This is a genomic window from Microbulbifer agarilyticus (genome assembly GCF_020171345.1).
In the GTDB taxonomy this organism is placed as follows: domain Bacteria; phylum Pseudomonadota; class Gammaproteobacteria; order Pseudomonadales; family Cellvibrionaceae; genus Microbulbifer; species Microbulbifer agarilyticus_D.
This window is the reverse complement of the sequence record NZ_JAIUZM010000002.1, coordinates 519042-576712: the sequence shown is the minus strand read 5'-3', so window position 1 is coordinate 576712 and position 57671 is coordinate 519042. Positions and strand designations below refer to the sequence as shown.

The window sequence follows — 57671 nt, the reverse complement described above, 5'->3', positions numbered from 1 at the left end:
GGATCGGAGATAAATAGCCCGGTGCGGAACAGTATTGCGTCCATGGCGATACCGGCAACGGAGATGGAAATCAGCCACAATAGCGAGCGAAAAACCGATGGCGGGGTGCCTTGGCTAAGAGCGGAGCCATGGAACAGAAAGAGATGGAAAGCTAAATTAAGCAGTGTGAATGCCACCACCAAACGCGTTGAGGGATCCAGCACACATAGGAGCCAGATTCCCTCAAATATCAAACCACTGACCAGCATCTTCCAAAACGGAACTGGCCTGCTTTCGGCCTGCTGAACCAAAGGAATAGACATCAGTGCAACGGGGGTAGCTTACGGCAGCGCGGTTTGGCGAAGGTAAACTGCGCAGTACTGATCACACGCTCCAGGAATCCGCCCTCGCAATAGCACAGGTAGAAGTCCCACATATTGATAAAGCGCTGATCGAACCCCTGCGCACGAATTTCATCGATATGTTCAAAGAACGCGGTGCGCCAGGATGCCAGGGTCTTGGCGTAATCAAAGGTAATATCGTCCAGGCCCACAATCTGCATATCGGTATCTTCAGCGATATGCTTGGCCACCACCTGGTTCGATGGCAGACAGCCGCCCGGAAAAATGTACCGCTGAATAAAGTCGACACTATTTTTGTAGGCATCAAACCGCTGATCCTGAATGGTGATCGCCTGCATCACCATAATGCCGTCTTCCTTGAGCAGCGCACTGCAGCGGCCAAAGAAAGTCGCATAGTACTCGTGCCCTACCGCCTCGATCATTTCGATGGAGACAATCTTATCGAATTGCCCCTTGAGCTCACGGTAATCTTTGAGCAACAGTGTGACACGATTCTGCAAGCCTTCCCGTTCCACCCACGCTTTGGCGTGCTCATACTGTTCGCGGGAGATGGTAGTTGTGGTGACCTGACAACCGTAATGCTTCGCGGCATATACGGCCATGCCACCCCAGCCGGTACCGATTTCCAGCAGATGGTCCGTCGGCTTCAGCTGCAGCTTGCGGCAAATCCGAGCCATTTTAAATTCAGAGGCCTCTGCGAGACTGGCACCTTCGGACGGGAATACTGCACTGGAATACAGCATGGTTGGGTCGAGGAACAGACCAAAGAAGTCGTTACCCAGGTCATAGTGGGCAGAAATATTCTTTCTGGAACCATTGATCGAGTTCGCATTGAGTCGGTGTAATATACGCAGCGCCGCCTTTTGCAGGAAGCCCCAACGGGAATCCAGATTTTGCAGCAAATCCTGGTTGGCAACCATTAGACGTATGACTTGCACCAAATCCGGAGAGTGCCAATCCCCTTCCATATAGGCTTCACCAGAGCCAATGGTGCCGTTCATCAACACCTGGGTGTAGGTGGCCGGAGAGCGAACATGAAGATGCGCTTCGATATCCGAAAACCCCGGTGTCTGACCATACTGGAAAATTTTATGTTCACCATAAACTTCGTGGACATAGAGTGTGCCAATACTGATTGCAGAGAGCTTCCCCAATACCAGCTTGCGTGCGAGGCGCTCAAACCAATTGAGGGCGTATACTTGCTGCCCCGCTCTCGCTTCATCAGCCACTTGAGAATGCGTATTGCCGTTCCTGACCAAACTGATATTCGGCTGGCCTTGGACGGCTACGGAAGATTCGTTCGTCATTGATTGAGCCTCTTTCGCAGCTACCGCTGGCTGAATGGCTTTTGCGACGTTCTTGTGCATCAAACTCATGATCGAAAATTCTCCCGGTGGCTTTGATTCTTAATTTGGTGAAGAAAATTTCATGTCTGTGGATGCGAATACAGAGGCACCCTCTTAATCAACAACTTGAGTGCTTCCCAGTATATGGCGCCAATGACCTTTACGGTAAATAAGGGATACTGGATCAGTTTCCGAATCAGTGATGACGCGGAAATTTCTTCCCGTTCTAAGGCCATACACGCATCGAATACGCACTCTCCGTCTTGGACAGAGCGGATGCTCACCGTCAGGTGTTTGCCTGGCGTGGTGCTCCGCCAGTGGTACGCCTGATTAGAGGGCATAAACGGGGATACGTGAAGCATTTTATCGAATACCGCTTTCTGTACACGCCCCCCGGATACGGGCAAAACATATCCGTGCCGCTCATTCCACGGCGTATTGTGTACATCAACCAATAGAGACTCGACCTGTTCACCAGACCGGTCAAAACAGTAGTAGATACTGATGGGGTTCATGTTATAGCCGAGGTAACGCCAGTTCGCGAGAAACGCGATGGGACCTTGCGGGCGCTCTCCCAGCTCTTCTGCGACCCTCGCCCTGACAGCCTCATCTAGGCTCACTTCTGGGTCACCGTAAAAATCTTCTCGGCAGAACCGCGCCGGGGCCAGTTTTGAACGCGACCACAATCGTGTCTGCGCAAGTATCTCGGGAAGTTCATCGAGAAACGCAAACATCATAAAGCCCCGATAACGAAACCGGTGCTCTCTCGGCGCATAGCGTCGATGTTGTATCCAACCAGAGTAGATACCACTACGCATTAAAAATCGACTCCCAGTGCCTTCGCGACACGAACAGCACTTACCACACCGTCCTCATGGAAACCATTGGCCCAGTAAGCGCCACAAAACCAAGTACGATTCACACCATTGATTTCCCCCCAGCGCGCCTGGGCACTATTTCCATTCACGGAAAATTGTGGGTGTTCATATTCGTACTCACCAATAATCTTGCTCTGATCAATCAGGTGGTCTGCATTCAGAGTGACACAGTAGGTCTTACTAGTCTCCAAACGCTGCAAAATATTCATGTTGTAGGTTAACGCGGGCAAGGCAGCATCATCACCCTGCAACCGATAATTCCAGCTCGCCCATGCGGACTGTCGCTTAGGAAGCAGGCTGGTATCCGTATGCAGGACTACCGAATTCTTTTCGTAAGGAATATGCCCCAGAATTTCACGTTCCGGCGTGGAAGCATCGCCCAGGATGTTAAGCGTCTGGTCCGAGTGGCAGGCGAAAATCACCTGATCAAACTCCTGCGTGTGCTTTTCGTCCGACGCATTTGAGTACTCCAACCGCACATGCGGGCCCACTCGGGTAACACGCTGCACGGGGCTGCTCAAATGAATGCGATCTTTGAAAGATTCGATCATCGGTGCGATATACGACTTGGAACCTCCACGAATCACTCGCCACTGCGGCCTGTTAAAGATATTCAGCAGACCGTGGTTGTAGAAAAACCGCACAAAAAAGTCGACAGAAAAATCCAGCATCCGTGACATACTGGCGGACCAGATCGCGGATCCCATAGGCACCAGATAGCGTGATGCAAATTCAGCAGAGTAGCCATTGGTATCCAAATATGTGCCCAAAGTAGTTGCTTCACTGAGTTGGCCGCGCTTCCAGTCTGTGACCGCATCCCGATTGAAGCGCACGATATCTCGCAGCATCCGCCAATGCCCACCATCCAACAGGTTTCGGCGCTGAGCGAAAAGGGAATTCAGATTGTTACCCGCGTACTCAAAGTCTTTAACAAATTCGCCAGGCCCATTTGGCCCTGTTCCCAGGGCGGATACGCTAAACCCCATATCCGTCGGCTGACTCTCAACACCCAGTTGTGACATCAGCTTGATGAAATTCGGATAGGTCCAGTCGTTAAATACGATGAATCCGGTGTCGATGGGGATGGTTTTGTCGCCCTCTTCAACATCGATTGTCGCCGTATGCCCGCCGAGCCGGGAATCCGCTTCGAACAGGGAAATGTCATGCTTCTGATTGAGCAAATAGGCGGATGTAAGCCCAGAGATACCACTACCAACAATTGCAATACGCATTACACCTTCCTCAACGTTCGAATTCTTGTCATACGGGGTGCGATCAGATTGAACCAAACCGGGGATAACGTCCCCAGAAGTCTCAACGGCCAACTCAGTCTTTTCGGGAAATCAATCACCGAAGCATTGCCCTTCAGGCCGATCAAAATACGTTTTGCCGCTTGTTCTGCGGTCATTAAGAACGGCATGTCAAAGTCGTTCTCTTGTGTGAGCGGGGTGTCGATAAATCCAGGGCGCACCAGTACGGTGCGCAAACAGACGTTAGCGGTATCCGCACGCAACGACTGCATAAAATAATCGACAGCCGCTTTTGAGGCACCATAGGCTTCCGCTCTGGGAAAACCTACGACAGAGGAAAGGCTGCTTACCGCAACAAATACAGGCTTCCGGCTGTTGCTCAATAACGGTAATGATTCTCTCAGCGTATTCACCACGCCAAAAAAGTTTGCATCAAATACGCGGCGGTAGCTTTTGATATCCAAGGTTAACCCATCGTCGTACTCACAGGTACCCGCACAGGCAATTACCATGTCCAGTTGATCGGTAATTTCTCGTAACAATGCGCCTGCTTCTGCAATCGAATCATCCTGACCTACATCACAGGCAAGTACTCTGATGCGCTTGGGAGAGGCTTTCTGCAGCGTCAGCAATGGCTCGCGGCGGCGTCCGCTGATAATGACATAGTGGCCCTCTTCCACGAGGAATCGCACTAACGCGGCACCGATACCCGAACCGGCGCCTGTCACCCAAATATTGAGTTTTGAACACCACTCTTGGGAATCACTCATGATGCGCTCCCGTTCTCTGCGAGTCGTCGCTTAACACCGCGAACAACACTGCCTAATAAAGGCACATGCTCATACACCATGCCCCCCAGATCGTAGACATCCTCGTGACTCACAACCCGGTCACTGACTGGATCGATTTCCACTAGGCTCGCGCCGCGTAATTCCAGCAACTTCCCACCACCAAGGCGTGGATGGCGAAAATACATTGTCCACCACAAAGTGCCCCTACCCTGCTGTTGCACAGCGAAATCGAACTGAAATCGGCATTCCTGCAGGTTTTGTGACACTCCGGCAAAATATTTCTGCATAGCCTCCAGCCCGCGCACCTCATGCACCGGATCCTTAAACACGACATCCTGCGCATACACGCTGGCGATCGCGGCCGGGTCAGCGGCCAAAAAGTCTGAGTACAGCGATTTGAGACGCTCGATTGCGGCTGTCATTTTCGCCTTCCTTCTGAGTCAAATTACGTCATGAACAATTAGCTTCCTCTATTTACGCGTCTTTCTACGGTTCGGATTACCGCACAATAGTCCGTGATTGGCACAGATAGCCTCTTAATTGGCAGAAAATTCTTCTTTTTGGTGATCCAGAGCGGGACTAAGAGCGTAACAAGCTTAAGGAAACTGCTATTTCGCAGAATATGGAGTCAGGTTTCGCTATCATGGCCGTGAACTACATCAACCGGGGGAGTGCCGCTACTGTGCAGGCATCTGAGAAAACCAGGGACGACGAATGGAGCAATTTGCTGGTTCGCGTCGGTCGTGAACGTGACCGAGCCTCGTTTGAGCAGCTGTTCAGCCACTTCGCGCCCCTCATTCGAGGTTTCCAATTCAGCCGCGGAGGCCAGAGTTCGGCTCCTGAGGCCGCCGATGAACTGATTCAGGAAGTCATGTTCCGGGTTTGGACCAAGGCACCCACCTTCAACCCGGGCAAGGCGTCTGCCAGTACTTGGGTTTTCACCATAATGCGGAACTGTCGTATCGATGCACTGAGGCGTAACAGCCGGCAGCCCGTGACCGACGAGAGCCTGAGTGTTGAAGACATCTGGGACGATAGTCAGGATGAGCAGCCTCTGGTGTTCTTGCAGCAATCGCGCAATCAGAGTGCGATCGCACAGGGCCTTCAGAGCTTGCCCCCGGAACAGAGCCATGTGATCGAAAAGGCCTATGTGGAAGGCAAATCCCACAGCGAAATATCAGAAGAGTTGGGGCTACCCCTTGGCACCGTCAAGTCGCGTGTGCGGTTAGCCCTGAAAAAACTTCAAAGCACACTTGTCAGGTAGGGCACTATGATTCATTACCATCCCGACAACAATATGCTGCTTGAGTACGCCAGCGGCAGTTTAAGCTGGGCACAAAGCCTGGCAGTTTCGGCGCATATTCATTTTTGCCCACAATGTGCGGCGCAAATGAAAATGCTCAATAACGTTGGCGGTAACCTGCTCTCGGCATCCGCACCCGTCGCGTCCGTGGAACGCGAAGATAGCGCGATCTTTGGTGATCTTATGCAGCGCATCGAAGCCCGGGAGAACGAGGAGCATGAGGAGCCGGCGGTACCAGCCAAAGCCGTCAGAGAGCGCACCTCTCGCGACCCGGCTTTCGCTGCGGTACCGCCAGTGGTCAAGAAGTTGCTGGCCCAGAACCCGGTTCTCAAGTGGCGCCGGCTCTCCAAAGGCCTGAAGGAAGCCCGCCTGAAGACAGGCCAGAATGAACTGGAAGTATCGTTTCATCGCATTGCTCCCGGCAGCAAGGTGGCGGAACATGACCACCGCGGCAAAGAAATCACTCTGGTTCTGTACGGTAGTTTTTCTGACGGCGAAGGCGTGTATTCCACAGGCGATTTCCTGGTGCGCGAGCCTGGCCAAGTCCACCGCCCTACTGCGACCCAAGATCAGGAGTGTCTGTGTCTGTCGGTTGTCGAAGCCCCGGTAGCACTGACCGGACTTCTGGGCAGAATGATGAATCCATTCCTGTCACTGAAGCCCCAATAAACAACAGGCACAACAGGCAGACTTTACAACGCAAAACGCCCGGCTTTAGCCGGGCGTTTTGCGTTAAGCATACTGAATTAAATCAGCGCTCAGATGTCAGCATACCCGGCACGCGGGAGCCAGTCTTGCCCGCACTGAAGTGTGATTTCAGTTCACGCCAACGCTCATTGATTTGATCCATCTTCTGGGCCCGCACATGACCGTAGCCGCGTACATCCTGTGGCAGCGACATCAGTTCCTGCGCCTGATCGACATTCGCCACCGACAGGTTTCCAGCGACGGCGAGCACGGTATCGCGGACTTCTCGCGCCCAGCAGCGCTCGCCGCGGCGCTCCGCGGTATAGCCAAATATATCCAGTATCGTACCGCGCAAGACTTTGCCCTTGGCCAATAGTGGCAGCACACGGGTCATCCATGAACCCAGGGCAATCTTGCGAATCCGCCCGCTTGAATCAGGTCGCGCAAGTAGTGGCGGCGCCATCAGGAACTTCAGTTTGTAATCGCCACTAAATGTATTTTCGAGCTGCTGTTTGAAAGTGTCGCTGCTATAGAGGCGGGCCACTTCATATTCATCTTTGTAGGCCATGGCCTTGTACAGACTATGCGCGGCGGCTTCAGTAACCGGGAAGCCGCTGCTACCCATGCGTGACTCCGCGCTACGCAGTGCTTCGATTGCGGAGGAATACTTGCGAGCGTAAGCCGCGTTTTGGTATTCGGCCAACTCCGCCGCCAGACGAGCCACCAGCTGCTGGGTGGTTTCCATTGGCTCCACGACTTTCACTGCCTGCTCTGGCGCCAACAGCTGCTCAATGGCGGCCGGATTTTCCGCGAGCAAACGGCCAGCGCGGAAAGCGCGGAGATTGTTCTCTACCGCCACGCCATTGAGCGTCACAGCCTGTTCCAGCGCAGCGCGGCCAACCGGTAACAAACCTTTCTGGCAGGCGTAGCCCAGCATCATCAGGTTCGCAGCAACGGCGTCGCCAAACAGCGCTTCGGCATAGCGGTTCGCATCAAAGGCAAAGTATTCGCCCGCAGCGGAGCGAATACTGTCGGTGGTGGCATCGGCCGGAAAAGCGAGTTCATTGTTACGTACAAATGCCGCAACCGGAATTTCTGCAGTATTCACTAATGCCTTGATTGAGCCGTTAGCAAACTTGGCCCGCTGCCCCGCGGCAGTGACCATGTCACAGCCCAGCAGCAGGTCGGCGGCACCATCGCGAATTCGCGCGGTGGTGATTTCATCCGGCGCACCCGCAACTTTTACATGCGCCACAACAGCGCCGTTTTTCTGCGAGAGCCCGGTAAAGTAAAGGGTGGTACTACCTTTATCTTCCAGATGTGCCGCCATTCCGAGCAGCGCGGCTACGGTAAGCACCCCACTGCCGCCGATACCGGCAACCAGGATATTCAGCGGCTGCGCCAGTTCCGGCGCAGGTGCGGCTTGCAAGTTTGCACTGGCAGCGTCGATCGCTTCAGCCAGCGTGGTCAATTCGGGCTTCTTCAACTCACCGCCTTCAACGCTGACAAAGCTCGGGCAAAAGCCATCGGCGCAGCGCATATCCTTGTTACAGCTCGACTGATTGACCTGGCGCTTGCGGCCGAACGGCGTTTCTAAAGGCTCTACCGCGATACAGCTGGACTGCACACTGCAGTCGCCACACCCCTCGCACACGCGGTGATTGATCAGAAGGCGGCGCGCAGGATCATCCATCTGGCCTTTCTTACGCCGACGTCGCTTCTCCGCCGCACATACCTGCTCATAAATAATTGCGGTAACCCCGGGGGTTTCGCGCAGCATCCGCTGTACCGCGTCGAGTTCATCGCGGTGAAAGATTTCGAGACCTTGTGGTATCTGATCGTTATGGGTGCGCCAATGGTGTGGGTTTTCACTGACCAGGCACACGCGTCCTACCCCTTCCGCCAACAACTGGCGGGAGAGCGTGGGCACCGTAACCTCTGCATCGGTGGGCTGCCCGCCGGTCATCGCAACCGCGTCGTTCAGCAATATTTTGTAGGTAATATTGATTTTGCTTGCCACCGCTTGACGAATGGCCAGCAGTCCAGAGTGGTTATAGGTACCGTCGCCCATATTCTGGAAAATATGCTTGTCGCTGGAGAAGCGGTGCAGCCCCACCCAGTGCGCACCTTCGCCGCCCATATGGGAATAGGTATCGGTACGCAGCCCCTTGCCGAGGGCCATAATGTGACAGCCAATACCGGCACTACCCGTGCTTCCTTCCGGCAGTTTGGTCGAGGAATTATGCGGGCAGCCCGCACAGAAAATCGGCTCACGGGCCAGTAAACCGCCCACTTTGCAGGGGGTGGAATCGCCAATTTTTTCTGCAAGCGGAATCAGCTTTTCGGCCAGTTCGGTATCCGCCAACCAACGTGTGATTGCCTTCGCTACCTGGTCGGGCCCAAAGCCCCAGATCGCCGGCAACAGGTCGTTGCCTTGCAGATCTTTCTTACCCACAACTTTGGGACGCCGCGCATCTTCCCAGGCATAAAACAGGTTCTTGATCTGATCCTCTACCAGCGGACGCTTCTCTTCCACCACCAGAATACGTTGCATACCTTCCGCAAATTCACTCATGCCACGGGGCTCGAGTGGCCAAGTCATGGCAATCTTGCGAATGGAGATTCCCGCATTGAGCAGATCCTGCTCGGTGAGGTTCAACAGCTTGAGCGCTTCCAAAAGGTCACCATGGGCCTTACCAACGGTGACTATGCCGAAACGCTTCTTGGGCGCCTCGACCAGATTCTTGTCCAAACCATTGGCATAGGCGAAAGCCTGTGCCGCCGGCAGCCGCTCCTCCAGCATGCGGCGTTCGTATTCCATGCGCTCCGCCGGCCAGTTCAGATGCGGATCATAATTGAGACCGTGTACCGGAATCGGGAAACCTTCGGGCGCGGCAAAGCTCGGAAGCGACGGCACCATAACGGAAGCACCGGACTCCACGGTCTCGGTAATGGTTTTGAAGCCAACCCAAAGGCCGGAAAAACGGGAAAGCGCAATGCCCGCGAGCCCCAGTGTAAGGTATTCATCGATCGTCGCCGGGAACAGCAACGGCATCATCACCGATTCAAAGATCTGATCGGTGTTGTGGGAGAACATCGAGGATTCAGCGGTGTGATCGTCCCCGCACAGGGCCAGAACACCGCCGTGTCGAGAGGTACCTTGAATATTTGCCTGGCGAAACACGTCGGCACTGCGGTCGACACCGTGCCCCTTGCCATACCAGATCGAGAAGACACCATCGCGCGTTGCCTGTTTGCGATAGTGATCCAGCAGCTGGGTACCCCAGATATTGGTGGCACCGAGATCTTCGTTGATACCTGGCTCGAAATGGATGTCCCGGCCCGCCAGTAGCTTCTTGTGGCGCCACAGGGATTGGTCGTAGCCGCCCAGAGGAGACCCCCGGTAACCAGAAATAAATCCTGCCGTATTCAGGCCGGCTTGCTCATCCAGGCGCTTTTGCATCAGTGGCAAGCGCACCAGGGCATCAATACCGGTCAGAAACACACGCCCGCTATCACGGGTAAATGCGGCTTTGAGCGAATATTCGCTATCAAAACCCAGTTCCAGATCGCTCTCAACCATCGCCATCGTGGGGATACCTTTTCTCGTACTGTCGGCTACATTGACCGCGACGCGGGCCCAGATACGGGTCATCAGCGTCGTTTATTGTTTTTTGTAAACTATCACCGGCAGCAGCGGCAGGTCATACCAAAATCACCAATAAAGCACGCCGGGACGAGCATAAATCACCACATGGAATCCATTTTCTGCAATAATTGGGTCCTTTGACCCCAGATAATCAGTCAGGTACCACAATGGCCTATCTACTGGACGCCATCGATAAGCACATTCTGGAAATTCTCCAGGAAGACGCCACCATCCCGAATATCGAGCTAGCGGAAAAAGTATGCCTCTCTCCCTCTCCATGCTCCCGCCGGGTGAAAAACCTGCACGAGCAGGGGTTTATCAAGCGCGCAGTCACGCTGCTGGAGCCAGACAAGGTAGGCCTGCCGGTGAGCGTGTTTATCCAGGTCACACTGAACCACCAGGTAAAGAAAGAGCTGCAGCACTTTGAGTCGACCATTGGCCAATGGCCCGAAGTCATGGAGTGTTACCTGATGACGGGTGATTTCGATTACCTACTGCGTGTGGTGGTCCCGAACCTGCACGCCTATCAAGAGTTCCTCGACAAAAAACTGACCGAACTCCCGGGTATCGATCACATCAAGAGCAGCTTCTCTCTCAAGCAGGTGCGTTACCGCACCGAGCTGCCACTGGACCAGCTGCTGGAAAAGTAGCGACATGGCGATGTGACTAGCCGGCACAAGCCAGCGCACACAGAAGCCAAATCCCAGACAAAAAAAGGCCGCGATGCTCAACACATCGCGGCCTTTTTTGATCGACTGCAGCTTGGAATTATTCGCCCGCTGCTGCCGTTCCCTCGGATTTCTCGCCAGGCAGCGGGAAACCGCGATCACGCATCAGCGGCTCAATACCCGCATCGCGACCACGGAACAGGCGATACGCCTCGGCCGGATCGATCGCGTTGCGCGGTGCAAACAGATACTTCACCAGTTTGGCAGCCACTTCTTTGTCATAGAAACCGCCTTCTGCCTCGGCAAATGCTTCCGACGCATCTGATGTCAGCACGTCAGCCCACATGTAGCCGTAATAACCCGCAGAATAACCTTCACCGGAAAAAATATGCCCAAAGTGTGGGGTGCGGTGACGCATTACCAGCTCGGAGGGCATTCCCAGCGCATTCAAGGTTTCACGCTCGAACTTGTCCGGATCAATACCGGTTGGGTCGGTAGTGTGCAGTTTGATATCGACTAGCGCGGAGGCCAGGTACTCGGTAGTGGCAAAGCCCTGATTAAACGTGGCCGCCTGCTTGATCTTCGCTACCAGATCCGCCGGAATGGATTCGCCGGTTTTATAGTGCACCAGATAGTTATCGATGATCGGATCGGTGCTCAACCAACGCTCCAGCAACTGAGACTGGAATTCGGTGTAATCACGCACACCGCCGTTCAGCATCGGATAAGAAACGTTGGAAGCCAGGAAGTGCAGCGCGTGGCCGAACTCGTGGAAGAAAGTCTCCGCATCATCCCAACTTACCAGTACGGGCTCACCGGGTGCGCCCTTGATAAAGTTCGAGTTATTGGATGCAAGGACGGTCTCCTTACCATCAAAGGTGGTGTGATCGCGATACATGCTCGCCCAGGCCCCGGAGCGCTTGCCGGAGCGGGCAAACGGATCCAGATACCACAGACCGATGTGCTCACCAGAGGTCTTATCGGTAACTTCCCAGACTTTCACGTCCTCATGGAATACCGGAACACTGCCCTCTTCCACCGGGGTGAATGTGAAATTAAACAGTTCGCCTGCGACATAGAACATACCTTCACGCAGATTGTCGAGCTGAAGATACTGCTTCACCTCATCAGAATTGAGGTCATATTTTGCCTTGCGCACTTTCTCGGCGTAGAAACGATAATCCCACGGGGCGATCTCGATACCGGCGCTCTCAGCATTCGCCACTGCCTGCATGTCCGCAACTTCCTCATGGACACGCGCCACCGCTGCAGGCCATACCGCTTCCATCAGTGCGATCGCACGCTGAGGGGTTTTCGCCATGCGGTTCTGCAAACGCCACGCGGCGTAGTTATCAAACCCGAGCAAAGCGACGCGCTCGTCACGCAGCTGCAGAATTTCTGCAATGATTGCATTGTTGTCATGCTCGTCACCGTTGTCGCCACGGCTATAGTAATTGTTCCAAACCCTTTCACGCAGCTCACGCTTTGTGGAGTACGTCAGGAAAGGATCCATCGAAGAACGGGTATTGGTAATGGCATATTTGCCCGACTGGCCTTTCTCTGCAGCCAGAGCTGCAGCTGCCTTGACGAAAGATTCCGGCAAACCAGCGAGTTGATCTTCGGACAGGAAAAGATCGTAGCCCTCTTCGTCCGCAAGCACATTATTCGCAAAGCTGGTGTGCAGCTCGGCAAGGCGGTTATTGATTGCCGCGTAGCGTTCCTTGGCCTCTCCGCTCAAGGTTGCACCGTTGGTGGCAAACTCGTCATAGGTCAGCTCGACAACGCGAATCTGCTCGGCGGTGAGGTCAGCATCATTGCGTGCTTCATACACTGCCTTTACACGCTGGAATAGCTTGTCGTTTTGAATAATTTTGGAGCTAAACGCTGCGAGCTTCGGCGCCATCTCGGCCTGCACCGCGCGGAACTCCGGCGATGACATGTTGCCGCTCCAGATTCCCCAATAGGTAAACACACGGCTCAGTGATTTACCGCTGCGCTCCATTTCCGCAATGGTATTGGCGAAGGTCGGTGCTTCCGGATTATTGGCAATCTTATCGATCTCAGCCAGGTTTTCGGCCATGCCAAACTCGAGCGCCGGCTTCAACGCAGCGATATCCATCGCATCAAACGCAGGTACCCCACCAAAAGGACCGGACCATTCGGCTAACAGTACGTTATCGACCGGCGCAGTTGCCGCTACAGACTCGGACACCTGCTCAGCTGCGGGTGACTTCGCCACCGGTTCGGACTCCTTGCTGCAACCTGCGATTGCAACCATTGCTGCGGAAATAGATAGGGCGATCAATGTTTGACGCATCGAAAACGGACCTCGTTATAGTTACTATTTTGGATATCAGACTAATGCTTTCGTCATCACGCAAGTCTACCCCGCTGCAATAGAAGCATCTAGGATTCGACCACAAAGCCCCAACTATTCACGCCAAAATAGGGATGTGACAGCACTCTCCTCTGCCCCTGACCAACAAATCGGATATTTCTGTGGGTCAAACTTGATCAGTCAGTTTGATAACGACTTATTACGTGGATTCTTTTTACCTGAGTGGAAAACAGAACCCGATCGCAATTAGCGATCAACGGCAAGAAAGACATGCGGGATAAGCGGGCCACAGAAAGCAACCCGCTGCGAGAAAGATACCAGCCGGAGAGCGGCTAATTGGCGGGGAAACTCAGGTTTACTGGCGACGATCCTCGACGATAGAGCCAACGGCCTCCAGCTCCTGATCGTGAGCAACTTCGCGCCAGGGCTCCTTGAGCGCCTCCTCGTACCAGGTTCGCATTCCGGGCAGCGTACGAACGCGCTCGGCGTAAACCATCGCCTTATCGCCCAGTGACAATTGATAGCCATATAATCGAAATACTACGGGGGCAAAGAACGCATCGACCGCTGTGAATGTATCCCCTGCCAAGAAAGGACCACCAAAACGGTCCAGGCCCTGCTCCCACAATTCCTCTAACCGTGCCAGGTCCTTCTCGAGTGCCGCATCCACCTGATGCATCGATACGGTGACACCGCAGTTCATGCTGCACTGATTACGCAGCGCGAAAAAGCCGGCATGCATCTCGGCTGCGGCGCAACGCGCCCAAGCGCGGGCCACCTTATCGGCCGGCCATACGGCTGGATAGGTTTCATGCAGATACTCTGCAATCGCCAGGGAATCCCAGACAGTAGCTTCGCCATCGACCAGACATGGCACCAAGCCCGTAGGTGAGAAAGCGCGAAACTTGTCCCAGCTGCCGCCCTCATCAAACGGCACAAGCATTTCCTCAAAAGGAATCTTTAATTCGGTGGCCAACAACCACGGCCGCAACGACCATGAAGAATAGTTTTTATTACCGATATACAGCTGCATGAGCACCCCTCCCCTTGGCAATTAATTGCAGACAAATGTCAGCCAGTGGCTAACCTCGAACGCAATCAGGCTTTTCCATTTCTCCCATCGCGAAGCAGTTCTGAAATGCTAAATGCAAGCTCCAGCACCTGATCCGCATTCAGTCGTGGATCACACTGGGTTTGATAGCAGCTGGCAAGATCCGCTTCAGAAATTTTCCAGGCGCCACCTGTACACTCGGTGACATGCTGCCCGGTCATTTCCAGGTGTATACCACCCGGATGAGTGCCCTCGGCGCGGTGCACAGCGAAGAAGTCACGGATTTCCCGCAGAATATTGTCAAAATTTCGGGTCTTGTAGCCACTGGAGGCTTTTTCTGTATTCCCGTGCATGGGATCGGTGCTCCATACAACGGAGCGCCCTTCCCTTTTCACCACACGCACAAGCTCAGGCAATTTGTCTGCCAGCGTATTTGCCCCCATACGGGTAATCAGGGTCAACCGGCCGGGCTCATTATTGGGATTCAGACGGTCGATCAGACGAATCAATTCATCGGTATCCATATTCGGACCGACCTTCACCCCAATGGGATTCCACACACCCGCCAGAAATTCCACATGCGCGGCATCCAGTTGGCGAGTGCGCTCTCCGATCCACAGCATATGGGCGGAGCAGTCGTACCATTTTCCGGTAAGGCTGTCGGTCCGTGTCAGCGCCTGCTCGTAGTTCAGCAACAGTGCTTCGTGCGATGTGTACAGCGTGGTCTCACGAATCGCCGGTGTATTGCTGGAGTTAACCCCGCATACGGCCATAAATTCCAATGCGTCCTGAAGACGCTCCGCCAATTGCAGATAGCGATCACGCTGCGGATTATTTTCCAGGTAGCTAAGGTTCCAGGCGTGTACCTGATGGAGGTCCGCAAGGCCACCCTGCGCAAAAGCGCGCAGAAGGTTCAGGGTTGCTGCAGACTGATTATACGCTGTGAGCATCCGTTGGGGATCGGGAACCCGCGCATCCGCAGTGAAATCAATCCCGTTGATGATGTCGCCGCGGTAGCTTGGCAGCTCTACGCCCTTAATCGTTTCGGTATCCGCCGAGCGGGGCTTGGCATACTGCCCCGCCATGCGCGCCACTTTGACCACCGGCAAATTGCCGGCAAATGTCAGCACCACCGCCATCTGCAGCAGCACCTTAAAGGTGTCGCGAATACGATTGGCATTGAAGTCAGTGAATGACTCCGCGCAGTCACCCCCCTGCAGCAGAAATGCTTTACCTTCGGCCACTTCCGCCAGCTGCCGACGCAACTCGCGCGCCTCCTCGGCAAACACCAATGGAGGGTAGCCCGACAACTGCTGCTCAACAGCTTGTACGTCGCTCGCAGACCGGTATTTAGGCTGCTGGTGCGCCGTGCGTTCGCGCCAGCTCGCGGGATCCCAGGGTTCAACAACAGATTCTGACACGGTAGCTTCTACCTCAACTTCCATTTTCGGCTAACTCTTCGACTCAATTACGACTCAGCTTTCCAGCACTTCTGCAACGGATGCACAGAAGTACTCCATATTATTTTGACTCAGACCGGCAATGCTGATGCGGCTGGAATCTACCATGTAGATCGAGTAATCCTGCTGCAGCTTCTGCACCTGCTCCGGGGTAATCCCCAAAAATGAGAACATGCCCTTTTGCTGCTGAATAAAGTGGAAATCGCCCACAGCACCAGCCTTTTCCAGACTCTCGACCAGACCTGAGCGCAGGCTGTTGATGCGCTCGCGCATTTCGGTCAGCTCGGCTTCCCAGTTTGCACGCAGGCCCGCATCGGTCAGGATGGCCTCAACGATTGCGCCACCGTGATTGGGCGGCATGGAATAGTTACCACGCACCACATTCAGCAACTGGCTTTGACCGCGGTCGGCAGAATCCGCATCGCGGTAAATGGCCATCGCCATACCCACGCGCTCACGATACAAGCCAAAATTTTTGGAACAGGATGCGGCGACCAGCATTTCCGGCACGGACTCCGCCATCAGGCGCAGGCCAAAGGCGTCAGCGTCCAGGCTATCGCCAAATCCCTGATAAGCCATGTCGATAAACGGGGTGAAGCCCTGCCTCTGTGCCATTTCTGCCAGAACTTGCCACTGTTCGCGACTCAAGTCTGCGCCACAAGGGTTATGACAGCAGGCGTGGAACAGTACCAGCTCACCTTCCCCCACTTGTTTGAGGGTTTCCACCATGGCGTCGAACTTCAGGCTGCTGGTGGCGCGGTCATAATACGGGTAGCTCTTGATCTGCAGGCCTGCATTGCCCAACAGCGGCACATGGTTTGCCCAGGTAGGATCGCTCACCCAAATAGTGGCGTGCTCCTTGGCGCGATTGGCAAACTCGGCAAGCACACGCAGTGCGCCACAACCACCAGGGGTTTGCGCGGAGCGAACACGATTGCCGACCAGCGCCGGGTGACCAGCACCCAGTACAAGCTCCTGCATGGCAGCATTGAAGCCGGCGGTGCCCGCCGGGCCAACATACGCCTTCGTTTCTTCACTGCTCAGCAAACGGGTTTCGGCTTCTTTTACCGCCTGCAACACTGGAGTGTGCCCAGCCTCATCTTTATAAACACCCACCCCCAGATCGATCTTGCGAGGGTTTTCATCAGCCCGGTAAGTCGCCAAAAGGCCGAGAATCGGGTCCGCAGGCAGGCTGCTCAGATGGTCAAACATGGTCACTCCTGGTAGTTCTGGACGACACGCAGGCAAGGCGTGCCGACCAATGAAATCTATAGATGGAATTTAAGAATGGCAGACGGAAAGCCGGTCAGTCGATCAGGCCGCGATTGGCCCAATCCTGCGCACGGGTCATCAGCTTTTCAATAATGCTGTCCAACTGGCCGCGCTCTTCCGCCGAGAGCGAGCCCATGAGGTCGTTCTCGTACTGCTGCGCCAGCGGCACGATACGGTCGTACACATCGCGACCCAACTGGGAAAGGTTCAGCACTTGGCGGCGACGGTCTGCGAGATCTTCACTGCGGGTGATGTAGTCGTTCTTAATCAGAATGGAAACGGCACGACTGATCGCCACCTTGTCCATCGCGGTCTGCTCTACCAGATCCGCTGCGGAAAGGTTTGGAAAGCGGCCGAGAATCGCCATAACCCGCCAGGCGGGAATGGTGAGGTCGAAGCGTGCGCTGTACGCATCGGCGATGGCGTTACTCACCCGGTTGGAGAGAACTGACAAGCGATATGGCAGGAATTTTTCCAGCCGCAGATCATCCGGACGCACGGCATCAATAGGGTCGGAAAATTCCGTAGATGAGCTGTTGGAGTTATCGGTGGTCATCGCGGTCTCTGCACCTGCTAAGGATCGGGTTGTACCAAATTTCAAATGTATCTAAAATTGGTTTCAATTGTAACCACTGCTACAGGTTTTTTTGGCAGTGTGTGCGTTTAATGAGCGCACAGCGTAGCCAGGGGAGCAAAAGAACAGAATTCTTCCGACTAGGCACGCACAGACTGCCCTGAAAGATCGGCAGCGATTATACGGTGTTTGACGTCATTTTTGTCACGATAGACGGCGCACCACGCAAATTATTTGCGCAACGGGTTGATACAACGAGCAATTCTTCGCCCTGTTGCGCCAATCCCCAGACAACCGCTTAAGGATTCAAAGAGATGGAGCTGCACGGCTATTTTCGTTCGTCCGCCAGTTACCGGGTGCGCATCGCCCTCAACCTCAAGGGGCTCAGCTACCAGTACCACGCGGTGAACCTGCTAAAGGGCGAACAGAAAGAGAGCAAGCACCGGCAACTGAATCCTCAGGGCCTGGTTCCCGCGCTGGTCGATGACGGCAATGTTTTGACCCAGTCCCTTGCGATCCTGGAATGGCTGGATGAGCAGCACCCCTCGCCCGCCCTGCTACCGGCACCCCCACTTTTGCGTGCCCGGGTACGCGCACTGGCCTACAACGTGGCCTGCGATATCCAACCGATTCAAAATCTGCGGGTGCTTAAATATCTACAGAGTGAACTGGGCGCGAGCGATGAGCAGAAGGTCCAGTGGGTACGCCATTGGATAGGATTGGGATTTGAGGCACTGGAAACCCAACTGGCTGCGCATACGAACACACAGCGCGCCCCATTTGCTGGCGGCGATACGCCGGGGCTGTTTGAATGCTGTTTGATTCCGCAGATTTATAACGCTGAACGCTTTGGCGTGACGGTTTCCGACTACCCAACAATCTCCGCCATTGCGGATGCCTGTGCTGCCCTACTCGCATTCCAGCAGGCGCGCCCGGAGAATCAGCCCGATAGCACGCTCTAGCAGCTAAGGGCGATACAAAGGTGTCGATTCGCTACCGGTGGGTAGCGAGCACCTGCTGATTACCCGGCTTCTCCGGGTCGAAGAAATCATCGTGCAGACGATACTCGGCGCTCACCGGATAATGCAGGACATGCAACGGCTCCGCATGGGAATCCGGCACCCCAGCAAACGCACGTCTATATCGCCGATTAGTGGCGCTTCACCGCGGGCAAGTCGGGTCCGCCACTGGTACGGGTAGGTTTAAGCCCTGCAAATTCCATAGGCGATCCCTGCCTACTCGAATTGTGCTCCGGGCTCGGTGCCCGGAGCGAAAGAATCAGCGGCGCGCCGCGACGATCCCTCCTGTCATAGCGGCAAATGCGCCGAGAATACCGACGCCCACCAGGCTGTACAGGCTAATGCTGTGCTCTGAGACACTCGCCAGCAAGTCCTGGAGGGGGAACTGCCAGCACACGATGGCAGATGCAGCGATCACCGCCGCATACTGATAACGGGTGGCACGGCGCTCATCGCGTTTTGCCGGCACCGGCGGCAACTCCGCCATTACGCGGTCACAGAAGCCCGAATCGTCTAAATGCGGCTCGTTAAACTGCAGCTGCTGGGAAAGCCAAGTGTCAAAATCGGGTTCACCATCCGCCGTCGGATGGGTGCCACTTACAACACCGTTTTTTATCACCATACCTGTTGATCCTCCTCTCTTAAGAGAGGAATTGCCCTTCTCGGGTTCCATGGACTGTTTATCGAACTCAGCCACTTACTACCTCCTCCTGCCAGGCCTGAAGCAGAGACTGCAACTTGGCCCGCGCACGGTTGACGTGGGATTTTACCGTGCCCAGCGGCAACTTCATAATGCTAGCAGCTTCTTCATGTGAAAAACCACGCTGCATACACAAATGCACTGCCTGTCGCTGGGCGTCGCTTAACTCCCCCAAGGCCGAGTTCAGGTCTCTGGCCATACCCAACTGCTGCGCTTCTTCGACGCTTTCCTGGGCCTGTGCGGAATCCACCGCATCCTGGTCGACTACCGGAGCATTCTTACGCTTGTGGCTCATGACCAGATTGTAGGCGATACGGTACAACCAGGTGCTAAACCGGGCATCACCCCGGAACGCTGGCAGCGCCTTGTAGGCCTTAATAAAGGCCTCCTGCGCCATATCGTCCGCAAGACCCTGGTCGCCATCACACAGTTGACGGAGCGAGAATCGCAACTGTGACTGATAGCGACGAACCAGCTGGGCGTAAGCCCGCTGGTCCCCGTCTTCGACGACGCGCCTGATCAGATCCTCATCATCGAGGTTCATGACTGGTTGTCCTTAACCGGCTTGCTGTTGATCGTGCTTCCAGTTGATGTAGCGGGCAACCCCAATAAAGAGTGGGATCAGACCGAGGCTACCGACACCGATACCGGCAGAGGCGGAGAGGAAGATGAACACTGCCGCACCTACCGCAATCAGGGTTATGCCTCGATCCTTGTTGTTGGCGTTGGAGCCCTCACTATCCAGAGAGTCCAGCAGCTCTGGCGGGATATCGCGACCTTCAGACACCATCCGATTGATGTTCTCCATCACCAGCTGCTTCTTGCGATAGCTATTGCGGGTAACCAGCCAGACAATCAGGATCGGCGTACCGAAGACAGCCAGAATAGCCACTACGGGGATCAACCACTCCATCTCCAGACCGCGGGGATGGTACCCCCGGCGAGACTCCTCATGCACTTTAAAAGCTTGTTCGTGCATACGCTCGGCATGCTCTCGCGCTCGTTCAGCACGCTCGCGAATACGCTCGGCACGCTCCAGGTCGGCTTTGATGCCGATTTCGACATTGCGCGGCACCGAATCCAGCGCCTGCTCTACCACCAGGCCTTTCTCGTCCAGAATGCCCTTCTCTTCCAGCTGGCGGTAAATACGCTGGGTCACTTCGCCGCCGAAGGCTTCACCCAGATCAATTTCGACACTGCCGCTTTCCCCGTTTTCGTCACGGGTATGAATGCGCAGGGTACCGTCTTCCTGGCGCAGGATTCGCACCTGCTTGGTGGCCTTCTTCTCCGCGGGCTCCGCAGGTGCCACCGCGGGCGCCTCGGGCACCGGCGGCGCGGGGGGCGCAGCGCCCTCTTCCTGGGCCAGCAGGCTGCCAGAAATACTCATTCCCAGCGTGGCTGTCAGTGCCAGCAGCCAGGCGTTCAATCGGCCGCATTTCTTCATTTCATTCGCTCTCATTACTGTTATCTCGCTCTTACTGATCTGAGGCAAAACAAGTAGTCCCTTGCTCAATCCACTGCTGACGACGGTCGGAAAGTGACACGCTATCATCAACAGCCACCAATGGCGTGGGATTGTACCTTTTTTGGGCAACGGGTATCAGGGGCTCAACATCCCGCCGCTGGTATCACCTTGCCCCTAAAGGACGCAGACACCAGCAGATTTGGATGCAACCTAACAAAAAAATTTCACGGAGTAACGGGAGTAACGATGCACCAGAGTGACATAACCCCCTCAGACGTCCTGCAGTTCTGGTTCGGAAGTACCGATCTGAGCGCAGCGACCAGCAAGGAGGCGCGCACCCGCTGGTTCCAGCGCAGTGACGACTTTGACCGCGAGATCGCGCAGCGCTTCTCATCCGCCATCAACCACGCTATTGATGGAAAATTGAGCAGCTGGCATACCTCCCTGGCCGGCCAGCTCGGTCTGATACTGCTGTGTGACCAGTTCCCCCGCAATGTCTACCGGGGATCTGCACAAGCCTTCTCCGGTGACTCGCTGGCACTCAGTATCAGCCAGTCGGTAGTCGCTGGCGGGCAACACCGTCAACTGGGCCTGCACCAGCGTGCGATCGTCGGTATGCCGCTGGAGCACTCGGAGAGACCCGATGTGCAGGACGAGTCCGTAGCCTATTTCCTGCAGCTGCAACAAGACTTTGCCAGCGATAAGCCCGGCGTCTCACAGGAGGATTCGCAGGCGGCAGACAGCTATTACCGTTTCGCCCGGGCACACCAGGACGTGATTACGCAGTTTGGCCGCTACCCCCATCGCAATCAGGCACTGGGCCGGGAAAGTACTCCCGATGAGCAGCGCTGGCTAGAACAGGGTGGCGGCTTCTAACGGTATCCTGAAGGCCTCACTGCGCGTACACTTACGCGCCATGTACGGATTTGCGGTTGACACTGAATATACATACAGATACTGTACATCCATACAGAAACAACACAGAACCATAAATCACGATACCGATACTCACGATATCAAGACCTTAGGAGGCCCAGTATGGCGGTTGTAGCCGTTTGGAAATGTGATAGAGACGGAGCCATGTTCGACAATAAAAAAGATGCCGAAGAACACGACAAGATGCTGGAGCTCGCCGCCAACATCACCGCTTTGATCGAGCGCAATGTTGAAGGTGTGTCAGAAGAAGCCAGTGAGGAAATCGGCCTGATGCTGGCGAAACGCCGCGAAGTACTGGCAAAAGCCTGTAAGGGCAAGCCGGAAGAGCTGCTGGCCGCTGAAGAAGTGAGCGATCAGCAAGAAGCTGAGACTACCGAAGAAAACGTTACCCCACTGGCGGTAAACCAGTAATCCCCCCGGACACCAATATTCTGGTTTCCATCCCTGTACTATGCCCGGCTTGCCGGGCTTTTTTTCGCCCGGCAAGCCGCCACAGTTTCGTGAGTTCTCAGAATACCGAGACGATATTAATCAGCGCCAGGATGGCGATAACCACCCAAGTCAACAGAGTGCCCAAAAAACGGCCCTTGTGGTAACCGCCCTTGCCGCCAACCAGGCCTATCGCATGAATGATGCGCGCAAACACCAGCACCCCACCCAGGCAGTGCAGCCAAATGGCTGAAAGGCCATTGATCTCGGCGACCAGCAACAGGATCAGGGCCAGCGGAATATACTCAATCGCGTTCGCATGGGTACGTATCAGTACGTTGCCCAACTTGTCGCCACCATCGCCCATGCCGACTTTTTTGCCGCGGCGAAACCTCACTACGTTGAAGGCAAGTGCAAGCACCAGTAACGCACAAAGCCCGCTATAAAGCGCCGTGATTTCTACACTTATCATTTTTTGTATCCATGTTCGGTACCCGCTTTCGGGCTGAGGTATCGATCCCGCAAACGGGTTGAACGATTGACCAGAGACTGGGGCTTACCATCGATCATCACCAGTTCTGCGAACGACGTGATCTCCAGTGGATCCCCGCTCCACAATACCAATTCCGCGGCGTTGCCCGGCGCCAGTACACCGGCATCCATACCAAAGGTTTGTGCGACATTGGCGGTAATCGCGCGCACACCCTCTTCAAACGGCAAACCGTAAGCCACGGCATTTCCCGCTGCCTGTCGCGACAGATAGCTATTGTGAGACCCGGCATAACCCGGGCCGCTGATCGCAACGGTTACACCCGCATCATGCAGCAATGCGGCATTATCCATACGCGCACCCAGTTTTTCGAAGGCATCCGGGGTATTCCCCAGTACATCAACCACAACCGGGACCCGCGCTTTGGCCAATTGATCGGCAACCATCCAACCTTCCGCAGCGCCCACGAGAACCAGCTTGAGCTGGTATTTGTTGGCGAGTGCGAGCAATTGCAGGATATCGCTTGCGCGATCTGCATTGATCATCAACGGTTGCTCGCCGCGCAGCAATGACTGCAGGGACTCGAGATCTTCTACCGAGTAATCCAGCTCACGCCACTCACCACGGCGCACCTGATCCCGGTTTTCCGAATACTCCTTCGCCTGCGCCAGCGCATTCGCGATTTGCGCATACGCCATGGCCCGGCTGCCACCAGCCAGTTCCGCACCGTATTCACCGAAGTAGGCACGCTGTACCAAATTGGGCTTGGTCACACTGTCGAAGTCGCCAGTCAGCTTGATCGCAAAGCCCTGCCCCGCGAATACCTTTTCGTTGCTATAGGGCAACACCACCGCGCGCGTTAAACCACCGGCCCGGTTAAACGGAATCAGTGTGGAACGCGGGTTAAAAGCCACCACCGGGTCAAAGCCGGCACCGACAGACTGCTCTTCGATTGCCCCATCGTTGGTGGAGGCCGCAGCCCCAATCTCTGTCAGCCCGAGCTCACTGCTGGGTGCAATCAACCCCGGCGTCACCACCTTACCGCGACCATCGATCACCAGATCCGCGGGAACATCACCCAAATCCTCGGCAATCTGCGCAATCTGCCCGTCACGTACTAACAGGTCGCCGCTATCCAGGGTTCCCTGCGCTCCGAGCGTAACGATCTGCGCATCTTTAATCAGAATGGTTTCAGCGCTTGCTGTACCCACTAGGCACGCAAGGCTGAATAGAGAGACTTTTAACTTGGTTTTCACATTCATTGAGATACGCATTACTGCTGCCCCCCTTCCGGCAGGCGCTCGCCTTCCGCATCCAGAATTCCCAATTCAAAATCCGTGTGCGGCTGTCGCGCGGAGTCCGTGCGGTCGTACATTAATACACCGTCGATAAACACCTTGTCGGCCTTGGAGTACACGCTAAACGGATTGCCAGACCAGACCACAACGTCGGCCATCTTGCCCTTTTCCAAGGTGCCGGTGACTTCGTCGATACCCAGTGCTTTTGCCGGGTTGCTGGTCATCCATGCAACTGCGTGGCGAGGCTCAATATGAAAGCCCGCGCGCTGTCCAGCAACCATGGCTTTTGCGGTCTCTTCGTTGAGATGCTGAATACCAACAGCAGAATCCGAGTGGATCATGGCACAGGCCTTTGCCTGATCGACGATGGCGATATTGGCTTCGGTCATATCGAAGGCTTCGTGCTTGAAGCCCCACCAGTCCGCCCACATAGCGGCGCACACATTGTTTTCTGCCAGCAGATCCGCCACCTTGTAGGCCTCTACCGCATGATGGAAGGTGGAAATCTGGAAATCGTAGTCGCGCGCGATATCCATCATGATGGCCATTTCTTCGCCGCGATAGCAGTGGTTGTGCACCAGAATATCGCCGTTCAGGACGCCCGCAAGGGTCTCGAGCTGGAGGTCTCGCTCGGGCTCATCGCCACCATTCTCATGAAAGTTTTCCCACTTCTCTTTATACGCAGCAGCTGCTGTCCACGCTTCACGATATCCCGCAACGTTACCCATACGGGTGGAGGGCAAGGTGCCCTTGCCACCGTATACGCGCTTAGGGTTTTCACCACAGGCCATCTTCAGACCGTATGGCGCACCCGGGAACTTCATATCCTGTACGCTGCGGCCAGGTACGTTTTTCAGGGTTACCGCGCGCCCACCGAACAGGTTCGCTGATCCAGGCAAAATCTGCAGGGTGGTAACCCCGCCCGCAAGCGCGAGTGGAAACTGTGGATCTTGCGTCCAAACGGAATGCTCTGCCCACACCTGCGCGGTATTCGGGGAGGTCATTTCGTTACCGTCTTGGGATGACTCGATAGACGGCGCCGGGTAGTCACCCAGGTGAGAATGCACATCAATGATGCCCGGAGTGACCCACTTGCCCGCACCTTCAACAACTAGCCCCTTTTTCGGCACCTTCAGGTCTTTGCCAACCTTGGCAATCTTGCCACCCTTTAACAGCACATCTGAATTGAGCAGTTTTTCACCGGTTCCAGTCAAAACCGTTGCGCCACGAATCAGAACCGGCGCACTCTCTTGTGGGACATAGGTACTCGGGAAGTCACCCTGACGGGCGAAATCCGGCCCATCTGTAGCCTTTTTATTCTCACCGCCACAGGCAACCAGTGTGGAAACGAGCAGTCCTCCACATACGGCGACACACAGCCGCTCAAACCCTTTAACCGATTCTGAAAATAATCGCATTCCGCTTCCTATCCCCCCAATTGTTATTAGGAAACCTATCTCAATAGTGTCGGATTCAACACCAATACTATGCTATCGGCAATACGGGATTGTACGACTGCCCGAAATTGCCGGTTTACTAGACAATTTGTACAGGCCGTGTTGGAATTTAGACGTGTGATACAGGAGTTTTCCCCTCACCGCAGGAAGGGCGGATGAATACCAATAACAGAACAGGGACCAGATCAGAGAGTACTGCGGCTGATGATGTCGATTTGCCTCAGTCCTCCCGGGAGATGTACGAGGCCCTGCGCAAAAGTGAAGAGCGCTATCGAGAACTGGTCGAACACGCAAACTCCATTATCCTCCGCTGGGACCGCAACGGTTTAATCACCTTCTTTAATGAGTTCGCGCAGCAGTTCTTTGGTTACTCCGAAGAAGAAATCATCGGCAAACACGTGGTTGGGACAATCGTCCCCGCAAATGAAAGTACCGGCCGCGACCTTCGTCCACTCATGGACCACATCTGCAACAACCCCGATGAACACCGCTATAACATCAATGAAAATATCACCAAAGACGGGAACCGGGTCTGGGTAGCCTGGACCAACAAGCTGCTCACCAACGACAACAATGAGCCCATCGGGGTTTTGAGTATTGGCAGTGACATCACCAAACAGCGGCTTCTTGAAGAGGAACTGCGGCAGGCACAAAAAATGCAGGCCATCGGGGAATTGGCCGGGGGCATTGCCCATGACTTTAATAACATGGTGCACGGTATCGCAGGCTTTGCGGAAGTCATCCATCAGACCAGCTTCGACGCCAAGATTTCTGAGTACGCCAACCAGATCTTAACCACTGCCCACCACGCGGCAGAACTCACCGACCAACTACTGACCTTCGCCCGCAAGGGATCCTATCAAATCAACGAGTGCAATACCCACGATATCGTGCGCGACGTATGTGCGATGCTCAAGCGTACCATTGACCGTCGAATCGAAATTCGCCAGGACCTGCGCGCAAATTCCCCTCACATCAAGGGGGACTCCGCGCAACTTAAAAGTGCCCTGCTCAATCTCGGCATCAATGCCAAGGACGCCATGCTTTCCGGTGGGGAACTCGTGTTCACCACCAGCAATATAACCGTGGAAGACACCCTGTCTATCTCGGACTTCCAGTTGGAGCCCGGACAGTATCTGCGAATCAACGTCAGAGATAGCGGCACAGGGATGACAGACGAAATTCGCCAACGGATATTCGAACCCTTCTTTACTACCAAGGCCAGTGGCCGCGGTGCAGGGCTCGGACTCGCCGCGGTTTACGGTACCATCCACTTACATAAGGGCGCTATTCGATGCCACTCGGAGCTCGACGAAGGCACCTGCTTTGAACTTTATCTGCCGATTATTCCAGGCAAGGCAACTCGTAAAAACACCACGAAACCCGTGCCCTGCGGAAAACCCATTCACATTATGCTGGTGGATGATGAAGCCATCGTGCGGAATTATTCAAAGACCCTGTTTGAAATGCATGAACACAAAGTAACAACGTTCGCCTCAGCACCGGAAGCCATCGAGTATTACAAGCACAATTTCGCAGCGATTGATCTGGTACTGCTGGATATGATCATGCCAGATATGGACGGACAGCAACTCTTCGCCGAGCTAAAACAGATTAACCCGACAATTAAGGCAATACTATCTACCGGTTACAGCGTGGAGAGCAAGGTGCAGGAACTCCTGGCAGACGGAATTCTGGACTGTATCAAGAAGCCATTTACTTACGAGCAGCTGGAGCAACGTATTGCCTTACTCTTCAGCGACGATGAGTAGTCACCAGTGCTTGCTAGTAGTGAACAATCTTTATGATTTTTTCTCCGTTATCACACTCACCAATAATCTCGGGTTTGGCGATAAGCGATCCAGCCTGGACCACCACATTGGACGGATAGGAAACAAAGCAGGCTAAATTGAAATTGACCGCCCAATTACAACGGATAATGCCATCGTCTTCTTCATAGAACCGCTCCTGACAAAAACTCAAATAGGGACTCTGCCCTCCCCCCGGCTGCCCCTGGCCAACCGCTTCCTTATCATCGTCTGCATTCGCCGCTAGCGAACACAGCCCAGCAAACAACGTACACGATATTGCCAAACTACTCATGGACAACGTACAGCTGCGCCCCATAGGCAAACCTCTCGGCCATTCACCAACTCGACAACAGTAAGACCCACCCACACATTCGTGGGTAACTGAGATTAAGCGTAGCAGCTCTGGCGGGCTTTTCATTAGACCGGCACGGACATACACTCGCCATCGCACAATTCGCATATTGCTGACCGCACAGTCAGCACAGCGACTGTTATGATGCTCGTCCGTCCAGATATGAATCAGCCATGACTACACCCAGCAACCAGACACCCTCAACATGCCCTTGCGGTTCAGGTAAAGCCTTCGCCCAGTGTTGCAACCTTTATCTATCCGGGAAAACCTACCCGAACAACGCCGAATTCCTGATGCGCAGCCGTTACAGCGCTTATGTGATCGGCAACTTGCCGTATCTTAAAAAGAGCTGGCACCCGGACACCTACCCGGAGCTCAGCGAGCAGGATCTACAAACGAAGTGGCTACGGTTGGAAGTTATTAAGGCTAAAAAGGGACTGAAGAAATCGATCGTCGAATTTAAGGCCTGGTTTGAAGATGACGATGCGGAACATGCCTTGCATGAAATATCGCTGTTCAAGCTCTACAAGAAGCGTTGGGTGTACGTGCAACCACTGGAAAGTTGGGACTAATCGAACCAACAGCTTTCTTGTACAGCCGTCTTTTGCTTTACACGACACCCGGCAACCTATACTCCCTGTAATCGCACATCCCGGTACTTCCCCTCCCGATGACCCCCGAACTGATTTTCGAAGACGACCACCTGATTGCAGCCTATAAACCGGAGGGGTGGCTAGTGCACCGTTCAGATATCGATAAGCATGAAGATCGCATCCTGCTGCAATATCTACGTGATCTGGTAGGTCAACACCTCTACCCGGTACACCGACTGGACAAACCAACCTCCGGGGTCATCGTGTTTGGCAAGAGCGGGGATGCCGCGGCAAAGCTGCAAGCACAGCTAGACAGTGACACCTCTGTAAAGCAGTATCTGGCGGTGTGCCGAGGGTTTTGTCCCGAACAGGGCGTTATCAACCATCCGCTGCCCCCAGTTGCGGACTTTAAACACCAGCGTAAACGGCCGAAGAGCGAATTACCTCGCCAGGAGGCCATCACCCATTTCCGACGTCTTGATACCGTAGAACTGCCGTTTGCCGTGGATCGCTACCCCAGTAGTCGCTACTCCTTGGTACAGGTTGAACTGGTCACCGGACGCCGCCATCAGATCCGCCGACATTTCAAACACCTGTCCCACCCGTTGATTGGCTGCCCCAAATACGGCAAGTCCACCCACAATCGATTTTTTGCGGAGCAACTGCATTGCGCACGGTTGCTATTGCACGCCTATCGCCTGTCGATACAACACCCGATTTCAGAGAAAAAGCTGGACCTCATCGCGTCGCCCAAAGGATGCTTTATGTCACTGATCGATCAGTTTGGCTGGCGGCTACCAGTCAATTGACAAATAGATAGCAACGCTATTTTCCAGATTGCCCTCCCTGGAAAGAGTCGCGAGGGCCAGTAAGTTGGGGTAAGGTAATCACACGTCGCGAGGCAAGGGAAACCGCCAGCTATCACTAGCGCCGACAGATGATGCCAGCGCGTGAGACTAGGTAAATCGCCTCGGGGGCTACCGGGGTAATCCACCAGAGTTGAAAACTATGAAAAACCTGCTGCTTTTCGCCTTTCTATTTGTCGCTGCCCCAGCCTGGGCCGAGAAATTTGGGCTGGTGCTCCACGGTGGCGCTGGCACCATTACCCGCGCCAAGCTCACAGACAAACAGGAGTCCGAAATTCGCGCAAAACTGGCAGAAGCCCGGGATGCCGGTTACAAGATTTTAGAGAAAGGTGGCTCCTCCATCGAGGCCGTCACTGCCGCCATCATCATTCTGGAAGATTCCCCACTGTTTAACGCCGGGAAAGGTGCTGTGTACACCTATGACGGCCAGCATGAGTTGGATGCTTCGATAATGGATGGCAGCAATCGCAATGCGGGTGCCGTCGCAGGGGTAAAAACCGTCAGGAACCCTATCCTGGCTGCACAAGCCGTTATGACCCAGTCTGACCACGTCATGCTCGCAGGTTCAGGGGCTGACGCTTTCGCTCGCCACGTGCAATTGCCGCAAGTAGAAAACAGCTATTTCGATACTGAATTCCGCCTGCAGCAGCTTGAGAGAGCGAAGCAGAAATTGGAAGCGGAAGGCACGTCCTTCAATACTTCGGGTAGCGACTACAAATACGGCACCGTAGGGGTTGCCGCACTGGATACGAATGGCAACCTCGCCGCTGGCACCTCCACCGGTGGCATGACGGCAAAACGCTGGGGGCGTGTGGGCGACTCGCCCATCATTGGTGCTGGCACCTGGGCCGATAACAATAGCTGTGCCGTTTCCGCTACCGGTCACGGAGAGTACTTTATCCGTTACCACGTCGCTGCAGATATCTGTAACCGAAAGCTCTATCGCGACCAACCGCTGACAGCCGCAGCCCGGGAGGTGATCCACGATATCCTGCTCCCCGCAGGCGGTACCGGTGGCATCGTTGCGATGGATCGGGACGGCAATATCGCAATGGAATTCAATACCGAGGGCATGTACCGCGCCTGGCGCCTGTCGAACAAGAACTCAGGTATCGCGATTTACGGTGACGAAACGAAATCCCCCTGAGCAAACTACAGATACCAACAATGGGTTACCGTCATCGTGCCCCATCCTTTCAGACCATTGCATAGCAGGCCATTACAGCAAGCCCGAACACCATAACAAGACTCAACCTGCCGCGCCTTTCCTCGCTCTCTTTGACCTCGCAAATTGACTTTCGTCAATGTACACGACAAGCGGCTCTCTAGTATCACTATAAACACCAAAGGCAAGCTGTCTCACGCCTGGTATGTGAAAACACAAATCAATTGGAGGCAGTTATGAAAATTCTCATTTTAGGTATGGGCCATGTTGGGCGAGCGCTCGGTAGCAGCTTGCGTGCGCAGGGACACCAGGTGATTGGTACCACAACAACCCCCGAAAAAATTGATGAATTGAAGCAATTTGCCGACGGTGTGGCTGTATTAAAGGGACACGAAGCAGACAAAGTCGCACTTGCCGCAACAGGGTGCGACGCAATCATTGTGACCGTCGCACCCAACGTCAAAAATACCCGTACGCTCGACGAGCGCCACCGCCACTACCACCAGACTCTGGTCGAGACCTGTCAGAATGCGGCAGCCAACTGCGAACGACTAATATTTCTGTCCTCATTTTCGGTGTATGGCGATGGTGGTGAAGGCAGTGATGCAATTACCGAACAAACCCCAACCGGTAATCACGAAGAGCCCTCCTCCCGCTACTATCAGGAAGCGGAGCAGGCCATTCTTTCTCGCCGCGGTGGTTGCGTATTGCGCTTCCCGGATATGTATGGTGCCCCTGGCGATCTTTCCTTTCCCCAGCGGGTAAAACTCGCCCATAGCTATTTTGATGGAAAAGCGATATTTGGCGCAGACGCGCTACTCTATGCAATTCATTTTGAAGATGTTGTAGCGGCGGTCACGCACGTGGTAGCAGCAGGACTGAACGGTATTTATAACGTCTGTGATAATGAACGGATACCAGCCACAAACAAAACCGTATTTGATGCAATTTGTGAAGCAGAGGGGCTATCCCCACTCGAATTTACCGGGCACATCAAGGCGCCCACACGCAAGATTTCTGCCGCTCGGATCTACTCTACCGGCTATCGTGTGAAGCATGGTGACCCGAATGCACACTATATCGCTAACACGGAAAAGGAAGCATAAACGCGTCTTTCAATGAATTGGATATTCGTCGCGGCGCCCTACAGCGCCGCTGCCCCTTCGCCTTCGCCTTCGCTCAAAGCATCGTTGCCAGCTCAATTCTCTGGGTCAGCTCCTCGCCAAACAGCATAACGACCTTATCCCGGTCTGGATCAGCTTCAATAATGGCCTGCATAATGCGCTCGCGACGTACCTTACGCGCGCGTGTTTCCGCTGGCGCATTCTTTTCTGGGCTCGCGCATATATCGAGCCAATCCGCAAGATAGGCCTGTGCATAGCGAGCAAAATCTGGCAAATGCTCGGGGGCAACACCGTAGGCAAGCAGGAAATACGGAGAACAACAAGCTCGCATATGCGCCATCCGCGAGGCCTCAATTGCTTCGACGGGCTTATCAAATCGAGCCTCGCGATACGCTCCTGCCACTCTGCGATAGTGCCTCTTAAAGTAATCAAGATTCATCATCACATCGAGGTCAGGATAAAGATCCATCGATATTTGGCTACCCTTTGGGCTAAGCATTCCTTCGAAACTGAATCGAGGGATATTCAGCTCCGGGTTTGGAATCACATGAATATTGAAGTAGCGCATTCCAGGCATCATCGTTAACGACATAAACGCCGCCTTCTCGATCAAACCGCTATTGTGCGTATATACCCGGGCGAAGCCCATTTCCGTCCCATGCAGATTCTTAAGTACCGCAAGATCGGGAAATTCGTCACTCAACCGTAGCCCCAGCGCAGACACGATATGCCCTTCAAACTCCGCTGCAAATTCGTCAATCACTCGAGTCTCAGAACCAGCTCCCACCATTTCCATAATGAAATCCTCTAATTTGTGACCTGATACAAACGAAAAAGGGGTGCCCCAAGGGGCACCCATAAAAGTACAAGCAGCCTCTATTTACTAGAAAACAACACTAGCAAATTCTTTCTACTAATTACGAACAGGGGGTGGATAGGCACTAGGACCCGGAGAAGGTGCCGAACCATCGACCCACTCCCCGAACAACCCCCCCGCGAGGAAGTTCTTACCATCACTGGTACACCAGCGCTCAACCTCTTCGACATTTAGAGGAGCACCGAACGGGAAGGCATACACCTTGTCACGGGTATGGATAAAGCCTTGACGGCAGGTACCAACTGCAGGCATTACCGCCTGAGGCCCAAACTGGAAGTTCACGTGTTGCGGTTCAAGAACGTCCGGGCATAGCTGATTACCATAAGGTCTGGCCGCGCCAAGGAATACCGACTGGAAAGGCGTGACATCAGGGATACCATCACCGGTTATATCGCCGTCGAAAGATGATACTTCACAGGCATCACGCGAATAGCTCTCAGAGCACGCTACAAAAGTACTTGCCAGACTAGCATCGTCCGGATTATCCAGGTTTGGATAGAATCCAGCATGCACACAAGCACCGGCTTCGTAGGTGATTTGCTCGATCGCCGGGTCTACCAAGAACGCATTGATATATCCAGTGCCATCGGGAGTGCCAAGGTCCGATTTCTGCAGTGCACAACCCGGCTCACCAACCCCACAAGCAGTCTGAATAAACACATCCGCCATGGATACAGATTTAATCTCTGCGAGAGTATCCGCATCGTCCGCATAGTAGAGCTCATACCAGAAACGGTCAGCACTGCGCTTAAGATTGAATTCTCGGGCAATCATACGTGCCATGGTAGGCGGCAACGGCGAACCATCTACCTTGTCTTCCGCCAGTAAACCAAGTAAACCCTCGACGTTATAGACCTTGCGGTAACGCGAACGCAACTCTTCAGCCACCTCAAGATCCGAAGTAATTTCCAGGAAGCACTCGATGGGGTCGTCCGGGTAGAGCAAGTGCCATACACGGCAGCCATCATCTTCGCTGCTATTCTGATAGATCGTTTTTCCGAGATATTCACCGCGCAGGCGGTTAAAGTCAGGAACACCAACTTCACGCGCAGAACGGATATCAATTGCCGCCAAATCAATGCCCGCATTGATCATACTCTGGGCAGCGACTACGTCCCGCACACTGTCTTCGTAGATAAGGTCAATGTTCGCGGTAACCGTTCGGCTCATAGAGCGTATAACATTGGCAATACCCATTCCCTGAGTACTGTGCAGCGCGACGTGGTTTGCTACCGTAAACGGCGGGTTCGGGCCGCTCTGGGAGAGCCCCGGCACATTCTGGGTTCCGAACTCCGGGATAAAGCTGCGATTTACCACGTCAACAAACTCCGCCACTGGCGGTGCCTGGGGATCCGAATAGTCAAGCACTACGTGTGGCGCAATAACATTCTGACCGTTTTCATCGTAGATTAAGAACTCTTTCGGCACAGAGCTATGGGCGTAGCGGAAAGCTGAGTTCCACATATTGGTATTGCTGTCCGGATTCACATCGTCTGCATAACCGCTGTACTCACCGATCAGGCCATCAAACTGCGACCCAAACAGTGCGGGTAGATACTCGTCAAACAAAATATGCTGATAAACACCAACCACAAACCGGCGGGTTTTCTGGAACAAAAACTCGTCGGCCTCCTCCGGTGCCATACCGGCGATGTCACCCGAATACTTGAGCGCCATCTGGTCTGCAACACGATTGTGGTAGCGGTGGAACGCCAGATGGAAGGTCAATAGCTGCAGGTTTTCGGAAGCCCGATCATCCCCAGAAAGGAATTCGTCTTGCGGATTAAATGCACGGGTCGGGTCATTTGGCCGCGGATGAGCAGGGACCTTTTCCGCCGTAGGTAAGAATTCGTACAAGTCCGCTTTAAGCTCGGGGTTCGGACGATACAAAACAGTTTTTGCATCCGCGCCCACATAATCGTAGGTTGCAAGTTTACCCCCGCCAACAGGAATACGTGGTCCGAACGGGTCCTGCGGGTTCGCCTTGGAACGCAGATCTGCGTTTACCGCTGCCGAATCACCGTAGACCTGTGAAAGGTCGAGCCAACTATTAATACGGTTGCGAATTTCTTTACGGCCGTCATGCACCTCATAGATTGCATCTGGGTGTACGATGACTGGGCTAGATACAGAACCAGTAAAGGGCAAGAGCGGATTGCGCGAAAACATGATACGTGCGATTTCGTTCTCGGGCGCATCCGGATACAGCACGGGGATACCTGGCACCCCATTACTGTCGATGTAGTCCTGCGCCATTTCTATCGAGATATCCCGTGTTGGAATTTTGCTGGCACAAGGCACAAACTGGAAAAACTCATCAAACTGCGGCAAGCACTTAGATGGGTCAGTCGGGTGTACACCCAACCATTGGTAGATATCAGCCGTACGGGGATTCTGGGGGTCTGTACCAAAAATTAGCCGCGGTACGGTATCGGTATAATACGGGTGAGATAATCGATCGCGATCGATCTTCGACGCATCATGGGTAACGAACTGCCCCATCCATAAAACATTGTGAGAAAGCAGTGAGTCACTATTCAGTGAAACACCCGTTTTATTCGCCATCAGATGGTTACTGATTTCGCGCTCGTTGATGGCTTCTGCGCTCAACCCCTTCCCCTCAATCCAGGGAGACGTGCCATCTTCCGCGTACTCACTACCTTCCGATCCATGTGTATACAGTCGATCAGCTGCCCCCCACTCGGTCTCAGCCAGGTTATTGCAGGTCCCGTCGTAAGACTGGACAGCACTGGCATCGCAGCTTCCCTCCGTATCACCGGACACCGAGTACGCATACGCACTCACTACAGCTGCGATCCCGGCGACTACTAATGATTTGTTCATTATTCTCATAGCAGACTCCAAAATTTTTATGCCGAATCCAGCCCGCAATATCACGCACTGAAATCCATTGAGGTCACCAGACCACAGCAATAGCAAGACACACCTCTGGTGACTTGAAAGTCAATACAATTGACTTCAAAGTCACTATAGATGGTAAGATTGCAGCAAGAAATGACATTTATCAAAAGATATTTTCGCAGGTGGAGTAGCGCGCCACCCGATCAATAACGGGATATTGACCGCGGAAAGAATGTGGAATAAAACAGGTATGAAAGGCGATGTGGCACTGGCTCAAAGAACAAAACCAACCTGATTTAGTGTTATGACTAGAGAATCCGATAATTCGACCCCCACCAAACCAGCACGCACTAAAAAGAGAGCACCAGCTCCCAGGCGAGAGAATACGAAACGCAACCGCCCGGCAACCGAACAGTTGTTAATCGACACTTGTGAACGATTATTGGTTCGCGACGGCCCTGACGGAATCGGTGTCAACAGTGTTGTAGAAGAAGCCGGCGTGGGTAAGGAGTTGATCTACCGCTATTTTGGAGGGCTCCCGGGCTTAGTCAAAGCATGGATTGAGCGCAGTGCAAACTGGCCTACTGCGGAAGAACTCATTGGCGGAGATATCCCAGCTTTTGCGGAACTGTCGGTTAAGGAACAGTTTAGGCTGGTACAGCACAATTACATTGCGGCACTGCGTGAAAGGCCCGTCATCACGCGAATCATGGCCAGTGAGTTAATGCACCCTAGCGAGATCACCGTCATCCTTGAGGATGCAAGTGATCGTATTGCACGGGAATTGACCGAGATTTTTCGCGAAATCGATACCGACCACAAAGAGGATCTGGTTTCCCTTGCCTTCGTCTTTTATTGCATGACAAATTACTTGTGTATGCGGGAAGTCGCCAGCCCTAACTGCTTCGGCATGGACCTAACCAAAAATTCCAGCTGGAAACGCATCGCCAAGGTCACCGATATGCTGGTAGATCGATTCCTTGACGATTAAGTGCAAATAAAAGCTTCGGGTTAATAGGAAATTTGGTAAGCACAGCCAATGGACTGATCATCCTGCACCAGCTGCAAAAGCGCACGAGCAGTATCACCCGTCGACACTTTCCAACGGACACTTGTGGCTGTGGGTCTTCCCTGCCAAATTTGGTATGGCCGGGTCACGTCCTTGCCCAAAAGTTGCGGCGGCCGAAGAATAGTCCAGTCGAGATCTGATTGTTTTACTAACGTCTCTTGCACCTCTTTGTCGCGTAGTACGTAAGGCAGGATAAACCGAGTAACCAATGCGACAACCCAATTACCCTGACCACGACTTTCTCCGACGCCCAGAGAAGAGACCATCAGCAATCGCCGCAGCCCCTTCTCTTTCATCGCACGAATAATATTCGCCGTACCGTCCGCCAGCGGTGTTTCATTCGTTTTATGAAAAATGCCAAGTGTCAGTACGACCGCATCATGCGCGCCCTTAAACGCCTGTGCGACACTTTCCATATCATGAATATCCACATAGACTTTACGCAACCTCTGATGCTCTATCTTAATAGCAGTCAGATTTCGCGCACACGCGGTTATGAAATACCCTTTTTCCAGAGCCTGTTTTACAAAGTGCTGCCCTGTTCTTCCAGACGCCCCAAATACGATGAGCTTCTGGGATTCCTCTCCAATTCCTTCGACCAGCTTATCCATAGCTATTCACCACAAATAAAAATGCCAGGGGACAGAGCTGCGGCACCTCGCAGCTTGCCCTCCTGGCATAGTGGATTTAGAAGTCGTAGCTAACGGTGGCTCCATACGACGGTCCCATACCGGTAGCGATAATCATCTTGTTAAACTGACTCAAGACGAAAACACCCCCGACGTACTCTTCGTCGAGGACATTTTTACCCCAGATATTGAATCGCCAGTTCTCTGGTGCTGACAGAGAGACATTCGCGTTCGTAATCGCCCTATCTCCGGTATGCGCCAAATTGAGCGGGGTCACATACTGCTTCGACTGATAGTTAGTATCTAAACGGGCCAGTAGCGACCAGCCATTAAACACTTCCGCCTGATAGTTAATACCGACACTACCCTGCCACTCGGAGGTACGCGCCAACTGATTCCCGCCCACGTCGGGGTCACCACAGGGAACTGGCTGATCAGGCGTAACCATAATCGGCTGGAGGCATCCACTGTTGATGAAGCGCGCACCCTCCTCATACTCCACACCATCATCATATTCAGGGTTTGCCCACGCCATGGCGAAGTCGCTGCTCCAGTTATCACCGAGCAACCAACGACCATCGATCTCAAAGCCTATTGACTCTGCGTCGCCCGTGTTGGCAATTAGGATGGTATCTCCAACGGTTCCGGTAGTTGGCGCCTGCGACGTCTGCAAGTCCTCCCAATCAATCATGTAGAGTGCGGCATTCAACTGGAATGTACCATTCAGAAAGGAATTCTTGCTGCCAAGTTCATACGTCCAGTTTTGCTCCTCATCATATGTGAGCTTGGCTACATCATTGGTGTTATTAAACCCACCCGATTTAACCCCCATTGCAGCCGAGGCATAAACAAAGTGATCGGGGTCTACCTGATACTCCGCAGTTAAACGAGGGGTAAAGTAATGGAAGGTCTCCTGATCTTCTGGAATGACAACACCAGAAAACGGCAGGCTTGCGGGCACACCGAAGCCATCGGTTAAGCGTCTGATGCCTTTGTCTTCTTCGGTATAACGCATCTCCGCGCGCAGGGTCAGGCTTTCAGTTGGTGAGTACGCAGCCTCTGCGAACAGGGCGAACACATTGTCATCGAACAAGGTATGCTTAGACTCAGCGCCATGCCACATTCCCAGGCGTTGCGAAACTGGGTCAGGCGCACCCATAAGCGGCGACCCGACACTTCCATCCGCCGGCAGACTACAGGCTGCCTGGCCCGATATTCCGTAATCGTAGCCGGCGTTGAATGTCGAGCAGAGCGGCATGTACAGCGTTAGGTCATAGCTCTCATCGTCGATACTGCTGTAATAGACACCGGCTCCGCCTTCCCATGTCTCCCCTTCAAAATTCAGACGCAACTCGTGCGAGTCACTTTCCAGGGTAGAAATCGGGCGACCGCTAAAGCTGTTGGTATACGCGATCTGTGGTACGACCTGCATGCCTCCACCGGGTACAGGAAACATCAATGTATCCCAGGTTGTGCCAACGCCGGTGAGCGGATCGCGATCTGCCGAACCGCCATTGGTTAGTGAATCACTGCCAGTTCGGCCAAATAGGTAAGAAAACGAAAGACTATCGCTAAAATCGTAATTCAGTGCGAGACTGGTAACGTCAGTCTCCGCTACTGCCCCGATTGAACGAGGGTCGACAGTAATTGCATTATGGCCAGTGTCATCGGGCGCAAAGGGAGCCAAGACGTTGTCCGTGGCGGTAGTGGGGGCAGAAGGCACTTCTCCGCACCACCAGCTGTTCGCGGTCATCGGGAACCCAAGGAACGACATACGGGTTACCGGATTACAGTTCATATCACTATAGGCAGTGAAGCCCCAAGCATTATTCGCGATACCAGACATCACATAATATGGCTGAGACTCGCGCTCAATTTCGGCGCGATAATAATCCAGCTTTATTTCCAGGTTTTCCGAGGGGCGTAATTCCAGTGCGACGGAAATCGTCTGATCTTCCCAGCCGCCCAACTTGCCGTTGGTATGTGGCCCCGGCACATCCGCGTCCGCAAATGGATGCGCATTCCGGGTATGCCCATCATAAGTCGAATCGGCCACATTGATCTTGCCGTAAAGTAAATCTTCAATGATAGGGCCGCTGACCAGCGCCTTGATATCCCGGCGCTCATCGGAACCTGCCGTTACCGAGACACTTGCCTCCAGGGAATCAGTTGCAGGACTAGTAATATAATTCACCGCACCCGCGAACGCGTTACGGCCATACATGGCGCTCTGCGGTCCCTTGACCACTTCAATACGCTCCATATCAACAAGGCCGAAATTCATCATGCTTTGTCGCTGCAGATGGATACCGTTCAGGAAAAAGGCAACGTTTTGGGTCCGCGCGGTGGTGAACGTTTGGGCCATCCCCCGGATTACGGCATTCCCGTTAGTACCGCTGGTAGAGAACCCTTCGTAGGTGAAGCCGGAAGTAGCCGCAGCAATGTCTTCAAGACCCGAGTAGGCCCTTTGCTGGATTTCTTCCGATGTCACTGGTGAAATGGAGATAGGAACCTCTTGCAGGCTCTCACTCCGACGGCGGGCAGTCACGACAACTTCCTCTACGCCCTCAACGGATTCGCTCGATGACTGAGCAAGAATTTCGATCGGTGTAATGCTCACAGCTACCGCGGCAGCCAGTGCATGTTTCTTAAAGCTATACATCCCAATGCTCCTCTTCTTATAAAAATCGGAACCTCATGTGGGGCATAAAGCAAAACTTCGGCTAAATGCGTCACCTTGTGACTTCAGGTTCACAAATTATTGACTTGTCCAACGCATAACGCAATACTCGAGTGAAAATTTATTTCGCACATCCTTACCACACCGTCTTGCAGTTACAGATTTCACGGCAAATATCGAATGGGAACCATTCAAAAGGGCTGAGTATCATGAGCGACTTCTCGAATTTATTGCGGCGGTTTCTGCGAAAAAATGACAAATATCAATTTTCTCCACGGAGCCAGATTCCACTCACCGCAAAAACTCTCGACTGGAATGACGCCAAAGACAACCTTTATGCATTTGGAAAGTTGTGGGCAACCTATGACGACAAGCCGGTATTTTCAGCATTTCATGGCTTGATGTTCGGCTTGGTTGGCACCCAAAGGGCGAAGCCATTATTTGGCTATTGTGGGCTCGGACAGTTTCAGGCGCGCTTGCTCGCCAACGGTCATGTGAGACTCAGAGGTAAAGAAACCGGGTATTTCTACGATCCGACAAACGGAAAAATCCTACGGGATTGGTTAAACCCCTATACGGGAGAACGTGTCGAAGTTTATAACTTCCTTAATGACCGTATTCGCGGCGAGCTCACACCGGTGATGCCCAAGTTTAATATGGGTGACGGCGACGATCCCCCTACTCTAATGAATGAAGCCACCGCGATCGTGAACGAAGATGGCTCGGTGCCGTTTATCCTGCCGTGGCAGCAGTTTGGGAATAACATCACACTCGAGTGGGACTATACGCATCGTTACCGGAACCCTGTCACACCAGAATTCTGGCCAAAAGCGAGTACAGGGACCTACATAAACCCTTCCGAGCACTTTACCTTTTCATCACCGCTGCACGAAATGTTGGATCGGGATACACCTTCTGCCTCATTCTCTTCTGGTTTTTCCAGAATTTCACCATGGTGGCCATGGATGAAGATGGGCCAAAGCGGCATCGATGGGGTGCTTTTTGGACGAATGAATTCACACAAGTCGAATAACGGATATTCAGATATTCCGCGTTCGGTATTGGAGTATACGGAGAAGTATCACCCGGAATATCTAGAGCCCTGCACCGACTGGGATGATGGTTTTCCCATCGGAACCTGGGAGGCCTATGCGAGAGATGTTGCTCCTGAGGTCAATACTCAATTACCCCAGAAACCCGGCAAAGAAACAGTCAATGAGTAACGCAGTTTAAAGATCGCCAACCCAGATCATTGCTATCGGGATCTAAAAAATATGACAACATCACGATTTCTTTGGCTGAATCCATCGCAAAACACCATGCCCCGACACATCATCACATTTTATGTGGCGAGCTTCCTGCTCATTGCCATGGGGACCTTCGCACCGCAGATGTTCGGTTATTTGTTTATCGAATTCCTTAATATTCCGGAATCGGAGCACGGCCGACTGGCAGGTGATTTGGGCTTTTGGGGTGAGATTGCCTTGATGATCTCCCTATTGATATTCGGGCCTATGGCAGACCGTCGTGGGCGGCGCTTAGTAATGGTGATCGGATTTTTATTGACTGCGGCTGGTCTCGTTGCGTTCCCCTTATCCAACTCCTATGCCGGTGTTCTACTGGCAAGGATTATCTGCGCCAGCGGTCTAGCCGCCATCACGTGTATCGTAGTGATTTTGATCGGTGACTATTTTGCAGACGAATCACGAGGCAAAGCAGCGGGTATTCAGGGGTTTATGAATGGACTCGGTGCTGTATTCACTATTTTTCTTTTATTACGCCTGCCAAGCATTTTTCAAGCGCAGGGCTATGACCCTATCGCAGCAGGAACACTGGCATATTTTGTGGGAGCTGCCTTATGTATGGTTGCCGCGATTTACATGTGGTTGGGTCTTCGTCGTGACTGGCCTACCTCGGCTCAGAAAAAGCAACCAGCACTAACACAATTGACGCAAGGTTTCGCGGCAGCCAAGGACCCAACCATTGCTCTCGCATATGGCGCATCTTTCGTTGCTCGCGGAAATCTGGCAATTGTAGGTACCTTCTTTGCCCTGTGGGGCACCAACTACGGTACACAAGTCATGGGCCTGGAGACTTCCGAAGCATTAAAGAAAGCGGCAAATATGGTAGTGATCGCCCAGGGTACAGCGCTTATGACCGCGCCGTTATTTGGCATGATGGCGGACAAACTCAATCGCGTCAGCGCTCTCGTGGTTGCCCTGCTCATTTCGGCGTTGGGCTATGTGGCGACCGGATTTGTTACGGACCCGTTTAGTCATGCCATGATGATCTGTGCGGTGTTTATCGGAATGGGTGAAGTCGGCTGCATCATCGCCAGTGGTGTGTTAATCAATGAACGCGCATCCGAATCCCTACGGGGCCCAATAGTTGCGGTGTTCAATTTTACCGGGGCTTTGGGGATCTTGATCGCAACCAAGGTCGGCGGTTACCTGTTTGACGGCTGGCGTGAATCCGGTCCGTTTGTATTATTTGGTATTTTTGCGCTCGTGGTCGCGCTTTGGGCACTGGCCTTGCGCTTGCGTACAAGTAAATCATCCGTGGAACCCAGTACGACTCTGAAAGCTGACCCACAGGTATAGCCTGTGGGTGGGTTACATATTGCCATTAATAGGAAAATCGCCCGTACAACGCACCAGTTTTGAACCAAACTTTGTAAGCCTCACCCATTGCGTCCGACAATCATCTGCGACACCCCAGGCAACAGAGTATGACAGAAAACAAAGCCCCGCTGTCTAGGTCGCAGTTCCTTGGCCTCACGGCTCTTACTTTTGCCATCTTCCTAATTGCCAATGATTTTACCGCTTTCTCTGTGGCGCTGCCCGCCATGGAAAAAGAGTTCCACTCCGATATCACCACTACCCAGTGGGTCATCAATGGGTATGCACTGGTGTTCGGGGTGTTGATTATCTCAGGAGGGCGCCTTGCGGATATGCTTGGGCGCCGGCGCATGTTCTTTCTCGGGACCTTTATCTTCTGTGTATTTTCTCTGCTTGGCGGTCTGGCGGTCGACATTTCAATGCTGCTCGTGTCGCGCGCATTAATGGGTATTGGCGCGGCTATGATCTGGCCTGCCGTACTTGGAATGACGTATCAGATTATGCCCGACGATCGCGCGGGTCTGGCTGGCGGGCTCATTATGACGGTGTGCGGTGTTGCCAACGCCATCGGCCCATTACTTGGGGGGACACTGACTGACTACCTGAGCTGGCGCTGGATCTTCTTTATCAATCTACCCATTGCCGCACTCGCCCTATTTGTCTGCTGGAAGGAAATCCCGGACGAGCGCCCCGAAGCCCTAAAAGAGCGCATCGACTACCGCGGTGTTGCGAGCCTCTCCCTGTCACTGTTTGGCCTGCTGCTGGCCCTGGATATGGTGGTAGACGTAGGCTTCAAAAGTCCACTGATTATCGGTTTGCTCAGCGGGTTTCTCATCTTTATGGCCGTTTTTCTCCACGTTGAAAAACGGGCGGGAATGAATGCGCTGATTCCCGAAGATGTGGCGAGCAACCGGAAGTTCTTTGCCGCAGGCCTCGCGACACTGCTGCTATCCGTAGTGTTCTTCGCGGCGCTATTGTATATCCCACAGTTTCTTACAAAAGTCCGTGATTACTCCGCCATGCGTGCAGGCGCGGGCCTGCTACCGATGATGGTCACCTTCGGCCTCATGTCGTTTATCTCCGGGCATTTGTATGAAAAGCTGGGGGCGAAAACCATCGTTTCGGCGGGGGCGATTTGTCTGGGAGGCGGCATGTATTTGCTCTCCCATTTAACCAAAGATACCCAGTATTCTTCCCTGATCTTTGGCATGGTGGTGCTGGGTGCCGGCATCGGCCTGTTCTACTCAACCATCACAACCGCCGCCATCACCGTGGTACATCCGAGTCGCGCGAGTCTCGCCGGTGCCATCCTGTATATGTTCCAGATTGCCGGCGGTGCCATCGGGCTCGGCATGAATACGACGATTGTGGCCATGGCACCAGATATTTCTACAGGAATTGATCGTGCGTTTACGGTGAATGCCTATCTAGCGCTGGCCGGACTAATCGTTTGCCTGCTGTATGTAGGTGGAAAGCGTCATAAGCCTAGCCCAAAACCCGCCCAATAAGCATTACTGCGACCGTTGACTGCCCGATCCCTGCTCTGGGTATGGTGTACAACCTCGAAATAGTCGCAGCGCCAGATAGCAATCCGATCCAACAGCCACCCCGTACTATCCTGAAATGAAGCGCTTTTGGGAGGCAGCCATCATGCGGCAAGTGGTACGTTTCGGAATTGCCCTAATCGGATTTTTGGGAGCAGCCATGGCTTCGGCAATAGAAACACCTCAGCACACGGTAGTTGAGACACATTCGGACTTTGAGCTGCGACGTTATGCCCCGCAGATCGTCGCCGAGGTCGAAGTGGAATCCACTTTCGAAAATGCCAGTGGTTTGGCCTTCCGCATACTGGCGGACTACATCTTCGGTAACAATTTAAGCCAAAAGAAAATGTCGATGACTGCGCCAGTGCAACAACAGGCCAGTGAAAAGATCGCAATGACCGCACCAGTGGCACAGCAACCCACTGCGGAAACTACAGTAGAACCGAGCCCAAACGGCAAGCAACGCTACCGGGTGAATTTTTTCATGCCAGCGGAGTACACCATGGAAACGCTGCCGAAGCCGAACAATCAGTCAGTGACTCTGCGACAAATTCCCGAGCGAGTGATGGCCGTTCGTCGTTATCGCGGTGGCTGGAGCCAGGAGCGCTATCGCGCTGAAGAGCGCAGGCTGTTAGAGGCGCTGCGTGCAGCAGGGTTTACCATAAAAGACACGCCCATTTTCAACCGCTATAACTCGCCCTTCTCACTGCCGCTGATGCGGATCAACGAGGTTGCCATTGAAGTACAGCCGAGAACCTAACGGGCCGTTTGATGACAGCGCCCTTTCTGCCACTACTATCGTCCACCTTGAGCATGTAGCCGCGCCCCATGCCTGCCACGGATCGCACGCTATCCCAATCTGACAACCGGCGAGCTACTTGGCTCGAACTGTTCTTTGATCTGGTTTTTGTCGCCGTTATCAGCGCGGTCTCCACCGATCTCGCGCATACAGTGCACGGCCATCTAACCGTTGAACAGCTACTGCGTTTTCCACTGATATTCATTCCCGTGTGGTGGATCTGGATGACCCACACACTCTACGCGAACCGCTTTGACCAGGATGACCGTACCCACCGGTTCATTGCATTGCTAATCATGGCGCTGGTAGTTCTGCTTTCCACCTACTCCGAACGCACACTTTCTGTCGACTTCGACAAATACGTACTGACTTATGTGGTGATCCGCTGGATTTTGGCAGGTATGTATTTCGCCGTATACCGCAAGGAGAAGCGAGAACTCAACTGCGCCCGGAAAATTGGCGATGCAATCACCACCGGCGCACTGGTTAGCGGTGCGGCATTGTTTTTGGAAGGTCCTGCGCAATACATCGTGTTTTATCTGGGTATCGTCATCGACATCTGCTGGCAGGGGTGCTTACGCCACAATGCCTGCGAACATCCAGTGCACCGCTCTCACCTAGTGGAACGCATTGGACTGATGATCATCATATTACTGGGTGAGTCGGTAATCTCCATTGTTGGCAGCCTTTCCCAGGTCGACTGGACTCCACTGCGGGTAGGCGCTGCGGTCGCGGGTTTTGCTATGGCCTGGGGCTTCTGGTGGATCTATTACGATGCATTCCCACTACTGGAGCGCGCTTCAAGGCTGTCATCGGGCAACCTGTTGACGTTATCCCACCTTTTGCTTTGCATGGGGCTTCTACTGCTATCAGAGATGATCAAGTACACCATCGTCGACGACATGAACCGGGTTACGTTCAACCGTTTGGCAATTTGCGGCATGGTGGCATTTTATGTCGGCAAGCAACTGCCTTACTGGCAGCTGTTTCCGCCCTGGCGCAAGGGAATCATTCTCAATTCAACGGTGTGTCTGGCGATTACGGTGGGCAGTACTTTCCTGCCAAATATCCAGCTCTCACTGATGGGTATCAGCGCCGGCTCCTTGATCTACGTGGTGATGTCGTTTCGCATGTTCCGACGCCACCCAGTAAAGGATTACCTCGTACCACGCAACCAGTGATGCACTCAGCGGACGGAGCGCAATAAGGGAAATAAAAAAGGCCGCGCATTCCTGCGCGGCCTTCGCCAATTACTTCTCGCTCTGCGGGTTCAAGCCACGGCGAATCAGTAACGCATCTGTAGTCGGCTCCTGACCACGGAACTGTTTGTAAGATTCCATCGGCGGACGAGAGTTACCCACCTCAAGAATGTTCTTACGGTACCAGTCGCCGTTCTTACGGGTCAGACCACCACGTTCTTTCACGTAAGCGAACGCATCCGCAGCGAGGATTTCACTCCACATGTACGCGTAATAACCTGCAGAGTAGCCACCGCCGATGGAATGGGCAAAGTACGTAGACTTGTAGCGCGGCGGTACCGCAGGCAGGTCTACACCATGCTTCTCAAGCGCCTTGGCTTCAAACGCGGCCACGTCCTGCAGCTCGGAGTCGGCAGGCAGGGAGTGCCATTCCATATCCAGCAGTGCAGCAGACATGTACTCCAGGGTGTCGAAACCCATATTGAAGTTCTTCGCCTTCAATACTTTGGCCAGCAGCTCGTCAGGAATACGTTCGCCAGTCTTGTAATGGAAGGCGTAGTTTTCCAGAACTTCCGGCGTGCTTGCCCAGTCTTCTTCGAAGGTAGACGGGAACTCAACGAAGTCGCGGGATACGCTGGTACCGGCCAGGGTCGGGTAGCGCACATCAGAGAACATACCGTGAATACCATGGCCCAGCTCGTGGAACATCGTAGTTACATGGTCAAAGCTCACCAGTGTCGGTTCACCTTCCGGGCCTTTAGGGATATTCATCACGTTGACCACAACCGGCTTCTGCTCAAGCAGGCCAGACTGACCAACAAATGCACTCATCCAGGCGCCGCCACGCTTACCTTCGCGGGCAAAGTAGTCAGCGTAGAAAATTGCCAGGCTCTTGCCATCGTGATCAAACAGTTCAAACGCCTGCACATCCGGGTGGTATACAGGAAGATCCGGACGGGCTTCAAAACGAATGCCATACAAACGGTTCATGGTGTAGAACAGGCCATCGTGCAGCACGCGATTGAATTCAAAGTACTCACGCACTTCGTTTTCGTTCAGGTCGTATTTCGCCTGACGTACTTTTTCCGCGTAGTAAGCCCAGTCCCAGGGCTGGACGTCAAAATCGCCGCCCTCTTTTTCGATCATCGCCTGAATTGCAGCCTGTTCAGCCTTGGTATTGTTCACCACCGCCGGCACCATGGAATTAAGCATATTCATCACGCTTTCCGGCTTTTCCGCCATGGTGTTAACCAGCTGGTACTCGGCCCAGTTGTCGTAACCCAGCAGGCCAGCCTTTTGCGCACGGATCTGTACCAGGCGCTGTACGAGCGGCTGATTATCCAGCTCACCGGAAGTACCACGATTTGCAGAAGCTTCCCAGATACGCTGACGCAACTCGCGATTTTTCAGCGAGGTGAGTACCGGCTGGCGAGTAGTGTTGGTAATGCTGATCAGGTATTTGTCTTCGTGACCCGCCGCCTTGGCTGCTGCGGCGGCAGACTTGATCTGCGCGTCGGAGAGGCCTTCCAGTTCCGCCTTGTCATCAACCACAACAGCGATCGCCTTGCTGAGCTTCAGCAGGTTCTGGCTGAACTGGGTGGTGAGCGTGGAGTGCTCTTCGTTCAGCGCGCGCAGCGTGTCTTTTTGCTCAGCGGAGAGCTTCGCCCCCGCCTTAACAAAGTTATCGTAATAGACTTCCAGCAGGCGCTCGGATTCCGGGTCCATCTCCAATGCTACGCGCTGGTTGTACAGAGATTCCACGCGGGCAAACAGGTCGGCATTCAGGTAGATGCTGTCAGAGTGGGCTGCCAGGCGCGGAGCCATTTTGCTCTGCAGCGCACGACGGGCTTCGTTGCTGTCGGTACCAACCAAGTTAAAGAACACACGGGATACACGGGTCAGCAGCGGACCAGCTTCTTCCATCGCCACAATGGTGTTGTTAAAGGTTACCGGCTCGGAGCTTTTAGCAATCGCCTCAATTTCTTGCAGGTGCTCCGCCATACCCTGCTCAAATGCAGGCTCAAAGTGCTCGTCTTTGATACGGCTGAAATCCGGAGCCTGGTATTGCAGCTCACTGGCAGCCAGCAACGGGTTGTCCTGGGTTGCCTGAGCAGTCACGTCGCTCGCCGCCTGAGTTTTTTCTACTTCCGGGGCCTGTGCCGAAGTGGAAGAATCGTTCTTGGGCGATTCGGAACAGGCTGCAATGGCCACGATGGCTACAGCTAGAAGAGATTTGCGCATGTCATTCTCCGATATACGTCAAAACGAGTAAGAAAATCTACAATCTCGAAATCGGGGCCAAACAGAGCTGCTGGTGCAGCCGTTTAAAGTTTTCTCCGTAGGCCTCACAGACCCTAATTATCTGTTTTTGTTCATATTTCCACAAAAATCAGGAAAGAGGAGTCTGGCATTCTTGAATGGTCAGCAATAGCTCTATTTCGGTCGTTCCAACCCAGAAAGTATTCCATTGACCTCACTGCTTCACTGACCACAGCAGTTTCAATTACCGCTATCACCACAATAGGAACGACGTTTTAATGTGCCGCTTTATTCTGTATCATCGCCCCCCTTCGATTCCGTGACCGATCAGCCGCGGTTCGAAAGCCCCGAAAAATCTGGACACTTTTTGGCCGCCAAATGGCCCCAGATCGCCCCCGAGATACAGGTTACAGAATGAACGATAACGAAATCCTGGCGCTGTTTGATGAATGGAACAACGCGCTGCAGACTGGCAACCCAAAAAATGTCGCTGCGCTGTACGAGAGCAACGGCATCCTGCTGCCGACTGTGTCGAACAAGGTTCGTCACAACCACGCAGAGATTGAAGATTACTTCGTGCATTTCCTGGCCAAAGGCCCTCAGGGAAAAATCGACGAAGCGAATATCCGCACCTTTGGTGAGCTCGCCATCAATTCCGGCGTGTACACCTTCACCTTCGCAGACGGCGCGGTTGTGCAGGCCCGGTACACCTTTGTGTACCGCTGGAATGGTCAGCGCTGGCTGATCGTGGAGCACCACTCCTCCGCAATGCCTGAGTAAATTCCGAATTTGCGGAGTGCTCTTTATCACCCGCCTCCCGGAAAAAAATGCGCCCGCACTTTGCCAACAATGAATGTTGTACGACAAAGTGCGGGCTCATTGCTATACAGGGAACCTGCTTAGCTTTCCATGTAGTCTTCAATCGACGGGCAGGAACAAATCAGATTCTTGTCCCCGTAGACGTTATCGACCCGCCCAACCGGCGGCCAGTATTTTTCCCGGCGCAAACACTCCAGCGGGTACACCGCTTCGGCTCGACTGTAGGCATGGCTCCAGCTTTCCTCAACCAATACTTCCGCGGTATGCGGTGCATTGACCAGGGGGTTGCTTTCCAACGGCCACTCGCCGGCCTCCACCTTGGCAATTTCCGCACGGATCTGAATCATTGCGTCACAGAAGCGATCCAGCTCCTGCAGAGACTCACTTTCCGTAGGCTCGATCATCAGCGTGCCGGCAACCGGGAACGACATGGTGGGCGCGTGGAAACCGTAGTCCACCAGGCGTTTGGCCACGTCCTCTCCAGAAATACCACTGGACTCCTTCAGCGGGCGCAGGTCCACAATACATTCGTGGGCCACACGACCATTAGTGCCGCGATACAGAATCGGATAACTGTCTTCCAGACGATGGGCGATGTAGTTGGCGTTGAGAATTGCCAGCTCGGTTGCGGAACGCAGCCCTTCCCGTCCCATCATGCGGATGTACATCCAGGTGATGGGCAGGATGCTCGCCGAGCCCACGCTCGCTGCCGATACGGGCACCCCGGCCCGGCCAGCCGCACCACTGCCTCCGGCAATTGAACCGGGCAGGAATTCTGCCAGATGTTCGCGCACCGCTACCGGGCCTACGCCAGGGCCACCCCCACCGTGGGGAATGCAGAAGGTTTTATGCAAGTTCAGGTGCGATACGTCGCCACCAAATTTTCCGGGCTTGCATAAGCCCACCATGGCATTAAGGTTGGCACCGTCGATATACACCTGGCCGCCGTGGGTATGCACAATTTCCGCAATGTCATTGATGCCCTCTTCAAACACGCCGTGGGTCGAAGGGTAAGTCACCATGATTGCCGCGAGGCGTTCGCTGTGCTCTTCGGCGCGTGCACGCAGGTCTTCCAGGCAAACGTTGCCGTTATCATCGCACTTCACCACGACCACGCGCATGCCACACATCTGGGCGGAAGCCGGGTTGGTGCCGTGGGCGGAGCTTGGGATCAAACAGATATTCCGCTCCTCTTCGCCACGGCTGGCATGGTAGGCGCGAATGGCCAACAGGCCCGCATATTCCCCCTGAGAGCCGGCATTGGGCTGCAGGGAGATAGCATCGTAACCCGTGATCTCACACAACATGGCTTCGAGGGATTCCACCAACTGCAAATAACCAGTTACCTGCTCTGCCGGCACCAACGGATGCACGTTGGCAAATTCGGGCCAGGTCACCGGGATCATCTCTGCGGTGGCATTCAACTTCATGGTGCAGGAACCCAGCGGGATCATGGAGCGGTCCAGCGCAATGTCCTTGTCAGCAAGCTTGCGCAGGTAGCGCAGCATTTCGGTCTCAGAGTGATAGCGGTTGAACACTTCCTGGGTCAACGGCTTGTCACCGCGTAACAGCTGGCCCGGCAACACTGGCGCGACATCGGATTCCAGCGCGTCGAAATCCAGAGCTTCTTCGCCCGCAAATAGTGACCAGATTGCTTCTACGTCTTCGCGGGTAGAGGTTTCATCCAGCGTCACGCCGACATGATTGTCATCGACCACACGCAAGTTAAACCCACCCTCGCGGGCCTTTTGATGCAGCATCTGCGCTTTCCCGTCGACCGCAAGCGTCAAGGTATCGAACCAAGTTGGGTTTGCGATGGAAACACCTAGCTTGCCCAGACCCAGCGCGGCGACACTGGTCAGGTGGTGTACCCGATTGGCGATATTTTTTAGCCCCGTCGGACCGTGGTACACCGCATACATGGATGCCATGACCGCCAGCAGTACCTGCGCGGTACAGATGTTAGAGGTGGCTTTCTCACGGCGGATATGCTGCTCACGGGTTTGCAGGGCAAGGCGGAATGCGGGATTACCGTTGCTGTCGATGGATTGGCCCACAAGGCGACCGGGCAGCGAGCGCTTGTAAGCCTGGCGGGTTGCCATATATGCGGCGTGCGGGCCACCAAAACCCATGGGGACACCGAAGCGCTGGGTAGAGCCTACGGCTACATCCGCGCCCAGTGTACCGGGCGCGGTCAGCATTAGCAGGCTCAGGATGTCTGCAGCCATTACCACCAGGCCGCGCTGGGCATGCACCGCATCGATTAACGCGCGATGATCCTGCACGGCACCACTGGTACCCGGGTATTGCAGCAGCGCGCCAAATACCTCTAGCTCCCCTAAACCTTCGTCCGCATCGCCCATTACCAGCTCGATACCCAGCGGTTCGGCGCGGGTGCGCAGCACTTCGATGGTCTGCGGCAAACAATCGGTATCGACAAAAAATACGTTCGACTTGGACTTACTCATGCGCTGACACAGCGTCATGGCCTCTGCAGCAGCTGTGGCTTCATCCAGCATCGAAGCGTTGGCCAGGTCCATCCCGGTCAGCTCACTGACCATGGTCTGGAAATTAAACAGCGCTTCGAGACGGCCTTGGGAAATCTCCGGCTGATAAGGGGTATAAGCGGTATACCAGGCGGGGTTTTCCAGAATATTGCGCAGAATCACATTCGGCGTGCGGGTACCGAAATAGCCCTGGCCAATAAAAGACTTCAGGGGTTTATTCTGCTCCGCCAGCGCACGGATTTCTGCCAGTGCTTCGTGCTCACGAATCCCATCTGCAATGGAGAGTGGCTCCGCTTCACGGATATGCGCGGGTACTACCTCACTGATAAAGGCGTCCAGGCCCGAGTGGCCAAGCGCGGCGAGCATGGCATTGGTTTCCGGTGCAGCGGGACCGATATGTCGGCGGGAGAACTCCGCGTGGTCTTCCAACGCGGCCAGAGTATTTTTTGCCTTAAGCATGTGCGTTTCTTGCTCCTGTTCTTTTCTTGCTGCGCTCAGCCTTCAGCCTGCTCGGCATATTCTTCAGCGCTCATCAGAGTATCGAGCGCACTGGCCTCTTCGAGGCGAACACGGAAAAACCAACCTTCCCCTTCCGGGTCTTCGTTAACCAACTCAGGGGTTTCTTCTACTGCACTGTTGACCTCAACCACCGTCGCGGCGAATGGCAGTGAAATATCGCCAGCGGCTTTCACCGACTCAATCACCGCCGCCTCTTCATCAGCTTCCAGCGCACGCTCTGCCTCGGGCAGTTCCACGAACACCACATCCCCCAACTGCGACTGCGCAAAATCGGTAATGCCGACGGTGACCAGGTCTCCCTCTGCGCGAAACCACTCGTGGGATTTTGTGTACTTCACATTGCTCATGTTGCTTTTCCTTCTATGACACAGCGTCGTCCGCTGGCGAACCAATCGCTTTATTTGAAATCTTGTGTGATATGGCCAATCAGCCGCGGTAATAGCGCTGGCGCACAAACGGCGTTTTCGCCACGGTAATGGCAACCTGCTTGCCGCGGACCAGTGCATACAAATCCGTACCCACTTTTTCGTAACCGCGGTCGAGATAGGCCATGCCGATGGACGCACCCAGAGTCGGGCCGAAACCGCCGCTGGTTACCTTGCCGACAATGTTGCCGGCCTCGTCGATGACATCTGCGCCCGCACGTACCGGCACTTTGCCGACAACGGTAAAGCCAACCCGCTTGCGAGAAACACCCTCTTCCATCTGGGCAAAAATCGTTTCGGCCCCCAGGAAGCCACCGGCCTTGTCGCCACCGGCACGGCGAGAGCGGGCGATACTCCACTGCAGCCCGGCTTCGATCGGTGAGGTAGTGCGATCCATATCATTGCCATACAGGCACAGGCCGGCTTCCAGGCGCAAAGTGTCGCGCGCACCGAGACCAATCATGGCGGTGCGAGGGTCTTTCAGCAGTTCACGGGTGACCGCCTCCACGGCCGTGTCGGCGACAGAAATTTCGAATCCATCTTCGCCGGTGTAACCGGAACGGGTGATGTAGCAATCGTAATCAAATAGCTTGGTGTGCACGCCGTGCATAAACGTTAACGCGCGTGTATCCGGGGCCAATTCGCCAATCAACTCGCCAGCCTTGGGACCCTGCACTGCCAGCAGCGCACGCTGGCCCAATACACGGATATCGCAACCGCGCAGGTGGTTTTGCAGATGCGCCAGGTCCCCTGCGGATGTTGCCGCGTTCACTACCAGGAAAAACGCGTTCTCGGCCCAGCGGGTAACAATCAAATCATCCAGAATGCCGCCACTTTCCGTGGTCAACACGCTATAGCACTGCTGGTTAATTCCCAGACCCTCTACATCAATAGGAAGCAATGCTTCCAAGGCCTCCGCAACACCTTCGCCACTGACCAGCATCTGCCCCATATGGGAGACGTCGAAAATACCGATGGCATCGCGAGTGTGTTGATGTTCGCGGACAATACCGGCGGCGTACTGCACCGGCATGGCATAACCCGCAAACGGCACCATTTTTCCGCCGAGTTCAACGTGCAGATCGTAAAGTGGGGTTTTCAGTGAATCCTTGAGAGCGTTCTGGGCCATGGTCGTCTTCCGTCGTTAACATTCGATCACACTGACAGGCACATCGATCACATTGACCGCCAGCCCGCCACGTGCGGTTTCTTTGTATTTGTCCTGCATATCGCGCCCGGTATCACGCATGGTGCGAATCACCTTGTCGAGGGAAACCAGGTGCTGGCCGTCGCCACGCAACGCCATCCGCGCCGCGCTGATTGCCTTGATGGAGGCCATGGCGTTGCGCTCAATACACGGCACCTGTACCAAGCCACCTACCGGGTCGCAGGTAAGCCCAAGGTTGTGCTCCATGGCGATTTCCGCCGCGTTCTCCACTTGCTCCGGGATCCCCCCCAGCACTTCCGCCAGGCCCGCAGCCGCCATGGAGCAGGCAGAGCCCACCTCGCCCTGGCAGCCGACTTCGGCACCACTGATCGAGGCGTTTTTCTTAAACAGAATGCCCACCGCCGCTGCGGTGAGCAGGAAGCGTTCGACATCGCCGGCACTGGGCTGCTTGGAGAAGCGCATGTAATAGTGCAGCACTGCCGGCACGATACCCGCGGCACCATTGGTCGGTGCGGTAACGATGCGGCCTCCCGCTGCGTTTTCTTCGTTCACCGCAAGGGCATACAGGGTTACCCAATCGAGCGCAGATAAGGGATCAGAAAGACACGCCTCCGGTCGACTCAGCAGCTGTTGGTTGAGCGCCGCTGCACGGCGCTTCACATCGAGCCCGCCCGGCAGCACACCTTCATTGCGAATACCGTTGGTTACACATTCCTGCATAACGGACCAGATCTGCTGCAAGCCAGCGGTGGTTTCCGCATCATTGCGCCAGGCAGACTCGTTCGCGCGCATGATTTCGCTGATGGACAACCCTTCACGCTTGCAAAGCGCCAACAGCTCCTCCCCGCTAGAGAAATCAAACGGTACGTCCACCTTACTCTGCTCTAGGGACTGGTCTGCAGCCGCCTCAGCTTCGGTAACAACAAAGCCGCCTCCCACCGAGTAATAGGTTTCTTCCAGCAGCAACTGCCCGCCATCTGCAAATGCGGCAAAGCGCATGCCGTTGGCGTGATGCGCCAATTCCTCTTCCCCGTGCAGCTGCATATCCGCATCGCGGTCGAACGGAATGGTCCGCTCACCGGCGAGTATCAGCTGGCCCCGGGCTTCGATTTCCGCAACCCGCGTATCTACTTGCGTGGTATCGATGGTTTCTGGCTGTGCACCTTCCAGCCCCAGCAGCACGGCCTTAGTCGTACCGTGGCCAACGCCAGTTGCCCCCAGAGACCCAAACAACAGGGATTGCACCCGGCCAGTCTTGGCGAGCAGCCCCTGGGCTTTGAGCAATTGCAGGAACTGCCCCGCGGCCTTCATTGGGCCTACGGTGTGGGAACTGGACGGGCCGATACCAATCTTGAACAGATCAAAAACACTCAGTGACATGGCGGTTTAACCTGCTAGTCCAAAGGTGGTGAGAGTGAACGAGATCCCCGGGGTATGTCCGAACGGTCATAGGGGCCCCGAATTAGCATTTATTGAGCGATGCTAGCCCGCCTGATAGACTTTTAAAAATTTATAGTTCTGATTCTTCTATAAGATTTTCTTATGCAACTACCCCACAAGAATATCCCTATGGAGTGGCTGAGAACCCTGGTCACGGTGATCGATAGCGGGGGGTTCAGTCAGGCTGGCGAACTGCTCTCCCGGACACAGCCAGCCATCAGCCGGCAGATCAAGGAGCTAGAAGAGCGCCTGGGAAGACAGCTGCTGCTGCGTTCCGGGCGCACGCTCAATGTCACCGAGAGCGGTTTGCGGGTCTATGACCAGGCCAAGAAAATTCTCGCCCTGAACGACGAGCTGCTTTTGGAGTTCTCCGGCAGCTCGGTTACCGGCAAGCTGCACCTGGGTATTCCCAGCGAGTTCGCATCGGTACTGCTGCCGCGCATCATTGGCAGCTTCTCGCAGAATTACCCGGACGTGTCACTGGAGGTCACCAGCGACCTGAGCCGCAACCTGCTGGCCAAGGGCAAACGGGATCAGTTCGACCTGATTTTGGCTCTGCAGGAAGACTCGCAAACCTCCGATGAAAATATCGTCCTGAAAGACGACCTAGTGTGGGTGGCGAGCCCCAAGTTCTCGGCACATCTGCTGAAACCCCTGCCCCTAGTGCTCGCACCCGAAGGCTGCATGTACCGCAAGCGGGCGGAGGCGATGCTGCAATCGGCAGATATCCCGTGGCGCAATGTGTTTACCATTCCGGATCTCAATGGGATCCAGTCCGCCCTGGAGGCGGGCCTCGGCATTACCGCCCTCACCCGCAGCACGGTGCCCGAATCCCTGCGTATCCTCAGGCCGTCCGGAAGCCTCCCCAAGCTAGGCGAAATCGGCATTGGGCTGCACTTCAAGAGCAATCGGCCAAGCCCGGCTGCCATGCGTCTGGCAGAACATCTACAGAGCGGCTTGCTCGCAAACTAACCACTTCCCTGGCTATAAGCCGGCACAAGTAAATAAACGATATGGACAACCCTATCGGGTAGTTTGATACTTAATATGCCGGCGACAAAGGTGCAAAAATGACGACTTCTATAATGTGGCCAAGCGCGAGATAACCAATGACCTACGTACCCTCCAAAAGCCCGATCCTGAAACTTTGGCAAAGCTTCGGCGGCAATGGCTTTGGCCGCTGGCTCGTGAGCAAAATTGTCTGCTTTAATGCGCCCTACTTCAGCTCTATCAAACCGCGCTTCACGGAGATAAAGCCGGGTCTGGTCGAGGTAAAGCTAAAAAAACGTCGCGCGGTGCAAAACCACATTAAAACCGTGCACGCCATTGCCATGTGTAACGCGGCGGAACTCGCCGGCGGTGTTTGCCTCGACGTATCGCTTAACGGCAATTTCCGCTGGATTCCCGTGGGTATGACCGTGCAATACCGGAAAATGGCCAAAACCGATTTGCGCGCCGTGTGCAGAGTCGATGATTTTCACTGGGATTCTGCGCAGGACGTGGTGATGCCCGTCAGCGTGTTTGATACCAATGGCGAGGAAGTCTTCCACGCAGACATTACGATGCGGATTTCCCCGAAGAAAAAATAAGCTGCCCTAACTAATGATAGCTTTCTAACCGTTATACTGGCGTCATGACTAAACCGATTCCCTCACACCATTTCCGCTGGCTTTCATTCGATCAGCTAAGCCCTGATGAACTCTACGAGATACTGCGGGCACGCCAGGAAGTCTTTGCCGTAGAACAGGAAAGTATTTATCAGGACGCCGATGGCAAAGACCAGCACGCAAAGCACCTAGTGTGCTGGAAGACTGAATCCACCACTCCCACCCTACTTGCTTATCTGCGTGTTGTTGCACCGGGAAAGAAATATGCCGAGCCTTCTATCGGCCGTGTGCTCACTCGCGAAAGCGCACGGGGTACAGGAATTGGTAAAGAATTAATGCGTCTAGGCGTCGAGCACACACTGAGGGAACACCCACAGGCGAACATTCGTATTTCAGCGCAACTGTACTTGAAGCGCTTCTATGAAGAGTTGGGTTTTGCCCAAGTCTCCGACGTCTACGACGAAGATGGGATTCCACATATTGAGATGTTGCGTCAGCCAGAACACTGAAAAACAGCCTCAAAACCCGCCCCAAAAACACTCACCCCACAAGCTTGACTAAAGTCAAAAAACGCAATCTATATCAAAACTTTTTGATATAAAACGCGCGCTTTCTGCGTTAAGGTTTCTCAAAACAGAGTAACAATAAAGCGAGAGCCCTCATGAGCAAAGCCTATAACGAGATGTCTTATGTTGAAGTTGCTGCGATTTACAACGACATCAACAATATCCCGCTCGATGCGGCCGCCGACCTCGGTAAAGCAGCCGCAGACCTTGTAGGTGAAGGCGCCAAGATCATGGACTTCGGCGGTGGTGCTGGACGTATCTCCGTCCCTATCGCATCCCACACGGACATGATCGCCATGGATATTGAGCACCACATGCTCAAGGCATCCAAAAAACTAGCCGAAGATCGCAATATTCGCGCGCGCCAGTCTGTTGGCACCGTTCTGCAAACTCCCTTCGCAACCAACACCTTCGACGCGGTCATTACCACCAACGTACTGCACCAGGTTGAATTTTGGCGCGACGCGCTAAAAGAAGCCGCCCGCGTACTGAAGCCCGAAGGTGTTTTCATTATTGGTCGCGATGTGCTGGACGAAGAATCCAATGCGAGCGCCCTGCGCAGCCAGTCCCGCATGTTCACGGTGGATATCGCACCGGAAATGCGCCCGACCGATGCCGCCGGCCCAACCCTGTTCCAGGAGATTCAAAAACTCGGCGGTCAGATGACACGCCCGGTGGTTGGATGTAAGTGGATCGAAAAGGTTTCCATTGCAGAGATCCTCGATCGCATGGAAAACGGCGTGCACAACGAAACCTGGAGCCTGAACCGCG

51 protein-coding genes (2 of these 51 cut by a window edge) are annotated in these 57671 nt (G+C 54.2%); 22 read left to right on the top strand and 29 right to left on the bottom strand.

Features of this window, described 5'->3' with window-relative positions; all coding sequences use genetic code 11:
- The 6 genes in view from LCM31_RS09600 to LCM31_RS09575 are tightly spaced (at most 50 nt apart) and all read right to left on the bottom strand, a layout consistent with a single transcriptional unit that may run on beyond the window.
- Positions 1-302, bottom strand: the 5' portion of a protein-coding gene (locus tag LCM31_RS09600) for a DUF2878 domain-containing protein (protein WP_224869533.1). It extends 292 nt beyond the left edge of the window; only the first 302 of its 594 coding nucleotides appear in the window; the start codon lies at positions 300-302; its stop codon lies off the left edge, out of view.
- On the bottom strand, positions 302-1717 hold the full coding sequence (locus LCM31_RS09595) for an SAM-dependent methyltransferase (RefSeq protein ID WP_224869531.1): 1416 nt from the start codon (positions 1715-1717) through the stop codon (positions 302-304). The genes LCM31_RS09600 and LCM31_RS09595 overlap by 1 nt, the downstream gene beginning before the upstream one ends.
- A 50-nt stretch (positions 1718-1767) precedes the next feature.
- Positions 1768-2505, bottom strand: coding sequence for a DUF1365 domain-containing protein (locus LCM31_RS09590; protein WP_224869529.1), 738 nt, complete (start codon positions 2503-2505; stop codon positions 1768-1770).
- Entirely contained in the window at positions 2505-3797 is a 1293-nt protein-coding gene (locus tag LCM31_RS09585; protein ID WP_224869527.1) for an NAD(P)/FAD-dependent oxidoreductase, read from the bottom strand. Before LCM31_RS09585 ends, LCM31_RS09590 begins: the two co-directional genes overlap by 1 nt.
- Complete coding sequence (locus tag LCM31_RS09580; RefSeq protein ID WP_224869525.1) at positions 3797-4585, bottom strand: SDR family NAD(P)-dependent oxidoreductase; 789 nt, start codon at positions 4583-4585, stop codon at positions 3797-3799. Before LCM31_RS09580 ends, LCM31_RS09585 begins: the two co-directional genes overlap by 1 nt.
- Positions 4582-5028, bottom strand: coding sequence for a nuclear transport factor 2 family protein (locus LCM31_RS09575; RefSeq protein WP_224869523.1), 447 nt, complete (start codon positions 5026-5028; stop codon positions 4582-4584). Before LCM31_RS09575 ends, LCM31_RS09580 begins: the two co-directional genes overlap by 4 nt.
- 221 nt (positions 5029-5249) lie before the next feature.
- Here LCM31_RS09575 and LCM31_RS09570 point away from each other — a divergent pair, with 221 nt between their 5' ends.
- On the top strand, positions 5250-5870 hold the full coding sequence (locus tag LCM31_RS09570) for a sigma-70 family RNA polymerase sigma factor (protein WP_224869521.1): 621 nt from the start codon (positions 5250-5252) through the stop codon (positions 5868-5870).
- A gap of 6 nt (positions 5871-5876) precedes the next feature.
- Entirely contained in the window at positions 5877-6578 is a 702-nt protein-coding gene (locus LCM31_RS09565; protein ID WP_224869519.1) for a ChrR family anti-sigma-E factor, read from the top strand.
- An 82-nt stretch (positions 6579-6660) separates the two neighbouring features.
- On the opposite strand, the gene LCM31_RS09560 is transcribed toward LCM31_RS09565, so the two are convergent.
- Entirely contained in the window at positions 6661-10251 is a 3591-nt protein-coding gene (locus LCM31_RS09560; RefSeq protein ID WP_224869517.1) for an indolepyruvate ferredoxin oxidoreductase family protein, read from the bottom strand.
- Between the two features lie 161 nt (positions 10252-10412).
- On the opposite strand from LCM31_RS09560, the gene LCM31_RS09555 reads away from it, so the two are divergent.
- Entirely contained in the window at positions 10413-10895 is a 483-nt protein-coding gene (locus LCM31_RS09555; RefSeq protein ID WP_010130896.1) for an Lrp/AsnC family transcriptional regulator, read from the top strand.
- A gap of 118 nt (positions 10896-11013) precedes the next feature.
- On the opposite strand, the gene LCM31_RS09550 is transcribed toward LCM31_RS09555, so the two are convergent.
- The 5 genes from LCM31_RS09550 to LCM31_RS09530 form a co-directional block, all read right to left on the bottom strand.
- Complete coding sequence (locus tag LCM31_RS09550; protein ID WP_224869515.1) at positions 11014-13230, bottom strand: M3 family metallopeptidase; 2217 nt, start codon at positions 13228-13230, stop codon at positions 11014-11016.
- Between the two features lie 376 nt (positions 13231-13606).
- Positions 13607-14284 carry a glutathione S-transferase family protein gene (locus LCM31_RS09545; RefSeq protein WP_224869513.1) on the bottom strand — a complete coding sequence of 226 codons (678 nt, stop codon included), beginning with the start codon at positions 14282-14284 and terminating at the stop codon, positions 13607-13609.
- A 65-nt stretch (positions 14285-14349) separates the two neighbouring features.
- On the bottom strand, positions 14350-15747 hold the full coding sequence (locus tag LCM31_RS09540) for a class II 3-deoxy-7-phosphoheptulonate synthase (protein WP_224869511.1): 1398 nt from the start codon (positions 15745-15747) through the stop codon (positions 14350-14352).
- A gap of 30 nt (positions 15748-15777) precedes the next feature.
- Positions 15778-16974 carry an amino acid aminotransferase gene (locus LCM31_RS09535; RefSeq protein ID WP_224869509.1) on the bottom strand — a complete coding sequence of 399 codons (1197 nt, stop codon included), beginning with the start codon at positions 16972-16974 and terminating at the stop codon, positions 15778-15780.
- A 94-nt stretch (positions 16975-17068) separates the two neighbouring features.
- Positions 17069-17590: a MarR family winged helix-turn-helix transcriptional regulator gene (locus LCM31_RS09530; protein ID WP_222228489.1), complete on the bottom strand. Its 522-nt coding sequence runs from the start codon at positions 17588-17590 to the stop codon at positions 17069-17071.
- A gap of 332 nt (positions 17591-17922) precedes the next feature.
- Between LCM31_RS09530 and maiA the strand changes: the two genes are divergently transcribed.
- The gene (maiA, locus tag LCM31_RS09525; RefSeq protein WP_224869506.1) at positions 17923-18570 is read left to right on the top strand and encodes a maleylacetoacetate isomerase; all 648 of its coding nucleotides are present in this window, start codon (positions 17923-17925) and stop codon (positions 18568-18570) included.
- Between the two features lie 31 nt (positions 18571-18601).
- On the opposite strand, the gene LCM31_RS16315 is transcribed toward maiA, so the two are convergent.
- The 4 genes from LCM31_RS16315 to LCM31_RS09510 all read right to left on the bottom strand — a co-directional run bounded on the left by LCM31_RS16315 (position 18602) and on the right by LCM31_RS09510 (position 20771).
- The gene (locus LCM31_RS16315; RefSeq protein ID WP_263601024.1) at positions 18602-18730 is read right to left on the bottom strand and encodes a hypothetical protein; all 129 of its coding nucleotides are present in this window, start codon (positions 18728-18730) and stop codon (positions 18602-18604) included.
- A 156-nt stretch (positions 18731-18886) separates the two neighbouring features.
- Positions 18887-19249 (bottom strand): hypothetical protein, encoded by a 363-nt coding sequence (locus LCM31_RS09520; protein WP_224869504.1) that lies wholly within the window; start codon positions 19247-19249, stop codon positions 18887-18889.
- Between the two features lie 67 nt (positions 19250-19316).
- A complete protein-coding gene (locus tag LCM31_RS09515; RefSeq protein WP_222228497.1) occupies positions 19317-19871 on the bottom strand; it encodes a sigma-70 family RNA polymerase sigma factor in 555 nt (184 codons plus the stop codon).
- Between the two features lie 12 nt (positions 19872-19883).
- Positions 19884-20771: a DUF6249 domain-containing protein gene (locus tag LCM31_RS09510; RefSeq protein WP_224869502.1), complete on the bottom strand. Its 888-nt coding sequence runs from the start codon at positions 20769-20771 to the stop codon at positions 19884-19886.
- A gap of 267 nt (positions 20772-21038) precedes the next feature.
- On the opposite strand from LCM31_RS09510, the gene LCM31_RS09505 reads away from it, so the two are divergent.
- Together LCM31_RS09505 and LCM31_RS09500 are read left to right on the top strand one after the other, a co-directional pair.
- Positions 21039-21668, top strand: a complete 630-nt coding sequence (locus LCM31_RS09505) for a DUF924 family protein (protein WP_224869500.1) — start codon at positions 21039-21041, stop codon at positions 21666-21668.
- A 162-nt stretch (positions 21669-21830) separates the two neighbouring features.
- Entirely contained in the window at positions 21831-22139 is a 309-nt protein-coding gene (locus LCM31_RS09500; RefSeq protein ID WP_224869498.1) for a YebG family protein, read from the top strand.
- Between the two features lie 97 nt (positions 22140-22236).
- On the opposite strand, the gene LCM31_RS09495 is transcribed toward LCM31_RS09500, so the two are convergent.
- Genes LCM31_RS09495 through LCM31_RS09485 form a run of 3 tightly spaced genes read right to left on the bottom strand, consistent with a single transcriptional unit; the run spans position 22237 to position 25363 of the window.
- Positions 22237-22629, bottom strand: coding sequence for an MAPEG family protein (locus LCM31_RS09495; protein WP_224869496.1), 393 nt, complete (start codon positions 22627-22629; stop codon positions 22237-22239).
- Positions 22626-23921, bottom strand: coding sequence for an amidohydrolase family protein (locus LCM31_RS09490; protein ID WP_224869494.1), 1296 nt, complete (start codon positions 23919-23921; stop codon positions 22626-22628). Before LCM31_RS09490 ends, LCM31_RS09495 begins: the two co-directional genes overlap by 4 nt.
- Positions 23921-25363 (bottom strand): amidohydrolase, encoded by a 1443-nt coding sequence (locus tag LCM31_RS09485; protein WP_224869492.1) that lies wholly within the window; start codon positions 25361-25363, stop codon positions 23921-23923. The genes LCM31_RS09490 and LCM31_RS09485 overlap by 1 nt, the downstream gene beginning before the upstream one ends.
- Positions 25364-25557: 194 nt before the next feature.
- Between LCM31_RS09485 and LCM31_RS09480 the strand changes: the two genes are divergently transcribed.
- Positions 25558-27174 (top strand): hybrid sensor histidine kinase/response regulator, encoded by a 1617-nt coding sequence (locus tag LCM31_RS09480; RefSeq protein ID WP_224869490.1) that lies wholly within the window; start codon positions 25558-25560, stop codon positions 27172-27174.
- A 13-nt stretch (positions 27175-27187) separates the two neighbouring features.
- On the opposite strand, the gene LCM31_RS09475 is transcribed toward LCM31_RS09480, so the two are convergent.
- Positions 27188-27505 carry a hypothetical protein gene (locus tag LCM31_RS09475; protein ID WP_224869488.1) on the bottom strand — a complete coding sequence of 106 codons (318 nt, stop codon included), beginning with the start codon at positions 27503-27505 and terminating at the stop codon, positions 27188-27190.
- Between the two features lie 233 nt (positions 27506-27738).
- Here LCM31_RS09475 and LCM31_RS09470 point away from each other — a divergent pair, with 233 nt between their 5' ends.
- The 4 genes from LCM31_RS09470 (at position 27739) to LCM31_RS09455 (ending at position 31295) form a co-directional block, all read left to right on the top strand.
- Positions 27739-28137: a YchJ family protein gene (locus LCM31_RS09470; protein ID WP_224869486.1), complete on the top strand. Its 399-nt coding sequence runs from the start codon at positions 27739-27741 to the stop codon at positions 28135-28137.
- A gap of 98 nt (positions 28138-28235) precedes the next feature.
- On the top strand, positions 28236-28967 hold the full coding sequence (locus LCM31_RS09465) for a pseudouridine synthase (protein ID WP_224869484.1): 732 nt from the start codon (positions 28236-28238) through the stop codon (positions 28965-28967).
- Between the two features lie 199 nt (positions 28968-29166).
- Complete coding sequence (locus LCM31_RS09460; RefSeq protein ID WP_224869482.1) at positions 29167-30171, top strand: isoaspartyl peptidase/L-asparaginase family protein; 1005 nt, start codon at positions 29167-29169, stop codon at positions 30169-30171.
- Between the two features lie 254 nt (positions 30172-30425).
- Positions 30426-31295, top strand: a complete 870-nt coding sequence (locus tag LCM31_RS09455) for an NAD-dependent epimerase/dehydratase family protein (protein WP_224869479.1) — start codon at positions 30426-30428, stop codon at positions 31293-31295.
- Positions 31296-31368: 73 nt separating this feature from the next.
- Here LCM31_RS09455 and LCM31_RS09450 read toward each other — a convergent pair whose 3' ends face one another.
- Both LCM31_RS09450 and LCM31_RS09445 read right to left on the bottom strand, forming a co-directional pair.
- The gene (locus tag LCM31_RS09450) at positions 31369-32109 is read right to left on the bottom strand and encodes a hypothetical protein (protein WP_224869477.1); all 741 of its coding nucleotides are present in this window, start codon (positions 32107-32109) and stop codon (positions 31369-31371) included.
- Positions 32110-32226: 117 nt separating this feature from the next.
- The gene (locus tag LCM31_RS09445) at positions 32227-35034 is read right to left on the bottom strand and encodes a peroxidase family protein (protein ID WP_224869474.1); all 2808 of its coding nucleotides are present in this window, start codon (positions 35032-35034) and stop codon (positions 32227-32229) included.
- Between the two features lie 322 nt (positions 35035-35356).
- Between LCM31_RS09445 and LCM31_RS09440 the strand changes: the two genes are divergently transcribed.
- The gene (locus LCM31_RS09440; protein WP_224869472.1) at positions 35357-36043 is read left to right on the top strand and encodes a TetR/AcrR family transcriptional regulator; all 687 of its coding nucleotides are present in this window, start codon (positions 35357-35359) and stop codon (positions 36041-36043) included.
- A 20-nt stretch (positions 36044-36063) separates the two neighbouring features.
- On the opposite strand, the gene LCM31_RS09435 is transcribed toward LCM31_RS09440, so the two are convergent.
- Positions 36064-36732 carry an NAD(P)-dependent oxidoreductase gene (locus LCM31_RS09435; RefSeq protein ID WP_224869470.1) on the bottom strand — a complete coding sequence of 223 codons (669 nt, stop codon included), beginning with the start codon at positions 36730-36732 and terminating at the stop codon, positions 36064-36066.
- Between the two features lie 76 nt (positions 36733-36808).
- Entirely contained in the window at positions 36809-39412 is a 2604-nt protein-coding gene (locus LCM31_RS09430; protein WP_224869467.1) for a TonB-dependent receptor, read from the bottom strand.
- Between the two features lie 227 nt (positions 39413-39639).
- On the opposite strand from LCM31_RS09430, the gene LCM31_RS09425 reads away from it, so the two are divergent.
- From LCM31_RS09425 to LCM31_RS09405, 5 genes are all read left to right on the top strand, one after another.
- A complete protein-coding gene (locus LCM31_RS09425) occupies positions 39640-40653 on the top strand; it encodes a DUF1838 family protein (protein ID WP_224869465.1) in 1014 nt (337 codons plus the stop codon).
- 51 nt (positions 40654-40704) lie between these two features.
- Positions 40705-42030 carry an MFS transporter gene (locus LCM31_RS09420; protein ID WP_224869463.1) on the top strand — a complete coding sequence of 442 codons (1326 nt, stop codon included), beginning with the start codon at positions 40705-40707 and terminating at the stop codon, positions 42028-42030.
- Positions 42031-42158: 128 nt separating this feature from the next.
- The gene (locus tag LCM31_RS09415) at positions 42159-43556 is read left to right on the top strand and encodes an MFS transporter (protein ID WP_224869461.1); all 1398 of its coding nucleotides are present in this window, start codon (positions 42159-42161) and stop codon (positions 43554-43556) included.
- A 196-nt stretch (positions 43557-43752) separates the two neighbouring features.
- On the top strand, positions 43753-44352 hold the full coding sequence (locus LCM31_RS09410) for an SOUL family heme-binding protein (RefSeq protein ID WP_224869459.1): 600 nt from the start codon (positions 43753-43755) through the stop codon (positions 44350-44352).
- Positions 44353-44420: 68 nt separating this feature from the next.
- Complete coding sequence (locus tag LCM31_RS09405; protein ID WP_224869457.1) at positions 44421-45572, top strand: low temperature requirement protein A; 1152 nt, start codon at positions 44421-44423, stop codon at positions 45570-45572.
- Between the two features lie 69 nt (positions 45573-45641).
- Here LCM31_RS09405 and LCM31_RS09400 read toward each other — a convergent pair whose 3' ends face one another.
- Positions 45642-47831 (bottom strand): M3 family metallopeptidase, encoded by a 2190-nt coding sequence (locus LCM31_RS09400; protein ID WP_224869456.1) that lies wholly within the window; start codon positions 47829-47831, stop codon positions 45642-45644.
- Between the two features lie 432 nt (positions 47832-48263).
- Here LCM31_RS09400 and LCM31_RS09395 point away from each other — a divergent pair, with 432 nt between their 5' ends.
- Positions 48264-48629: an SgcJ/EcaC family oxidoreductase gene (locus tag LCM31_RS09395; RefSeq protein WP_222228545.1), complete on the top strand. Its 366-nt coding sequence runs from the start codon at positions 48264-48266 to the stop codon at positions 48627-48629.
- Positions 48630-48748: 119 nt separating this feature from the next.
- Here LCM31_RS09395 and gcvP read toward each other — a convergent pair whose 3' ends face one another.
- The 4 genes from gcvP to LCM31_RS09375 form a co-directional block, all read right to left on the bottom strand.
- Positions 48749-51634 (bottom strand): aminomethyl-transferring glycine dehydrogenase, encoded by a 2886-nt coding sequence (gene gcvP / locus LCM31_RS09390; protein ID WP_224869454.1) that lies wholly within the window; start codon positions 51632-51634, stop codon positions 48749-48751.
- A 35-nt stretch (positions 51635-51669) separates the two neighbouring features.
- The gene (gene gcvH, locus LCM31_RS09385) at positions 51670-52041 is read right to left on the bottom strand and encodes a glycine cleavage system protein GcvH (RefSeq protein ID WP_224869452.1); all 372 of its coding nucleotides are present in this window, start codon (positions 52039-52041) and stop codon (positions 51670-51672) included.
- A gap of 79 nt (positions 52042-52120) precedes the next feature.
- Positions 52121-53248, bottom strand: coding sequence for a glycine cleavage system aminomethyltransferase GcvT (gene gcvT, locus LCM31_RS09380; RefSeq protein WP_224869450.1), 1128 nt, complete (start codon positions 53246-53248; stop codon positions 52121-52123).
- Positions 53249-53263: 15 nt separating this feature from the next.
- Positions 53264-54667: an L-serine ammonia-lyase gene (locus tag LCM31_RS09375; protein WP_224869448.1), complete on the bottom strand. Its 1404-nt coding sequence runs from the start codon at positions 54665-54667 to the stop codon at positions 53264-53266.
- 189 nt (positions 54668-54856) lie between these two features.
- On the opposite strand from LCM31_RS09375, the gene LCM31_RS09370 reads away from it, so the two are divergent.
- The 4 genes from LCM31_RS09370 to LCM31_RS09355 form a co-directional block, all read left to right on the top strand.
- Entirely contained in the window at positions 54857-55699 is an 843-nt protein-coding gene (locus LCM31_RS09370; protein ID WP_224869446.1) for a LysR family transcriptional regulator, read from the top strand.
- A 137-nt stretch (positions 55700-55836) separates the two neighbouring features.
- A complete protein-coding gene (locus tag LCM31_RS09365) occupies positions 55837-56316 on the top strand; it encodes a hotdog fold domain-containing protein (RefSeq protein WP_224869444.1) in 480 nt (159 codons plus the stop codon).
- Positions 56317-56360: 44 nt separating this feature from the next.
- Positions 56361-56843, top strand: coding sequence for a GNAT family N-acetyltransferase (locus LCM31_RS09360; protein WP_224869442.1), 483 nt, complete (start codon positions 56361-56363; stop codon positions 56841-56843).
- A gap of 152 nt (positions 56844-56995) precedes the next feature.
- A protein-coding gene (locus LCM31_RS09355) for a class I SAM-dependent methyltransferase (protein ID WP_224869441.1) crosses the window boundary here: on the top strand, positions 56996-57671 show its 5' portion. It continues 125 nt past the right edge of the window; only the first 676 of its 801 coding nucleotides appear in the window; it begins with the start codon at positions 56996-56998; its stop codon lies beyond the right edge, outside the window.

What these genes read in the sequence shown, in the direction of transcription:
- LCM31_RS09595 (WP_224869531.1), bottom strand. Translation starts at nt 1,717, where the DNA reads ATGAGTTTGATGCACAAGAACGTCGCAAAAGCCATTCAGCCAGCGGTA.
- LCM31_RS09590 (WP_224869529.1), bottom strand. Translation starts at nt 2,505, where the DNA reads ATGCGTAGTGGTATCTACTCTGGTTGGATACAACATCGACGCTATGCG.
- LCM31_RS09585 (WP_224869527.1), bottom strand. Translation starts at nt 3,797, where the DNA reads ATGCGTATTGCAATTGTTGGTAGTGGTATCTCTGGGCTTACATCCGCC.
- LCM31_RS09580 (WP_224869525.1), bottom strand. Translation starts at nt 4,585, where the DNA reads ATGAGTGATTCCCAAGAGTGGTGTTCAAAACTCAATATTTGGGTGACA.
- LCM31_RS09575 (WP_224869523.1), bottom strand. Translation starts at nt 5,028, where the DNA reads ATGACAGCCGCAATCGAGCGTCTCAAATCGCTGTACTCAGACTTTTTG.
- LCM31_RS09570 (WP_224869521.1), top strand. Translation starts at nt 5,250, where the DNA reads ATGGCCGTGAACTACATCAACCGGGGGAGTGCCGCTACTGTGCAGGCA.
- LCM31_RS09565 (WP_224869519.1), top strand. Translation starts at nt 5,877, where the DNA reads ATGATTCATTACCATCCCGACAACAATATGCTGCTTGAGTACGCCAGC.
- LCM31_RS09560 (WP_224869517.1), bottom strand. Translation starts at nt 10,251, where the DNA reads ATGACCCGTATCTGGGCCCGCGTCGCGGTCAATGTAGCCGACAGTACG.
- LCM31_RS09555 (WP_010130896.1), top strand. Translation starts at nt 10,413, where the DNA reads ATGGCCTATCTACTGGACGCCATCGATAAGCACATTCTGGAAATTCTC.
- LCM31_RS09550 (WP_224869515.1), bottom strand. Translation starts at nt 13,230, where the DNA reads ATGCGTCAAACATTGATCGCCCTATCTATTTCCGCAGCAATGGTTGCA.
- LCM31_RS09545 (WP_224869513.1), bottom strand. Translation starts at nt 14,284, where the DNA reads ATGCAGCTGTATATCGGTAATAAAAACTATTCTTCATGGTCGTTGCGG.
- LCM31_RS09540 (WP_224869511.1), bottom strand. Translation starts at nt 15,747, where the DNA reads ATGGAAGTTGAGGTAGAAGCTACCGTGTCAGAATCTGTTGTTGAACCC.
- LCM31_RS09535 (WP_224869509.1), bottom strand. Translation starts at nt 16,974, where the DNA reads ATGTTTGACCATCTGAGCAGCCTGCCTGCGGACCCGATTCTCGGCCTT.
- LCM31_RS09530 (WP_222228489.1), bottom strand. Translation starts at nt 17,590, where the DNA reads ATGACCACCGATAACTCCAACAGCTCATCTACGGAATTTTCCGACCCT.
- maiA (WP_224869506.1), top strand. Translation starts at nt 17,923, where the DNA reads ATGGAGCTGCACGGCTATTTTCGTTCGTCCGCCAGTTACCGGGTGCGC.
- LCM31_RS09520 (WP_224869504.1), bottom strand. Translation starts at nt 19,249, where the DNA reads ATGGTGATAAAAAACGGTGTTGTAAGTGGCACCCATCCGACGGCGGAT.
- LCM31_RS09515 (WP_222228497.1), bottom strand. Translation starts at nt 19,871, where the DNA reads ATGAACCTCGATGATGAGGATCTGATCAGGCGCGTCGTCGAAGACGGG.
- LCM31_RS09510 (WP_224869502.1), bottom strand. Translation starts at nt 20,771, where the DNA reads ATGAAGAAATGCGGCCGATTGAACGCCTGGCTGCTGGCACTGACAGCC.
- LCM31_RS09505 (WP_224869500.1), top strand. Translation starts at nt 21,039, where the DNA reads ATGCACCAGAGTGACATAACCCCCTCAGACGTCCTGCAGTTCTGGTTC.
- LCM31_RS09500 (WP_224869498.1), top strand. Translation starts at nt 21,831, where the DNA reads ATGGCGGTTGTAGCCGTTTGGAAATGTGATAGAGACGGAGCCATGTTC.
- LCM31_RS09495 (WP_224869496.1), bottom strand. Translation starts at nt 22,629, where the DNA reads ATGATAAGTGTAGAAATCACGGCGCTTTATAGCGGGCTTTGTGCGTTA.
- LCM31_RS09490 (WP_224869494.1), bottom strand. Translation starts at nt 23,921, where the DNA reads ATGCGTATCTCAATGAATGTGAAAACCAAGTTAAAAGTCTCTCTATTC.
- LCM31_RS09485 (WP_224869492.1), bottom strand. Translation starts at nt 25,363, where the DNA reads ATGCGATTATTTTCAGAATCGGTTAAAGGGTTTGAGCGGCTGTGTGTC.
- LCM31_RS09480 (WP_224869490.1), top strand. Translation starts at nt 25,558, where the DNA reads ATGAATACCAATAACAGAACAGGGACCAGATCAGAGAGTACTGCGGCT.
- LCM31_RS09475 (WP_224869488.1), bottom strand. Translation starts at nt 27,505, where the DNA reads ATGAGTAGTTTGGCAATATCGTGTACGTTGTTTGCTGGGCTGTGTTCG.
- LCM31_RS09470 (WP_224869486.1), top strand. Translation starts at nt 27,739, where the DNA reads ATGACTACACCCAGCAACCAGACACCCTCAACATGCCCTTGCGGTTCA.
- LCM31_RS09465 (WP_224869484.1), top strand. Translation starts at nt 28,236, where the DNA reads ATGACCCCCGAACTGATTTTCGAAGACGACCACCTGATTGCAGCCTAT.
- LCM31_RS09460 (WP_224869482.1), top strand. Translation starts at nt 29,167, where the DNA reads ATGAAAAACCTGCTGCTTTTCGCCTTTCTATTTGTCGCTGCCCCAGCC.
- LCM31_RS09455 (WP_224869479.1), top strand. Translation starts at nt 30,426, where the DNA reads ATGAAAATTCTCATTTTAGGTATGGGCCATGTTGGGCGAGCGCTCGGT.
- LCM31_RS09450 (WP_224869477.1), bottom strand. Translation starts at nt 32,109, where the DNA reads ATGGAAATGGTGGGAGCTGGTTCTGAGACTCGAGTGATTGACGAATTT.
- LCM31_RS09445 (WP_224869474.1), bottom strand. Translation starts at nt 35,034, where the DNA reads ATGAACAAATCATTAGTAGTCGCCGGGATCGCAGCTGTAGTGAGTGCG.
- LCM31_RS09440 (WP_224869472.1), top strand. Translation starts at nt 35,357, where the DNA reads ATGACTAGAGAATCCGATAATTCGACCCCCACCAAACCAGCACGCACT.
- LCM31_RS09435 (WP_224869470.1), bottom strand. Translation starts at nt 36,732, where the DNA reads ATGGATAAGCTGGTCGAAGGAATTGGAGAGGAATCCCAGAAGCTCATC.
- LCM31_RS09430 (WP_224869467.1), bottom strand. Translation starts at nt 39,412, where the DNA reads ATGTATAGCTTTAAGAAACATGCACTGGCTGCCGCGGTAGCTGTGAGC.
- LCM31_RS09425 (WP_224869465.1), top strand. Translation starts at nt 39,640, where the DNA reads ATGAGCGACTTCTCGAATTTATTGCGGCGGTTTCTGCGAAAAAATGAC.
- LCM31_RS09420 (WP_224869463.1), top strand. Translation starts at nt 40,705, where the DNA reads ATGACAACATCACGATTTCTTTGGCTGAATCCATCGCAAAACACCATG.
- LCM31_RS09415 (WP_224869461.1), top strand. Translation starts at nt 42,159, where the DNA reads ATGACAGAAAACAAAGCCCCGCTGTCTAGGTCGCAGTTCCTTGGCCTC.
- LCM31_RS09410 (WP_224869459.1), top strand. Translation starts at nt 43,753, where the DNA reads ATGGCTTCGGCAATAGAAACACCTCAGCACACGGTAGTTGAGACACAT.
- LCM31_RS09405 (WP_224869457.1), top strand. Translation starts at nt 44,421, where the DNA reads ATGCCTGCCACGGATCGCACGCTATCCCAATCTGACAACCGGCGAGCT.
- LCM31_RS09400 (WP_224869456.1), bottom strand. Translation starts at nt 47,831, where the DNA reads ATGCGCAAATCTCTTCTAGCTGTAGCCATCGTGGCCATTGCAGCCTGT.
- LCM31_RS09395 (WP_222228545.1), top strand. Translation starts at nt 48,264, where the DNA reads ATGAACGATAACGAAATCCTGGCGCTGTTTGATGAATGGAACAACGCG.
- gcvP (WP_224869454.1), bottom strand. Translation starts at nt 51,634, where the DNA reads ATGCTTAAGGCAAAAAATACTCTGGCCGCGTTGGAAGACCACGCGGAG.
- gcvH (WP_224869452.1), bottom strand. Translation starts at nt 52,041, where the DNA reads ATGAGCAATGTGAAGTACACAAAATCCCACGAGTGGTTTCGCGCAGAG.
- gcvT (WP_224869450.1), bottom strand. Translation starts at nt 53,248, where the DNA reads ATGGCCCAGAACGCTCTCAAGGATTCACTGAAAACCCCACTTTACGAT.
- LCM31_RS09375 (WP_224869448.1), bottom strand. Translation starts at nt 54,667, where the DNA reads ATGTCACTGAGTGTTTTTGATCTGTTCAAGATTGGTATCGGCCCGTCC.
- LCM31_RS09370 (WP_224869446.1), top strand. Translation starts at nt 54,857, where the DNA reads ATGGAGTGGCTGAGAACCCTGGTCACGGTGATCGATAGCGGGGGGTTC.
- LCM31_RS09365 (WP_224869444.1), top strand. Translation starts at nt 55,837, where the DNA reads ATGACCTACGTACCCTCCAAAAGCCCGATCCTGAAACTTTGGCAAAGC.
- LCM31_RS09360 (WP_224869442.1), top strand. Translation starts at nt 56,361, where the DNA reads ATGACTAAACCGATTCCCTCACACCATTTCCGCTGGCTTTCATTCGAT.